This is a genomic window from Anditalea andensis (assembly GCF_000714815.1).
Lineage (GTDB): Bacteria > Bacteroidota > Bacteroidia > Cytophagales > Cyclobacteriaceae > Anditalea > Anditalea andensis.
Window position 1 is genome coordinate 115,343 of record NZ_JMIH01000021.1, and the last position, 57,671, is coordinate 173,013.

Genomic DNA, 57,671 nt, shown 5'->3' on the forward strand with positions numbered 1-57,671 from the left:
CGGCATGATAGGAGACCTATATTCCACAAAATTTTCACCCTACTTATCTGCAGGCTGCCTATCTCCAAGGGGAATATACCATCAATTAAAAATATATGAAGAACAGTACGGTGCAAATGATTCTACCTATTGGCTAGTTTTTGAATTAATGTGGAGGGACTATTTCCGGTTTATGATGAAAAAATACCATAATAGATTTTTCCAACAGAACGGCATTAAATCCAAAGATCATCATATCGCCTCCCATAATCAGGAACTTTTAGAAACATGGATAAACGGAAAAACAGGAGATGATTTTGTGGATGCCAATATGTTGGAGCTAAAACTTTCCGGTTATATGAGCAATCGAGGCAGACAAAATGTGGCCAGCTATCTGGTCCATGACCTGAATCTGGACTGGCGATATGGTGCTGCCTACTTTGAGCAGCAGCTAGTAGACTATGATGTATGCAGCAACTGGGGCAACTGGGCCTATCAGGCCGGTGTAGGCAATGATCCGAGGGGAAAGCGAAAATTCAATACACAAAAGCAAGCGGAAGAGTATGATTCAGAAGGAAAATACAGAAAATTATGGTTGAAGAAAAGATAAGAGGTCAATTTTACGCAGTGAAACATTCAATTTACGGCAGAACTGAGAAGTCCATTCAACCGACTTTTTCAGAAAGCGACATGGATCGAATCATAGAGATGGCATGGGAAGACAGGACACCATTTGATGCCATAACTTACCAGTGTGGACTCAAAGAGGAGGAAGTAAAGGCCCTGATGAAAAAAAGCCTGAAGTTCAGCAGCTATAAAAGATGGCGTAAAAGAGTGGAAAGCTGCCGCACCAAACATTTAAAAACTCGATCTGTAAGTATTGGAAGATTTAAAAGTAAAGCCCAAAAGCACATTACGGGAAATAGGATCAGTAAGAGCAGCTATTAATTTAAAAAAGAAAGGATAGCAGCGTTGCTACAATTGATAAGCGGAGATGTTCATTATATTTACAATTCTTACCTTTCATCTAAAGAGCATGACTAATATAGTAGGAACATAAAAATTAAATGAAAAAAATCCTGCCGATCATCGTATCATCCCAGTTTTTATGTACCTCTCTTTGGTTTGCGGGCAATTCAGTGGCTTCGGATATAGTTCGTGATCTGCATCTTGCACCTGGATTTCTTGCTCATCTGACGAGCGCGGTTCAATTCGGATTTATTGTGGGGACATTCATTTTTGCTTTATTGACCATTGCCGACCGGTTTTCTCCTTCTGCCGTTTTCTTTTACAGTGCCTTACTTGCAGCTGCATCTAATCTGGGGATAGTGATAGAAGGGCTACAGGAAATTCACTTGCTCGGATTTAGGTTTTTTACAGGCTTCTTCCTGGCAGGCATTTACCCTGTGGGTATGAAAATCGCCTCTGATTATTTTGATAAGGGATTAGGTAAATCTCTTGGATACCTAGTGGGGGCATTGGTGTTGGGGACGTCATTTCCCCATCTTCTGAAAACTTTTTCAGGGGATCTACCTTGGGCATATGTCATCTATGCTACCACAGTACTATCAGTGCTCGGGGGCTTATTGATATATCTTTTCGTCCCGGACGGTCCATATAGAAGGAGCATGCAAAAGCTCAAATTTAAAGCTGTGACAAAGGGATTTGAGAACAGTAATTTGCGTGCTGCGGTGCTGGGCTACTTCGGCCATATGTGGGAGCTTTACGCTTTCTGGGCCTTCATTCCTATAATGCTGGCTAATTATAACGCATGGATGCCTTCTGCAAATTTAAATATAGCATTTCTGTCCTTCCTGATCATAGCTGCTGGAGCTCTTTCCTGTGCTGTTGGAGGAATTATATCCCAATATGCCGGTCCTAGCAAAGTAGCTTTCACTGCGTTATTACTTTCAGGTATATGCTGTCTAATGTCTCCCTTCTTTATGCTAAGCAGTTCCTCCAGCTTACTGGTCGCCTTCCTTTTTTTCTGGGGAATGGTAGTGACAGCCGACTCTCCGCAGTTTTCAGCACTGGTGGCACAGCACTCTAAAGAAACCTCCAGGGGTACCAACCTCACTTTAGTCAACTGCTTGGGCTTTTCTAGTACTATAGTGAGCATACAGCTGCTTAATTTTTTATCTACCATCATCAGTCCACAGTACCTGTATCTGTTCTTAGGAGTCGGACCACTTATAGGGACAATAGCTATGTATTTAGAGAGAAAGCCTATCATGATAAGGTAATGGTAGCTGGCAATTAGTATCCCAGAGTATGTAGAACATATGCCCAGAAGTCAAAAACTATTATATGCAATATGACTCAGTATTTTAAATCATTGCTTTTTAATAACCAGTACTTTATCCTTATTACTGCTGATATTGCATACTCTTGATTAATCACCCTCTATTCCTCCACTTTCCAGAAATTAAAAACCTTACCTTTACATCATGGAAAAGAGCATAGAAGAATCAAACAGGTTGTATATAAAGCATCTGGGCATTGAAGCATTCAATGAGATGCAGCAGGAGGTCATTGAAAAATCAGCTGGCCAAGCCAACCTGATGCTTTTAGCTCCTACCGGATCAGGAAAAACCCTAGCATTTTTGGTTCCCCTGACAAACAAGCTCCAAAAAGATGCAAAAGGAATCCAGGCGATGATCATCGCCCCTTCCCGTGAACTTTGTATACAGATAGAGCAGGTTTTCAAATCTATGAAAACAAGTTTTAAAGTCAGTACCTGCTATGGTGGGCATTCATCTAAAATAGAACAGCAAAGTTTAAGTGAATCACCGGCTGTCATCATCGGCACACCGGGTAGGCTTCAGGACCATATCATAAGGGAATCCTTTGATGCCAAAACCATAAAGACAGTGGTTTTGGACGAATTTGACAAGTCCTTGCAACTGGGCTTCCATGACCAGCTGCAGACCATCTTCAGATCATTCAACGGCAAACAGCAGCACTTGCTCACCTCTGCCACCAAGTTGGAAAAATGGCCGGGATTTTTGCCTTTTCAGCACCCATTGACGTTGGATTTTCTCAAAAATGAAGTCCATTCCAAATTAAAGCTTCGAGTGGTCCATACCGACAGCATAGAAAAAGCAGAAACGCTCATGAGGTTGGTAGCAGGTTTTGACAATGATGTCAGTCTTGTTTTTTGCAACCATAGGGATGCCGTGGAGCGGATAAGTGCTTTATTCACGGACCATGAATTTGCCCACGGCACCTTGCATGGAGGGATGGAACAGATAGACAGGGAAAAGAACCTCATCAAATTCCGGGGCGGAGCATGTAATGTCCTGATCGCTACTGATCTAGCTTCCCGCGGCCTGGACATTCCTGAGATAAAACATGTAGTTCACTACCAACTACCGCCCAAAGAAGATGCTTTTATCCACCGCAATGGCCGGACAGCCAGGATGCATGCAGAAGGCCAGGCCTATCTGGTGCTGGCCCATGATGAAAATATCCCTGAATACATCGACAAAGATATAGAAGACCTGAACATCCCTGATAAATTAAAACTTCCCGCACCCCCTGAATATACCTGCATATATATCAGTGTCGGCAAAAAAGATAAGATCAGCAAAGGGGATATCGTCGGGTATTTTTCGAAAAAGGGAGAACTCAGCAGTGGGGATATCGGTCATATTACTTTACTTGACTTTGCTTCTTATGTTTCTGTAAAAAAAGGGAAGGTAAATAAGCTTCTTTCAAAATTAAAGAATGAAAAATTAAAAAAAATGAAGGTAAAGATGGAGGAAGCAAATTAAAAAATCATAGTATTAGTGAGTCAGATATTAGATAAAGCCATTATGGAAATCCATGATGTAAGGACAAAATCAAAATGCTCGTAAATTAGGTTTAAACATTAATAGTCAACATTTTAGTTAATTCTTATAGAAAGCCCTAATAGAAGCTGCTGATATTTAAGTTCGCCCCCATTTACCACTTTTTCAAAATTAACGGACTGACCTCTAAATTCTCTTTCATACCTCAGATCCAAGCCTATCCTTCCCAGGTTTAGTCCTACACCGGCATGGTAGCCTGCATTGAACCTTTTAACATCAGGGCTATAATTAAAACCGGTCAGGTCATCCCTTAGCGTATAATGAAATGATGGACCGGCAAAAACACTTATGAGTGACCCGAATAAATTCAGCCCCACCAACAGTGGGGCATCCATACGCTGGGTGAGGTATTTATCCCCATCCACTAGGGTCTTCATTTGTCCATATACCAGTTCTGGCCTCAGATAAATAGGTCCAAGATTCAACTTTCCAAAAGCCCCGACATGAAAGCCTAAATTATTAAGCGGATCACCATAGACCATACCCGCTTCACGAAAAAAATTACCATTTGAATTGTAGTTCAGGCCAGCTTTTAGCCCATATCCTCCCTTACTTTGAGCCATAAGCTCCTGCAGGGAAAAAATGGTCATAAATAAAAGGACGGTTATAAATAGGGCGTTTTTCATAAGATCGGTTACCACAATCATCTATGGAATCTTTTAGATAAGGTAGGTCCTTGAATTTTATAGATTTTCATTACAATATTAATACCCAATGTCCGGTATTATGAAAAAGTCTTCTAGGCTAATACTGTGTATGATATTGTGAATATGATAGATTATAGGATACCTGTACCCTGATTTTAGTTTCCACACCAGCAGCCTAACCAACATAAGACTATGCTGACTCTAGAAGATAGCACTACCCACAATCAGTAAAACATATTCACTATTCCGATTAAAAATTGCATTGATCATAACGCTTGCAGCTTTATCGTCTCCCAGAGCACTTTTTTTTGATTCAATATCAGCTTGGTGTAGCCGGTCATTGTTGACCACCTTAACAATGTCACTGTATACAAAACTTGGATGAATCATAGTATGGCATACATTTGTGTCTTCAGTTCGACCTGTAGCATTGGTCCTAAAGGTCTGACAGCAGCTTAGAAGGCTCCATATGCACCGATCATTGGTCAGGGAGAGATTACATACATAGTTCCTAATAAGATCTTTAGATAAAGAAGACCATACCTCACTGTTAGCGCTAATCCTGTGACATATTCCTAAAGCTTCCGGGATCTGGTCCTCTTTATAAACCGACTTATTTGCCCCCTATATTTACCATTGATGATTTTGATAGTTATCTAATAAATCATCTTTTACAGCAAAATATTGCTAATTAATTATAGTTTCGCTAATTTGATATATTCAAAATAAAATATTCATGGAGAAGCCTTTCTGCCCCAAATGCGATGGAGAAATTGTTATTAAGAGTGGTGTAGTAGGTGGCAGGCAACGCTTTAAATGTAAAAAATGCCTTTACTATTTTACTGTCAATAAACATGGAAAGGAAATAGATAAATACTATGTTGTAAAGGCTTTACAACTCTATATTGAAGGAATCTCTTACCGGGAAATCGAAAGGATATTGGGCGTGAGCCATGTATCGGTAATGAATTGGGTAAAAAAATACAAAATCAAAGCTCCGGAAAACTACGACTATAGACCCACCTATAAAATCCTGAATCATCAAGAATTAACCCTGTATCTGGCTAATAGGGAAAATTTAACACAAGCAGGTATGTTGATCACCGAACTGGGTGACAAATATATGATTATCAAATGGGAACGATTTAAAAATCAATAATTAGGCAGCTATATTAAATTTCCAAAAAAGTACATCTAATTTTACTTTTGAGTTATAAGTTTTCACCTTGGGATATACTTGTTATTTAATTTATCAAATAACACATAAACCCAAAATGAAAAATATTCTACTGATTATTGTTTTAGCAGTAAAAGGAATCGTATGTGTTTTTCCTGTAATGGCACAGGATCCCTCAACCAGGGCCGGTGATCAAATAGACCATAGCTATCAACCACTCACTCTCAAACTAAATGAGGAAGGGTCGAAATACATCAGATTCATCTTATGGAACCAAATGTGGGCCAGGGTAACAGAGAATAACCCCGGGACTATGGATATCAATAACAATCCCAGCAACAGCACAGTAGATATAGGGATCCGCCGTGCAAGAATGCTTGCCTATGCAGAAATTTCTCCTCGCTTTATGATATTGACCCACTGGGGGATAAATAACCAGACCTTTACAAACGGTGGAGTACCAGGAGGTGGGGCTACCGGTAATGCAGGAAACTTACCTGTGACAGTCGATCCAGCGACAGGACTAGGAGGAGCCACTGGGGCATCTGCCAAAAAACCACAGCTGTTTTTCCATGATATATGGTCAGAATTTAAAATAGTCGATGAACTATATGTGGGTATGGGACTACATTACTGGAATGGGATATCCAGAATGACCAGCCATAGCACCCTAAATTTTATGGCAGTAGACGCTCCCATTTTTAACTGGCCCACTATAGATTTAACTGACCAGTTTGCCAGGCAGTTTGGATTTTATGCCAAAGGTCAACTAGGTAAAATAGATTACCGACTGGCCTTAAACAAGCCATATGCAGTGGGCAACGGAGGCAGATATGATGCCTCATCCCAAAAACCTATAGCTGCCAATATGGTCAATGATAATTGGGCTACCCAAGGTTATATCGCCTACCAATTTTTGGATAAAGAAAATAATAAACTTCCTTTCTTTACAGGTAGCTACCTAGGCGGTAAAAGCGTATTCAATATAGGAGCAGGATGGCACTACCACCCCGGTGCTACTACTTCTTCTAGCGGAGAGGGACACATCATCACACATGATATCACACTTTTGGGATTGGATGCATTCCTTGATTTGCCTTTGAACAAAGCTTCGGGAACGGCTTTGACCACCTATGCAGTATACTATAACTATGACTTTGGGCCAAATTATATGAGAAATGTAGGTATTATGAATGTAGGGTTCGGATCCGGCACTTCCCAAAACGGACCCGGTAATGCACAGCCCACCATAGGGACCGGCAATATTTTCTACACCCAGTCGGGGCTTCTTTTGCCGAAAAGTATGCTGGGTACCAGTGGCAGGTTACAGCCATTTGGAGCCCTGACCCATAAGCAATTTGAATACTTCAACGAAGGATCCTGGCAATATGATCTGGGAATAAACTATTATATCAACGGACACCATTCAAAAATAACATTACAATACAGCCAAAGGCCCATTTTCGAACAGTATGTGAGATCCGGATCCGCAGGTGAATTTATATTACAAACACATATATTCTTATAAACAAACACCCTAAATAACATAAATAATGGATACGCACAAAGCACGCATGAAAGACTATTGGAGAAGAAATATCAAAATAGTGCTTTCCTTAATGGCCATATGGTTCCTGGTTTCCTTTGGATTCGGAATTTTATTGGTAGAACAATTAAATGTCATCCGGATGGGAGGATTTAAACTTGGATTCTGGTTTGCCCAACAAGGCTCTATTTTCACCTTTGTCATTTTAATTTTTGTATATGTGTACAAAATGAACCAGCTGGACAAAGAATTTGACGTCAATGAAGAATAAACCCTCACTTCTATAATTTGAATAATATGGAAATATTAACCTGGACCTATATACTCGTAGGTTTATCTTTTGCATTATATATAGGCATAGCTATATACACCCGAGCCGGGTCCACCAAAGAATTTTACACAGCTGGAGGGGGGGTTTCTCCTTTGGCAAATGGTATGGCTACTGCCGCAGACTGGATGTCAGCAGCATCTTTTATCTCCATGGCAGGGATCATTGCATTTTCAGGATACGATGGTTCCGTTTACCTCATGGGTTGGACGGGAGGATATGTGCTGTTGGCGCTGCTACTGGCACCTTATCTCCGTAAATTTGGAAAATTCACTGTCCCCGACTTTGTGGGAGACAGGTATTATTCCAACAAAGCAAGGGTAGTGGCTGTATTCTGCGCACTCTTTATATCTTTCACTTATGTAGCCGGACAGATGAGAGGTGTAGGGATCGTATTTTCGAGGTACCTGGAAGTGGATATCAATACTGGTGTTTTGATAGGTATGGCCATAGTGTTTTTCTATGCCGTACTAGGAGGCATGAAAGGAATCACTTATACCCAGGTGGCGCAGTACTGCGTACTTATATTTGCTTTTATGGTCCCTGCCATATTTATCTCCATCCAGCTGACCGGCAATCCTATACCACAAATGGGGCTGGGAGGAACGGTAGAGGACGGCCAGTATCTATTAGATAAATTGGATGGTGTATTGGGTGATTTAGGCTTTGATGAATATACATCCGGAAGAAAGGATATGATCGATATCTTTGCGATCACTTTGGCATTGATGGTGGGTACGGCAGGGCTTCCACATGTTATCGTTAGGTTTTTTACAGTCCCCAGGGTGAAAGACGCCCGGCTTTCCGCAGGCTATGCCTTAGTTTTTATCTCTATACTATATACTACCGCTCCGGCAGTGGCTGCTTTTGGAATTTATAATGCCATAGATACTGTGGCAGGCCAGCCGGTGGACCAGCTCCCAGAATGGGTAGCCAACTGGCAAAAGACCAATCTCATCACCGTCGAAGATATAGATGGAGATGGATTTGTCCAATATACACCTTACCGAGATACCAATGAACTCAACATAGATAAGGATATCATGGTACTAGCTGCCCCTGAAATCGCCAGACTGCCAAATTGGGTGGTAGGATTGGTAGCAGCAGGCGGTATGGCGGCTGCTTTATCTACAGCGGCAGGGCTGTTACTTGTCATCTCTACATCCGTATCCAGGGATCTCTTCAGAACGTTCAGACCTACCATGACAGAAAAAACAGAATTGAGAATAGCCAGAGCCTCTGCAGCAGTGGCCGTGGGTATAGCCGGTTACTTTGGTGTAAATCCTCCTGGTTTTGTAGCAGAGGTAGTTGCCTTTGCATTTGGATTGGCAGCCGCTTCTTTCTTCCCGGTCATTATCATGGGTATCTTCTCCACAAGGATGAACAAAGAGGGAGCGATAGCTGGGATGCTTTCAGGTCTGATATTTACATTGAGTTATATTATCTATTTCAAATTCGGCCAAACCCTTTTCGGATTATCTCCGGAAGCAGTTTCACCCAGTAACTGGCTTTTGGGCATATCCCCAGAGGGAATTGGGGCAGTGGGTATGGTAATCAACTTTGTGGCCTGTTATATAGTGTCTAAATCCACCCCTGCCCCACCGCAGGAAGTACAGGATATCATACAGGAAATAAGAATCCCCAGAGGTGCTAAAAAACCCATAGAAGGTCATTAATAGCTTATAAGAATAGTAAAAGCGACTCCGACATGAATTTTTGTCGGAGTCTCACTTTTATTCGCCAACGAAAAGGATTATCTTCATTAAGAAACCACTGGACATGAAGCCCTCTTTAAAGAATCACTATTTATGGGTAACGTTTTTGATTGGGATGTTCTTCTTGAATTATCCTGTACTGTCTATCTATAATCTGCCCAAATTTTGGTTTGGTATCCCTATTTTGTATTTCATGATATTTACACTATGGATGCTTTTAATCAGTATAACCTATTTGATCATTAAAACTACCTCAAAAGAAAAGGATGATAAATAATGGTATCATCATAGCGTTTACTTTTGGTTATTTGGCACTGCTTTTTGCCATAGCTTGGTTTTCGGAAAAAGCATCAGTTAAAGGAAGGCATCTCTCTAATCACCCCTTCATTTATGCCCTGTCCTTGGCTGTTTATTGTACGGCATGGACCTACTATGGGTCAGTAGGAAGAGCGTCTACCAATGGTATGGAATTCTTGACCATATTCATCGGTCCCAGCCTTATAGCACCACTTTGGTGGATCATAATGCGCAAAATCATCAGGATATCCAAAATCCAACAGATATCCTCCATAGCAGATTTTATTTCCAGCAGATATGGAAAAAATATAACCCTAGGCGGCATCGTAACTGTATTTTCATTACTTGGTATTATTCCATATATCTCTCTGCAGATAAAAGCTGTAGCCACTTCATTTGAAACCTTACGCACATTGGATGCCACACCTTTAATCGAAGCTGTGCCATTCTTTCAAGATACTGCTTTTTACCTTTCATTGGGGCTGGCTTTATTTACTATTTTATTTGGTACGAGAAAAATTGAGGCAACTGCTCAACATGAAGGTATGGTCATGGCTATAGCGTTTGAATCGATATTTAAACTGTTCGCTTTTCTGGCGGTTGGGCTATTTGTTACTTATTATATATTTGATGGATTCTCAGACATTTTTACCCAGTCCACTGCTCAGGGATTAGATCATTTATTTTTATTGAACAGTGGAGGAGCTGGTACATCTGACTGGTTTTATATGAGTGTACTTTCTATGATGGCTATTCTGTTTTTGCCGAGGCAGTTCCAGATGGGTGTAATAGAAAACAATAATGAAAAGCATCTGGATACCGCCATGTGGCTTTTTCCTTTTTACCTTCTATTGATCAATATATTTGTGTTACCGATAGCTTTGGGTGGCCTTATACATTTTCCTACAGGAAGTGTGGATGCTGACATCTTTGTACTGGCTTTACCTATTTCTTTTAAGCAAGAATGGCTAGCATTATTGGTATTCCTGGGTGGATTTTCTGCAGCTACCAGTATGATCATTGTCTCGGCTGTTGCATTGAGCACCATGGTAAGCAATAATCTGGTGATGCCTTTATTGCTGATCAATGAAAATTTTCAAAAACGATATCAGCATAGATTAAGTAGTGTATTAATATGGACAAGGCGCATTGCTATATTGTGCATTATAATAACTGCCTACATTTATTACAGAGAAATATCCGCCAAGTTTTCCCTCGTGTCCATAGGACTTATTTCTTTTGTAGCCATAGCACAGTTTACACCGGCTATCATAGGTGGTATATATTGGAAAAAAGCGACAAGGGTGGGTGCCCTTATGGGAATCGCGGCAGGATTTATGATCTGGTTTTATACATTGGTCTTACCTACTATAGTCACCAGTGGGTATCTTCCTGAGGACATTATGACCGTGGGCCCTTTTGGAATAAGTATCCTTAAACCCTATGCGCTGCTCGGGTTTGAATCCATGGATTTTGTCAGCCATGGGCTGTTCTTTAGTCTATCCACTAATCTCCTATTATTTGCCACATTCTCATTACTCAGTGTGCAAAGCTCAAAGGAGCATAATCAAGCCGTAATATTTGTAGATATATTTAAATACAGTACCATATTGGACACTTCTATCGTGTGGAAAGGCCAAGCTTATCTACCCGATCTAAAATCGCTACTGCATAATTTTCTGGGGGAATCGAAAACAAAAAGTATGTTGGACGATTTTTTCAGAAAAAGAAATAAAAACATAGGTGCCTCAGAATATGCAGATGCTGAACTGGTGAATTTTGCTGAAAGGCTGCTTTCAGGGATCATAGGAGCAGCTTCTGCCAGAATCATGGTAGGCTCAGTTGTCAAAGAGGAAGAAATCAGTATGAACGAGGTATTGGGGATCTTAAAAGAAACACAGGAATTAAAACTGCTCAACGAAAAATTAAAGATCAAAACTTCTGAACTTAAAAAAGCTTCCGACAAACTAAAAAATTTAAATGAAAGGCTCCTGCTCAATGATGAGCTGAAAGATGAGTTTATATCGACAGTTACGCATGAGATGAAAACTCCCATTACCTCTATACGGGCATTTTCTGAAATATTACTGGATGAAGACCTGCCTGAGGAAGAAAGAAAAAAATTTTTGGACATTATCATTAAAGAAACTAAGAGAATGAACAGATTGATAGACCAAGTGTTGGATATTGAAAAGTTTGACTCGGGAAAGCAGAAACTAAATTTAATTGAGACTGACATCAGGATTATGATATTACAAGCTAGTGATAGCGTCCACCATCTTTTTAAAGAAAGGGGTATAGCTTATAATATTAACATAGATTTACCAGAAGCCACTATTGAGCTGGATGAAGATAGGATCAAACAGGTATTATTAAATCTCCTTTCAAATGCATTGAAATTTGCTAGAGGATATGTAGAACTGAATGCTTTCTGGCAAAATGGTACTATACACATACAGGTGATGGATGATGGACCGGGAATATCTGACGATGAAAGGGCTTTCATTTTTGACAAGTTTTTTCAAGCAAAAAACCAGACTCAAAAAAAACCGGTAGGCAGTGGACTAGGTCTGGCCATATCTAAGAAAATCATAGAATATCACGGGGGCACTATTAATGTAGAGAGAAAAGATAGCCGTACTGTTTTCTTCTTTACCCTGCCGGTCCATCCCAAAATAACATTGGCAGAAAAAGCAAATAGCTATGATGCATAAAATTTTAATAGTAGATGATGAACCAAATATCCTTTTAGCGCTGGAGTTTTTATTTAAAAAGGAAGGATACGAAGTATATATAGCCAGAGATGGCGAAGAAGCCATGGGTATCATAGATGAAAAGCATCCCAATCTGGTAATACTGGATATAATGATGCCAAAGGTGGATGGTTATGAAGTATGTAAACATATTAAATCCTTACATGGGGAAATTAAAATAATCTTCTTAACAGCAAAAACCAAACAAAGCGACATAGAAAAAGGCAAGGATTTAGGAGCTGATCTATACCTGACCAAACCTTTTTCCAACAAAGAGCTGATACATAAAATCAAAGTATTAATAACCTAAAATATTTTAACACAACCTAAAATATAACAGTCATGAGCAATAGAATCCATACCCTGAGCGGGTACTTTCATGAATACCAAAAATCAGTAACAGAACCGGAAAAATTTTGGGCGCGGATAGCAGATTCTTTTCACTGGAAAAAAAGGTGGGACAAAGTGCTGGAATGGGATTTTGAAAGTCCTGATATCAAGTGGTTTGTCAATGCCAAACTGAATATAACTGAAAATATACTTGAAAGACATCTATATACCATCGGAGACCGTCCTGCTATCATTTGGGAACCTAATGATCCTAGTGAAGAAGGAAGGACGATAACCTATAGGGAGCTTTACCACGAAGTTTGCCGCTTTTCAAATGCATTGAAGTCAAAGGGAATCGGTAAGGGGGATAAAGTAATAATTTATATGCCCATGATACCCGAAGCTGCTGTGGCCATGCTGGCCTGCGCACGGATAGGAGCCATACACTCAGTCGTTTTTGCTGGTTTCAGTTCTACCGCTCTGTCCGATAGGGTGAATGATTGCGGGGCAAAAGCTATATTGACCTCTGACGGGAATTTCAGGGGCAATAAAAAAATTCCTGTAAAGGAAGTGGTAGATACAGCCTTGGAAAACTGTACTGTAGAAACTGTTATAGTGGTCAAGAGAACTGGGCAGGAAATCGATATGTTAGATGGACGGGACTATTGGTGGCATGAAGTCATCGAAGGTCATGAAGACAATAATGTCGCTGAGGAGATGGACAGTGAAGATATGCTCTTCATCCTATATACTTCAGGGTCTACCGGTAAGCCCAAAGGAGTGGTTCATACCATTGGTGGTTATATGATCTATACCAAATATACGTTTGAAAATGTATTTCAGTATTCACAAGGTGATGTCTTCTGGTGTACTGCGGATATAGGATGGGTTACCGGCCATTCTTATATCGTATATGGTCCATTGCTTGCAGGCGGTACTACCGTGATGTATGAAGGGGTGCCTACCTATCCTGATGCGGGGAGGTTTTGGGCTGTAATAGATAAATATCGGGTAAATCAATTTTATACTGCACCTACTGCCATCAGGGCCTTGCAGGCTTTTGGCACGGAACCAATACAGCAATATAAGTTAGAATCTCTAAAAGTCCTGGGATCTGTGGGAGAGCCTATCAATGAAGAGGCCTGGCACTGGTACCATACCCATATCGGTAAAAGCAAATGCCCTATAGTGGATACATGGTGGCAAACGGAAACTGGTGGAATTATGATATCACCTCTCGCGGGTATTACTCCTACCAAACCTGCATATGCCACCCTTCCACTTCCCGGCATACAATTGTTTGTGATGGATGCAGATGGAAATAAATTAGTAGGTAATTCTGTAGAAGGAAACCTTTGCATAGGATTTCCCTGGCCGGGAATGATCAGGACTACCTATGGTGATCATGATCGCTGCAAACAAACGTACTTTTCTACCTACAAAGGAATGTATTTTACTGGAGACGGTGTAAAAAGAGACCATGACGGCTATTATAGAATCCTGGGCAGGGTGGATGACGTAATTAATGTCTCCGGACATAGATTTGGTACTGCAGAGGTAGAAAATGCCATCAATGAACATCCTCTCGTACTGGAATCAGCAGTAGTAGGCTATCCCCATGAAGTAAAAGGGCAAGGCATATATGCCTATGTCATCTGTGATATGACCAACAGAACCGAGGCCAATCTGACCAATGAAATAAAGGAATCAGTAACCAAAATCATAGGTCCTATAGCCAAGCCAGATAAAATACAGATCGTCTCAGGACTTCCAAAAACCCGCTCAGGTAAAATCATGCGCAGGATCCTGCGTAAAGTAGCTGAAGGAAATTTAGATAATATGGGTGATACCTCTACCCTTCTGGACCCTGAAGTAGTGGAGGAAATCATCAAAGGCAGAAAATAATCTATCAGCAAGAATATGTCCAATGTAATCGTAAACAGGGTAAAAGAATTCCTGCGCAGATTTCCTCCATTTACATTTCTGGATGAAAAATCTCTGGAGCATGTGTCCACTGAAGTGGAAGTAAGATACTATGGACAGGGTGACAAAGTTTTTGGGCAGGGTGAACCTGCCCAGAACTTTTTTTTTGTCATAAAAGAAGGATCCGTAAAACTGACTGAAAACCAAAACGGGGAGTCCAAGGTCAGAGAAATTTGTGATGAAGGAGATGTATTTGGAGTATTGGCACTTTTAGGAAAAAGGCCCTATATTTTGAATGCCCAAGCTTATGAGGATACATTAATCTATGCCATCCCTGTAGCCGTATTTGAAAAAATATTGGAAGAAAACAGCAGCGTGAGTTTATATTTTGCTGCTGGATTTGCATCAGGACAAGTAGTAATCAGATCTGAACTGTCCCAATCTAAGCAGGCCAGAAAACTATTAACCCCTCCTTCACAGGAAGATGGGCTAATGATATTCACAGGGCAATCAAATTTAAATTACAGTAAAGATGTACTGACCTCCCCTATGGGAGTACCCACACATGTAGCCGTAAAAAAAATGGCTGAAAAAGGAGTAGGCTCAATAGTAATAGTTTCAGAAAACCAATTCCCCTTGGGGATCATTACAGACAAAGATCTCAGGAATAATTTAATAGCTCAAAACAGGCCATATGATACACCTGTGGAGATGATCATGACCAGTCCGGTGTTGACGCATCGCAGGGAAGAAACTTTTGCCAATTTATATCTCACCATGATCAAAAACAGGCTTCATCATCTCATTTTTACAGAAGATGGCACTGATCAGAGTAAGGTAACAGGATTGGTTTCCGATCATGATATTCTCTTATCCCAGGGAAACAATCCAGCTGTAATCATTAATGCCATATTGAATACTTGGGATATAAACGAAATGGCTGTATTGAGAAGCAGATCTGATAAGTTATTGAAGCATTACCTGGAAAATGAAATTTCCATTGATTTTATAGCTAAGATAATGTCAGAAATTAACGACATCCTAATCGTCAGAGCCGTTACTATAGCGATCAAAAAATGGGAGAAAGTGTATCCAAAAGAAAGCAAAATTAAATTTAGCTTTCTATTATTGGGCAGTGAAGGAAGAGAAGAGCAGCTATTACGTACGGATCTGGACAATGCTATTGTTTTTGAGGATGTACCTGCCGATGAATTACCTAAAGTACAGGAGTATATGCTTCTCATAGGACAGGAAGTGATCGAAATTTTATTAACCTGTGGTTTTCATCCCTGTCCGGCAGATATGATGGCGAGTAACCCTAAATGGTGTCAGCCACTATCGCGCTGGAAAAAGTATTTCACCACTTGGATCACCAATCCTGAAGCAGAATCTTTATTGGCTGCCTCCATCTTTTTTGATTTCCGAAATATCTATGGATCTACCTATTTTGCCGAAGAGATGATACAACATATCTATGAAGAAATAGAGGGCAGGCAGATTTTTCTGAATTTTCTGGCTAAAAACGCCTATATGAACCCAGCACCATTGGGGTTTTTCAGGGAATTTGTAGTAGAAAAATCAGGTGAGCACCGGGACAAATTTGATATCAAAATGAGGGCAATGATGCCTTTAGTGGATATATCAAGATTATTAGTACTTAGTAAAAAAGTTATTGGAGTAAACAATACTTTTAAGCGATTTGAAAAATTGGCAGAGCTGGAGCCACAAAACAAAAGATTATTTGAAGAAGCCGGCGAAGCATATGAAATCATGATGCGAATGCGAGCCCTAGAAGGATTACGCTCTTCAAATTCAGGAAGGTTTCTAGATCCAAAATCTTTGGGCAAGATCCAGCGGCAGCTCTTAAGAAATGCTTTTGAGCCTATAAATGATCTACATAAGCTCATCCGAACCCGCTTTCAGCTAGACTATTTTGGGTAGATATATGGGATGGTTAGACTATTTTATTACAAGGGATAATGTTCCCAAAGCACCATTTGTGCTGAAGTATGAATCAATGAACCAACAAAATATTCCCGGGATCAGGGCAATAGGAAGGTTGCCTTTTACAATTTTGGATACGGAAACCACCGGTCTAAATCCCAAGGAGGACTATATTTTATCATTTGGCGCAGTAAAGCTCAATGGATATACCATAAAAGTACATACAGCCACAGAATTATATCTCAATGCCCCCGTTATTAAAAATGAAGCTATCAAGGTACATGGGATTATACCTAGAAATGAATATACCCAGCTTTTTATATTTGCTGAAAAATTACTTTCCTATATCGGAACAGATATTATAGTAGGCCACCATATAGGATTTGATATTGCTTTGATAGAAAAAGCAATGAAACCATTTGGTCTTAGAAAAATACTAAACCCTGTGATAGATACACTGGATCTGGCATTAAGGATAGAAAAAGGACCTTATTTTGATTATCAGCGAGAACCGGCATCATATAGTTTAGACCAGTTATGTACGCGGTATGGTATAGAAGTAGATGACCGACATACTGCAGCCGGAGATGCTTTCCTGACCGCTCAGCTACTGATGAAACTACTCAAGATAGCAGAGAAAAAGGGTATTAGAACATATAAAGAGCTGATGAGGTAATTAGATGAAAATGTAGGGAGTGCTGTAGTTTAGACATCTAGGTTAATGGTTTTACCCAATAGCCAAATCTTTAAGAATTTATTCGTTTACGAATCGCAATTATATTTATGTTAATGTACCAAATCATTGAAAAAATCTTTTAAAACTATTGCCAATAAGTCTGTTTGCTCCATTCCTGCAAAATGTACACCGGCGTGCATTATAGTCCAATAGGTGATATTGAAACTTTTTACGATATATGAACATGGTGGTGCAGGCAATTCATAGAATATCGCGAATCCAACAGGAGTTTTTATGTAATCGTTTTCGCTAAATTGTAAAGGATGTTTTGCTGTTTTTGTTATACATCCGGATTGATGAATGAATGGTTTGAGTAATACCAATAGAGTGCTACGTTTGCAAGTAATTCATCCTTTGTAAATACAGAATTGATTACTCCATTGTTATCGCTCTGCGAATTGAATTTTTCAATAATCCAGGCACATAATCCTATAGGCGAATCATTTAATCCAATGGGTTTGGTGCTTTGTATATATGCATATGCAGCTTCTTTAGAGCCCAGTCGAATGCGTATTTTTGTAAAGCTATAACTTCATATGTCAACTCTTCACCTTCTTTTAAAAATGGTTTATAAGAGCCGGATTTGTAATTTAGATGTAACCCAATTAGGTTTGTAGGATATTTTAAAGCTAACCAAGAACTTGGTCCGCCACCCATATCTCCACTTTGTGTTCCATATTTTTCATCCCCTAATTCCATCATTAATTTGTGCCATAAATGAGCCACAAATTCTGAATTGCAACCTTCAGCCTGACTTTATAAAAGAAAGAAAAGCCTCTGAATTCAGAGGCTTCTCATATTAAACTTAGTTCTTGGCAATCCTATCGATTAAGAAAAAGGATACTTCCCTTTTTCGATCATATAATCCGCGATAGCCCTTCTCAGCTCCTTGGTATTTTCTAGATCCATTTTGGTAAATCGCTTCAATCCCATGAGCATCACCTTCTGCTCATCACCTGAAGTAAATGAGCCTATGGCTTCCTTGGCCGCAGCGGTGATTTTGTCCACTGCCTGCGATAGATAGATCTTGGTCATGGCGATCTGCTGCTGGCAGTTTTCCTCCCCTTTCATGCTCACCAGCTTTTCAGTTCTTAGGATCACGGATTCAGAGGCATATATTTCTATCATCAGGTCAGCCAGGTTCATCATGATTTCCTGCTCACTTTCGATATTGTCCTGAAGGGCCATGGCCGCTTTGCCTCCTACCATCAAAAATACTTTTTTCAGCTTTTTCAGCACCTCTTTTTCAGTAGCCAGAAGTTCTGAAGTATCAACTGTTTCAAATGATGGCACAGCCGTCAGTTCTTTGCTCACAGACATGGCTGCATCGAACATATCGATTTCGCCTTTCATGGCTCTCTTCAGTACCATACCTACCATCAGCATACGGTTGATTTCATTGGTACCCTCATATATACGGGATATCCTCGCATCACGGTAGGCCCTTTCCATAGGCGCATCTGCCGAGTACCCCATACCGCCATAAACCTGCACACCCTGATCTACCACATAGTCCAGTACTTCTGAACCATGGACTTTAGCTATGGCACATTCAATGGCATATTGTTCCACACCTTTAAGTTTGGCTTCTGCATCATCCATACCTTCACTTTTGAGTGCGGCAATCCTGTCTTCTATGTCCTGCCCTACTCTATAGCATAATGATTCACATGCATAGGTGAGGGTAGCCATTTGGGCCAGCTTATTTTTTATAGCACCGAAATTATTGATTGATACACCAAACTGTTTTCTCTCTGTAGAATACCTAACAGCATTACTGATCACTGTCCTACATCCACCCAGTACTCCGGCACCCAGTTTAACTCTACCAATATTTAATATGTTTACCGCTATTTTAAAACCATTCTGCCTGTCCGACAGCATGTTCTCTACCGGTACGCGACAGTCGTTAAAGAATACCTGTCGGGTAGACGATCCTTTGATACCCATCTTCTTTTCTTCCTCATTCATGGAAATGCCACCAAAATCTTTCTCTACGATGAATGCAGAAAGATTTTTATCATCATCGACTTTGGCAAAAACAATGAATACATCTGCAAAGCCGGCATTGGATATCCACATTTTCTGACCGTTCAGCAAGTAGTGGCTCCCGTCCTCAGAAAGGGTGGCTTTTGTTTTACCGCTGTTGGCGTCAGATCCGGCATCCGGCTCCGTAAGGCAATAACAAGCCGCCCACTCTCCTGTTGCCAGTTTGGGTAAGTATTTCTGCTTTTGCTGTTCTGTGCCATAGTACAGAATAGGCAGTGTACCGATACCGGTATGCGCACCATAAGTGGTAGAGAAAGAACCTGCTGCACCGATGATATCAGCGATCAGCATAGATGTATTGAAACTCATGCCCATCCCGCCGTATTCTACCGGAACAGCTATGCCTAGGAGTCCCAGTTCTCCTGCTTTATTGAAGATAGTAGGTACCAGATTGGAATCCTTCATGCTGTCTATTTCAGCCGATCTTGGTTCTATTTCGGTATCAATGAAATCCTGACAGGCCTGTGCCATCATGCGCTGTTCCTCGGAAAATTCCTCAGGGATAAATATCGCCTGGGCTTCGGTTTCCTTCACTAGGAACTCTCCTCCGTTGATTGAATTTTTTATAGTTTCCATAATATTAAATTTCTGATTGATGATTTGAGATTTATGATTTCATTCACACTTCTCTGTCGTATTCCGTACTTTCCTGCTTTCCGGCAGTCAGGCAACTTCGACTTTTTTATTCTGTCATCCGATTTCTGTCTTTTTTATTTCAGAAGCTCAATGACCCCGGCTACTCCCTGTCCGCCACCCACACAGGCTGTTACCAAACCCATTTTCTTGTTCTGTCGTCTGAGTTCATTGATGATCTGTACAGTCAATTTACCTCCCGAGCAGCCCAGCGGATGACCCAAGGCCACCGCACCACCGTTCACATTCACAATTTCAGGATTGATGTCCAAAGATTTCATAACAGCCAGGCCCTGGGCTGCGAATGCCTCATTGAGTTCAATAAGATCTATATCATTTAGTGTTATCCCTGCTTGTTTCAGCGCTTTTGGTACTGCCTCTTTAGGACCGATACCCATTATGCGGGGATCCACGCCTGCCACACTATAGGAAACAAGTTTGGCTACCGGTTCTAGGTTCAGTTCCTTTACCATTCTTTCCGACATCACTACTACAAATGCAGCTCCGTCAGAAGTCTGTGACGAATTTCCAGCCGTTACCTGACCACCCTGCTTAAAAGCAGGCCTCAAATTGGAAAGGGCCTCCATAGTAGTCCCTTCTCTAGGTCCTTCATCTGTATCAACTACGTATTTTCTTGTCTTTCTCTTTCCGGAAGGGTCTAAGTAGGTTTCTTCAACTTCTACAGGCACTATTTCTTCTTTGAATTTACCTTCCTTGATGGCATTTAATGCCCTTTCATGAGATCTTACTGCCCACTGATCAGACTGCTCCCGGGTGATTTCATAATCACTGGCCAGTTCTTCTGCAGTCAAACCCATACTGAGGTAATATTCCGGTGTTTTGGAAGCTATTTTCCAGTTGAGTACAGTTTTGTATCCCAGCATAGGCACCAGAGACATGGATTCAGTACCTCCTGCTATGATGCAGTCGGCCATGCCTGACTTTATTTTGGCGGTGGCCAACGCAATGGCTTCCAGACCTGATCCGCAGTAGCGGTTGATGATGAATCCGGGAACTTCTTTGCCTAGGGCTAAAAGTGCTATCATCCTACCCATCTGCATACCCTGCTCCGCCTCCGGTACGGCATTGCCCACAATCAAATCATCTACTCTACCAGGTTCAAGCCCCGGTACCTGTGACAATAAGTGGGTAATCACATCAGCTGCAAGGTCATCCGGTCTATAAAACCTGAACCCACCCTTTTTGGCCTTACCGACCGCTGATCTAAATCCATTAACTATATATGCTTCCATGATATTTAATTTATATTTTGAAATGAATTATTGTTAGTATCAAGTATCAAGATGTTTGCTCTATGGATACTTTTAGGCCAAATAGCATTCTTTGGATCTACGATAAATTACCATTCAATTCCTTCATTTGATCCGTATCTAAAAAGCCGACATGTTTGGCTTAAATCCTTGAAGTTATGCATCTCTGCCTTTTCTACTTTTTCTTCTTGATTCTTTTATCTTGATACTTGTGTCTAGATACTAGTTTCTAAGCGGTTTCCCTTTAAACAAAATACTATGTATCCGCTCCAGGGTTTTCTTTTCTCCAGTAAGGCTTAGGAATGCTTCTCTTTCAAGGTCCAACAGGTACTGCTCACTTACCAGAGTAGGCTGTGATAGGTCTCCGCCACTCATTACCCAAGCCAGTTTCCTAGCGATCTTGGCATCATGCTCAGAGATGTACTGGCCGTATCTCATACCTGTAATACCGGCTTCGAACATAGCAAGGGATGATTTACCCAAGACACGGATGTCTGTTTTCTGAATTGGCTGTGTGTAGCCGGCATTGTGTAGATCGATTACCTTTTGCTTGGCATCTGCGAGCACCCGCTTACGGTTTAAGGTGATGCCGTCTTTCGTTTGAAGATATCCAAGACCCCGGGCTTCCTCTGCTGAAGTGGAAACTTTGGCCATGGCGATATTCATAAAGCTTTCCTGGAGGAGGTTCATCTCTACATCTCCGTCATTCAGTCGGTCAGAAAATCTCAGCACCATTTCTTTGGTGCCGCCACCGGCCGGGATGAGTCCTACACCTACTTCCACCAGACCCATATAAAGTTCCGAATGGGCCTGTACGGCATCGGCATGAAGGGACATTTCACATCCTCCTCCCAGTGCCATATTATGTGGAGCCACTACCACCGGAACAGACGAGAATCTGACCCTCATCATGGTATTTTGAAATTGTGCAATCATTAGATTGATTTCATCATACTCCTGGTCTCCGGCAAACATAAACAGCATCGCCAGATTAGCTCCCGCTGAGAAGTTTCCACCTTCATTTCCTATCACCAGTCCTTTGTACTGCTTCTCAGCCATGCTGATGGCAGTGTTGATACCCTCGATTACTTCAGCACCAAGGGAATTCATTTTGGTGTGGAACTCCAAACCAATAACTTCATCGCCCAGATCATAGATAGTAGCACCTGCATTGCCCCAAAGCTTTTTATCCGCAGCTCTGAGTGTTTCTAACATGATGAATTCTTCTATGCCCGGGATTTCTTTATAGGATTTGGATCGAATGTCGTAGTACTTACGCTTACCTCCTTCCACTTTATAAAAAGACTCATGGCCGGCATCCAACATTTCTTCCACCCACGCTGCAGGATGTTCACCAGCCGCTTTCATTTTTTCTACAGTATCTCTTACACCCAGAATATCCCAATTTTCAAACGGTCCGTATTCCCATCCAAAACCAGCAGTTACAGCCTGATCTATCCGGTAGAGTTCATCGGAAATTTCAGGTATTCTGTTAGAACAGTATTTGAAAAGATCATAAAACGTAGCACGGTAAAACTCACCTGCTCTATCATCAAAGTTTACTAGAAACTTGATACGCTTCTTAAGGTTATCTATCTCCTTGGAAGCTTCCAATGCCTTAAATTTAGGTTTCTCTACAGCTTTGTATTCAAATGTTTCAAAATCTATTTCCTTAAGTTCTTTTGAACCATCCTTGTGGCGGATCATATTAAAATATCCTTGTCCTGTTTTATCCCCTAGCCATTTTTTTTCATAAAGCACTTCCACTATTTTGGGAAGTTTAAACTTATCACGGGATTCATCTTGTTCCAGCGTTTTATACAGATTGTTAGCTACATTGACTGTAGTGTCAAGTCCTACCACATCCATGGTCCGGAAAGTAGCCGATTTGGCCCTTCCTATCACCGTACCTGTCAGCTTATCCACTTCTGATACGCCAAGGCCCATTTTTTCTACGGTATGCATACCCGAGATAATGGCATAAACTCCTATCCTATTGGCTATAAAAGCCGGTGTATCTTTACATAGGACAGTTTCTTTACCAAGATACCTGTCACCATAGTCCATTAAGAAATCAATGATTTCGGGTTTGGTATCCGGTCCTGGTATGATTTCTAATAGCCTCAGATACCTTGGAGGATTAAAAAAGTGTGTACCGGCAAAGTGTGTCCTGAAATCCTCACTTCTACCTTCGCACATCATGTGCATCGGTATGCCTGAGGTATTGGAAGTGATGAGTGATCCTTTTTTTCTATGCAGTTCCACTTTTTCAAAAAGTGACTGTTTTATATCCAGCCTTTCTACTACCACTTCCATGATCCAATCATAATCCTTGATCTTTGACAGGTCATCATCAAAATTACCGGTGATAATTCTGGATGCCATAGATGGATCATACACTGGAGATGGTTTGGACTTTACCGCTGACTGTAAGGCATCATTTACAAGTCGGTTTCTAACTGCCTTGTCCTCCAATGTAAGTCCCATTTTACTTTCCGCTTCATTTACTTCTCTGGGAACGATGTCCAACAAAAGTACCTGTACGCCAATATTGGCAAAATGGAGCGCTATCCTTGATCCCATGACTCCGGAACCTAATATTGCTACTTTTCTAATTGTTCTTTTCATCTGTTTATTTTTTTTTGCTGTCAGCTGGAATCTCGCATAGTTATAATCATTCCGCAGGGTGACTATTTATGCCGATTTCAAATTATTGTTTTTTGGGTTAATAGTTTAGTTTATTTTTCTCTATCTTATTGTTCAATAAATCTTACCGGGTCAGACTGAATTTCATCTATGACTTTATTAATCTTTCCAAAAATGGCGAATAGCTTTTTTAAGTCTTCTTTTCCTACCGCAGACATAACTTTTTCGTTAAAATCCTTTATAGTGATTACACTTATTTCTTTCTTTTGTTTTCCCTTTTCGGTCAGGTAGATCCTTACCGATCGTTTGTCATGAAGATCCGGTTTTTTAATGATCAAACCTTTTTCTTCCATAGTTTTGAGCATTCTGGTTAGACTCCGTGCTTCCAATCCCATTAGGGGAGCTATCTTGGTGGCAGGTGTGCCATCAGTAGAATGTATGTTGATCAATACAAATCCAATAGAGGTAGTAAAATCTTCCTGAATAGCTTTTTGATTGTACATGCGATTGATGGCATGCCATGCAGATTTAATATGATAATCTACCGTTTCTTCTCTTTTCATCAGCGCTTCTTAAATCTTTCCTTACCAATTTACAAAAAAATAAGTATGCATGCATACTATATTATAAAAATTATTAATGGGTTAAAAAAATTTAAGAGGTGTAAATTATTAAATGATGAAATTATAATTCGTATTTTAAAGTATAAATTTTCTATATAAAATTATACATTGAAAAAACTTGTTTCTCCAAATTAAGTTTCCTATTTCAAGTTATTGTTAAATTAACATAAATCAAGGGCTGAGTACATTGATTTTTACCTTCACATAAAAAGTACTGAGGTTAAAATTGGGACTATCTTTGAAAGTTGGTGTAATAGCACTGGACAGGAGCATCAGATTTGTCCCTACCTCTAATCCAAAAAAATTGGTGAGCACTTTTGATTCGTTAAAAAATTGATTTTGAGAGAAAGTTAAATTAAAATTAAAACCATAATTATTTTGCCTTAAGTTCAGTTCATAAAAGTTTGGTATTCCTAATGCCTCTTCAAATGTAGTTTCTATATGACTGGGTTGTATCTGGTATCTTCCATTACCATATACGATACCTATACCAGGTTCAAGTCTAAACTGATGCTGTACATCCAATATGTTATAGCCGACTCCAGCTTTCAGATGCGAAAAAAACAAAGATGTATTGAAGTCTGGCATGTCATTGAATTCTGTGGCCCGTCCTAAGTTAATATCAAGATTAAGAATGGTCCATCTTTCTCTTACCAGACTAAAACCGAATCCTGTAGTCATAAAATCAGAAGGTAAAGCAGTATGTCCCAAAGTAGCTATTTTATCAGAAAATGCTTTGTTTGCCATATGGTCATAGCCCACTGTAAGAAAAAGATTAACCGAAGTACCCCGTTCTTCTTTGACCATTTCCATTTCTTCAAACAGATGTGGGGAGACTACATCCTGCGCAAACACGGATGCATACATTCCAATAAACAGTACAACACCTAAGAACTTTCGCATCTAATAATGATTAAGTTTAAAACGCGGCTGGTCTGTCAGTTCGAATTTCTCTTTTAAATTTGCCTAACCCAATGTTTATTTTAACATAAAACGCACTTGGATCAAATTCAGGGGCATTATGAATTGCAAAGTCGTCTCTTAGATCAGGCTTAAAATTTCTTCTGAGCCTTGTTCTGCTATTGATCACATTTAAGAAATAACCTACCTGTATACCCATTCTACTGTATATACCCACTTGAGTCGTTGGTTTAATGAATGCAGCTATAACCTTATCAGCATTTAAGCTGAGGTTTAATCCATAATTGCGCTGATAAAGAAAACTGGTGTTCATAGCTCCCATGAGGTTTTCGTCAAAATCTAAATTGAGATCATTTGAAATAAGATCCAATGATGTAGAACCTGCATATACAGCTATCCTGGGATAAAATCTCCATTGGGATAGTGGCCTATATTTAAAGATGATGTATTGCACACCAGCAGTAATATGTAAGGGCATATATCTATAATTCAATTCATCATTTGAGGATCTTTTACTGTTCAAATTATATTCAGATTCAGCGAAAAATCCCCAACGATAGGAATTAAAATGATTTATGCCTATGCCTATAGTTCCCATATTAGAACCAAAACTTTGGTATCCTGCTTCAGTTAATTTCTGATTAAGCGCAGTGTAAGGTTGATTTTTGTATCCCCCTGATAAATAAAAATCCGTAAAATGTAAGTATTCCTGAGCCTGTATATCTAAAAATATGCTGCAGAATAAAATAATTAGTACGTATATTTTTTTCATCTTTTGTTGTTTCTATAGCCCTTTAAATAAACACCCAGTATTTTTCAATTCTGATCCAGTCACCTTCAATCAATTTATGTGCTTAGCATTTTCTGCTTTCTCAAATCAACAGGTGCAGGTGTTCTTCATATTTGAAACTTTTAACAATTTATGGAAAAGGATCCTGATAAACAATTGGCTCCATTTTCTAAGTTGTCCACTCCCCTATATATATATTATTTTATTTAATTAAATAAAACTATTAAGGTTATTAAGGTGTGGATTTGTGGACAAATACTTCATATAAATTTACCAACAGACAATTCCACCTTTTCAACATCAGTATACACTTTCTATTAACAATCTATTAACATGTAACCGTTTCATTTACAGGAGTTAATTCTTTCCAGCTGCTTTTTGTTTACAAGTAGTACTTGTTACTATTGTTAAGTACGTGTTGTGATTGTAAATGTGGATAGAGGTGCAGAATAATCAAGTTATCCTCATGCGCTTTTTATTATTTGAAATTGAGTGGTAGTTCGGTGTATAACAATGTTTTTATCCATAGGTTATCTACAGTTATTAACACAGAAACCAGGCTTTATCCCCAAAAAATAATTCAATTATTTTCTTCAGGGATAACAAAATCGGGAATTTCTATCTCAATTTCTGGTATATTTTCTTGTAATGGTAAACCCGTTTCCCGTATTGGGTTTATATTAAGGGCAGTGTTTGACCATCCTGCTTTTAGCATAAAATCCCGTGATTGATTAGTTGGGTTCTGGTAATAGTAGATTGGTTCGGGTAAGGTGTTATCCGTAAAGTTTCCTGGATCCCACCTTCTGTTACTGTTTCTATCTATGATTGCCCTAAGTTGGTAATCACCCGCTTCTATATCTGTAAGGGAGAACCTGTTTATAGTGGTTAAATATACTTCTTTAACAATCTCTCCTCTCCTATTCAGAAGTTGTACAATTATGGGCAGTTCATCCGTATTTACTATCCCTGAAATTTCGTCAGTGAGTGTTTCTGCTTTAATTTTTTTATAATTGGCTTCCAGTCTTGATTCATTGTACAGTCCTTCTACATCTCTGAATGTAGAGTCAGCTGCATATACTGTATAGGTCCCTGCTCTTAGGGTATCAGCTATCGGCATGCTAATCTGTAGCCTGGTAAAGTCTGTACTGTCTGGGAGGCTTAAATATTGTCTGGTGATGGGTATAACTCCGGCTGTATCATATCGTATCATTAGGGAATCAAAGTATACTTCAGACAAAGGTTTATTAAATGTAAGGACTGCGGTAAGATTATTGACAAAACCCTTTCCACTATCGGCTGTGATATCTAGCTTTTCTTTATTTCTGGTACTTTCTTCAAATCTTGCATATAAAGTTGTATCTATCCTAAAACCTACAGAGTCCATTATATTCAATCTGACCTGGGTACTATCATCCCTTAACCTTGTATGGTATAGCCTTAAAGTCCTATCTGATACTCGGTAGAAAAGCTCGGTATTGATATCCGGATGATCTATTTCTATTTGTACGGGAGGTTTACTTAATACCAGATCATAATTTGTCCCAGAAGGACTGGTCCTGTTCACTCTAAAATATGTGAGATCTCCCGGGAAGATATTGAAATGTACATCTTCAATATGTTGATCTATCAGGATAGGGTCTGTAAAATACGCATAAGGTTCTGTCTTTGATTCTGCCTTTAGGGAATTATTGATATCTTTCCATGCATAGGCTCTATAGGTTCCCGCTTTTATATTGGTAATATTAAATCTGCCTGCCGTATCTGCCTGTGCTATATAATATGGTGACGCAGTAAAGATGTCTGTAGTGTCCTGGATTTCATACAAGCCTACCAAAACATCTTTAATAGTCTTGTCTTTGGAAGGAAACATAAATCGCGCCCTACCACTAAAATTCAAACTATCAATTTCATCACCAGTAGAAAACACCAGCTTTAAATTCTCAGCAGGATTGTTTTCTGTTATATCTTTGACACTTTGCTGGAAATTGAACACATAAGTAGTATTGTCTTCCAGTTCTTGGTTAAGCTTTATTCTCACTCTATTTTTGATAGCCACTATTTCCAGTTCCTGTTTATCTATTCTGGGCGTGACGATAAGTTGCTTATTGGCATTTTCTACTTTGACAAATTCACTGAAATCCATAACAATTTCTTCCGGTTTCACCCTTAATGATTGATCAGCTGGATTGGAACTTAAAAATACTGGAGGAATTTCATCTTTAGGTCCGCCCATAGGGGTACTCTCTCTGGCGCATGCCCCTAATAAAATACAACCCAAATATACTATGATACTATATGGTACTCTCATTTTTTTCTTAGTATGAAAAGCAAACTGGAATAGTTATTTTTGTTGTTTTTAGCATAATTATTGGATTTATAACCATTTATAATTGATTTTAATAGGTTATTACCACTATTTGTTATTTTATCGGAGAGTATGGAAACGTAGTAGCTGTCAAATTTCATAGGTACTGCATCTACAATTCGGAGATTAAACTCTTCCGCTAGGATGCCCATGGTTTCCTGATTGAAATGATAAAGATGTCTGGGAACATCCAATGCAGCCCATTTTTCTTTAAAATGAATTGCATCAAATGACATATTATTAGGTACTGCTATAAAAAGGGTTCCTCTTTTTTTGAGCTTTTGTAAAAGTATATTTAATGTATGATGCAGATCGTGTACATGTTCCAAAACGTGAAAAAGTGTAATAGCATCAAATTTATTTTCATGCTTAAGGTCATCTAATGATTGGAGTATGCTAAGATTAAGATTCTTTACAGCTAATTCGGCAGCCTCTTTATTGGGTTCCAATCCTATGGTCTGCCAGCCATTTTTATTTGCCCTTTTCAGAAAATGGCCTGTACCGCATCCATAGTCCAAGAGACGTCCTTTATTTTTTACATAAGCATTCATCCATCCCACCTTTTGCCCAAGTGTATAACTACGTACCATTTTGTATAATACATCAATGAAATTATTGCTCTTATCGGAATGGGATATGTAATTTTCGGACTGATAATATTTGCCGATATTTTTTTGATCGGGTCTTGGATTTGTAAAAATAAAGGAGCAGTTATTACATTTACATAAGGTAAATGATTCTTGTGTAATGGAGTGATCCTTTACTACCATATAATTATTAAAATGCCCACTCTTACACAATGGGCATTTACTGAGTCTTTCGTACATGATTTATCTTCCAAGATATACTGTCAATATAGACAGGTCTGCTGGTGTAACCCCGCTTATACGTGATGCTTGTCCCAGGGTTTCTGGTCTTACCTTATTCAATTTTTGTTTACCTTCTGCTGAAAGCGCTGGTATCGATAAATAATTGAAATCAATAGGGATTTTATAATTTTCCATGCTATTTAATTTAATTACCATTGCCTGTTCTTTTTCTAGGTAACTGTCATATTTTATCAATATTTCTGCTTGCTCTATTACAGTTTGGCTATATTTGTTTAGCATAGTATCCAATGGAAAATCCATTTTTCTCAAGTCAGATAACCCTAATTGAGGTCTTTTCAATAATTTATCTACTGAAATTTTTTCTTTAATAATAGCAGTCTGATGCTTTTCCAGATCTTCATTGATGCTTTCAGGTGATACTTTGATCTGCTTTAATGCTTCCATTAACGATGAAGTTTCATTTTTCTTATCCATCATACGGTCCAACCTATCATCTGAAGCTAAGCCCATTTTATGTCCTAATTCTGTTAGTCTTATATCAGCATTATCCTGTCGGAGCAACAGTCTAAATTCTGCTCGGGAAGTGAACATTCTATAGGGTTCCTCAGTGCCTTTGTTAATCAAATCATCTATCAATACCCCTATATAGGCATCTGATCTTTTTAATAGGAATGGATCTATTTCATGGGTTTTATTATGGGCATTCATTCCGGCTATTAACCCCTGGGATGCCGCTTCTTCATACCCTGTAGTTCCATTTATTTGACCAGCAAAATAAAGGTTATCTATAAGTTGAGTTTCTAGTGTAAGTTTTAATTGTGTAGGTGGGAAATAGTCATATTCTATAGCATAACCTGGCCTAAACATTTTAGCATTTTCAAAACCTGCTATTTTGCGGATGGCCTTATATTGCACATCTTCAGGAAGTGATGTAGAAAATCCATTTACATAAATTTCAACAGTATTCCACCCTTCTGGCTCTACAAAAATCTGATGCCTATCCCTTTCTGCAAACCTGTTGATTTTATCTTCAATAGAAGGACAGTACCTAGGTCCCAATCCCTGTATTCTACCATTGAACATAGGAGATCTGTCAAAACCGGTTTCTAAAATCTCATGTACTTCTTTATTTGTATAGGTAATCCAGCAGTTATGTTGTTTTTTTAGCGTGCTGGTCGCATCAGAGAATGAAAATTTTTCTGGATTATCATCTCCATGCTGTATTTCCATCTTTGTGTAATCCAAGCTCCTGCCATCCACCCGTGGCGGTGTTCCGGTTTTCATTCTTCCTGCTTCAAAACCCAATTCTATAAGCTGTTCTGTGATGCCTCTGGATGAAGCCTCACCAGTTCTCCCGCCTCCAAATTTCTTTTCACCTATATGGATGATTCCATTTAGAAATGTACCGTTTGTTAGCACTACAGATTTTGCCGGTATATCTATTCCCATACCGGTCCTAACTCCTGATATTCGATTATCTTTAACCAGTAGCCCAGTAACCATTTCTTGCCAGAAGTCTACATTTGGATTGGCTTCGAGGGCCAGTCTCCATTCTTCAGCGAATCTCATGCGATCATTTTGCGACCTAGGTGACCACATGGCAGGACCTTTAGACCTGTTCAGCATCCTAAACTGTATCATGGATTTATCTGTAATGATACCGGACATTCCTCCTAATGCATCTATTTCTCTTACAATTTGACCTTTTGCCACTCCACCCATAGCTGGATTACAGGACATCTGAGCAATAGTATTCATGTTCATAGTACACAAGAGTACCTTGGAACCCATCTGTGCTGCTGCATGTGCTGCTTCGCATCCTGCATGCCCCGCCCCTACGACTATTACATCATATAATTGAAACATATATTTAAATGTTTTTTTAGTGTTCCACGTGGAACAGTATTAATTACGAATTTAATTATTTAATATGTTCCACGTGGAACATATGAATTAACGCTAGCTATTTATGAATTTGGATAAATAGAAATACTCATATTTTCCATCTTACGCATGATCATGATTTCATCAGAAGTTTTATCCTTGTATCCCATTAGGTGAAGTAATCCATGGGCGATTACTCTTTTGAGTTCTTCGTCAAATTGGATATTGTTAGTCGAAGCATTTTCTTTTACCCGATCAATACTAACAAAAATATCTCCTTCAATAATTTTTTCTTCATCTGAATTATCGAACGTAATTATATCTGTATAAGTATCGTGATCCAAATATTCTAAGTTAATTTGATGAAGATATTCATCGGAACAAAAGATGTAGTTTAAATCTTGAACATGAAACTTATCAATTTGGGCTACCGATCTAATCCATTTTTTATATGTATTTTTATGTGGTAAATTAAATGTGATTTTTTCTGCAAAAAAAATGATCGCCATACCTTTTAGCTCATGTAGAATGTTAGAATGGTTTTTTTACCATTGTCCTCAAAGTTAACTTCATCACTTAAATGCTTCATTATAAAAACCCCTCTTCCTCCATAATTTGAAATGTTTTCTGGAGATGTGGGATCTTTAAGTTCTGTATGTTCAAATCCTTTTCCTTCATCTTCGATGATAAACTTTATTTGGTCATCAAGAAATCGTAATTCTAACTTCACCAGTTTTTTTGAATTATTACCATTGCCGTGGATAATAGCATTACTAACGCATTCTGTTACGGATATCATGATGTTTCCATAAATATCATCATTGATATGAAATTTCTCTTTTGCATTATCTATGAAGCTTTCAACGATTTTAATATTATCAATCAGAGATGGTATAGAAATTTTGATAGATTTCATTCAGTTTTTGTTCAGATTAAAATTTTTATCATCATTATTTTAATTGTCAATTTCCAACAATATTGGACAATGATCTGAGTGTATAGCATCCTTTAAAATTACCGCTCTTGATAGTTTATCTTTTAAAGGTGGTGTGACCATGTGATAATCTATCCGCCATCCCAGATTTTTAGGTCTGGCACCTGCCCTATAACTCCACCATGTATATTGATGTGGAGAATCATTGAAGTGCCGAAAGGTATCAATAAAACCACTGTCGGTAAATTTATCCATCCAGGCTCTTTCGTCAGGTAAAAAACCGGATGTGTTTTTGTTTGAAATAGGATTATGTATATCTATAGCTTTATGGCATATGTTATAGTCACCACTTAGAATTAAGTTAGGTCTCACCTTAATTAAATCCTGCGTGAAACCATAAACATCATCCAAAAATCTGTATTTAAATTCTTGTCTTAGCGTACCGATGGTACCACTGGGGAAATATGCGCTAATAAAGGAATAATCCCCATAGTCTGCCCGAATCATTCTCCCTTCATCATCATATACTGACAATCCCATACCATATGTTATATGATCAGGTTTAATTTTACTCAGTATAGCTACTCCGCTGTAACCTTTTTTTACAGCTGGATGCCAATAGACATGATATCCCATATCCTCAAAAATGGTAAGGTCAACTTGATCTGGATTTGCTTTAATCTCCTGCAGACCAATTATATCTGCATCTACCTGGATAAGCCATTCGGCAAATCCTTTATTTAATGCAGCCCTTATTCCATTTACATTATAGGATACGAATTTCATGGTACTTAGATTTATAATCTTATTAATTAAAATATGTTTCCGATAGAGGGTCCTAAATGGACTCCAATATGGATTTTAATTTATTTTACTGTTCAACTTTTAATTTCTATATCGAATTCTATTTCGAAATATTCTATAACATGTATTTTCAGGAGTTTTTCCTGTTCCAGCATATCAAAATGAGGTAGTTCCCTGACTAGTTTCCAATGAGGCCATCCTTCCTGATCTATAAAATCAAGTTCATAAAATCCCGCCAGACTTAAAACTTTACAAATGGCAATATGAATAAGATCCTGCTTTTGCTCCTTGGAGAAAGGCTTTAAACCCTGTCCCAGTTCCTGAACACCAATTAGAAACAGTACTCCATTTAAATCAGCAGGTTTTTTACCTATCAAATCATAAAGTCCGTTTAGGAGCTTTCCCCATCTTTTTTCTAGATCAAAGTCCTTTTTAACCATGTTAATTTGATTTTTGCTCCAATTCCTCCCAATATTCTACCGCCCTTCTTAAATGGGGAATGACTATCGATCCTCCTATAACGGTGGCGATTGAAAATACCTCAAATATTTGGTCCTTAGTGATTCCCACTTCATAGCATTTACCTAAATGGTAACGGATACAATCATCGCACCTCAGTACCATGGAACAGGATAATCCCATCATTTCCTTCGCTTTGACATCAATAGCCCCTTCTGTATAGGCATTAGTATCAAGGTTGAAAAAACGTTTGATTACTTTATTATCAGCGGCCATGATTTTTTCATTCATTTTGCCCCTATATTCATTGAATTCTTCAACTAAATTCATTAACTTCCTTTGATTAGATTTAACTGGTAAATATAACAGGTATTTCGCTGTGATTCAGAACTAACAAGGCTTTTTCCATATGCGTTTCACTTTTTTAGAGGATTTTTTGGCTTTGGTGTTTCCACAGACCTGCTGTGGATGTAAAAAAAGTCTTTTTCGTTTTGAAAAACTGATCTGTAAGCATTGCATAGCCAATCTTCCGGTCACATCATATCACCTTATGGCTGAAAATAACGACCTGACCGTTAAACTTATGGGACTTACTGATGTTAGAAAAGCTATTTCTTTATTAAGATTTACCAAAGGAGGGTTGAGTAAGAAATTATTACATCATTTAAAATATAAAAATAAACCTGAATTGGGTGTAGAACTTGGCAAAATATATGGCTATAGACTTAAAGAAAGTGGTTTTAATATAGATTGGGACCAAATCATACCGGTGCCACTTCATCCTATTAAACTAAAAAGAAGAGGTTATAATCAGAGTGAGCGGTTTGCTGCCGGGCTTTCTCTTGCGCTCAATGTTCCAGTAAACCATGAGCTTAAAAGAATAAGGTATACTGAAACCCAGACCAGGAAATCCAGGCTTCAAAGATGGGAGAATGTTAGTGAAGTATTTACCCTGGTAGAAAACCATACTATAATGAATAAGAAAATTCTTCTAGTAGATGATGTTATGACTACAGGTGCGACTTTAGCTGCTTGTGCTAATGTATTGCTACAATCATCCGTAAGTTCTGTTGATTTAGCGGTTATTGCTGCAGGGAGATAGGCATATTCGTTAATATTTGGAGCTAAAAAAATAGGTAGATTAACTATAACCTTATTAAATTGCTCCATTAATAAATACTAAAATAATGCTGATAGACCTTAAAGGAAAAAGAATATTAGTTACTGGAGCTTCCAGAGGGATAGGAAGGAGCATAGCTGAACAGCTTTCCCATTCTGGAGCGGAAGTGTTGATCCATTATAATAATAATAAGGGTAATGCCGAAAGCGTTCAAAGAGGTCTAACCAATACCACCCATCTGGTACAGTGTGATCTTGCATCGCCAGAGATGGTAAAAGGTTGGATACCTAGCATGATCAAAGAGTATGGACAAATAAATGGAATAGTCAATAATGCGGGGATAGCCATATCTATAGCAGATGATTCTGATATTAATGAGTGGACTGATGTTTGGCAAAAGACAATGGATATAAATATCAATTCAATGGCTATCATTTGTAAGGAGTTTATTGAGCATGCCAAAGTAAATAGAGAAGGTAGAATTATAAATATTTCATCACGAGCAGCTTTTAGGGGGGATACACCAGATTATTTGGCGTATGCTGCTTCCAAGGCAGCCATCGTAAGTTATACCCGTTCCATAGCACGCTATTATGGAAAAGAAGGAATTAAAGCATTTATTATAGCTCCAGGCTTTACCAGAACAGATATGGCCCAGGAATTCATGGACCAATATGGAGAAGCATATGCCTTAAATGATATAGCTTTAAATCAACTTACCGAACCAAAAGATATAGCACCAATGGTTACGCTACTTTGTTCGGGTATGGCTGATCATGCGACAGGATGTACGATAGACATTAATGCTGCCTCGTATGTTCATTAATGTATTACTTTTAGTTTGAAGCAAGAATGGACAAAAAAGAATTCCGAAAACAGGCCCACCAGATGGTCGATTGGATGGCTGATTATCTAGAAACTAAAGATAGTTTCCATGTTAGTCCGAAAATTAATCCTGGGGAAATCTATCATCAAATTCCAGAGATGGCTCCTGAAGAAGGGGAAGATTATGATGCTATATTTAAAGATTTTAAAGATATTATACTTCCAGGGATGACCCATTGGCAGCATCCTTCATTTTTCGGATATTTTCCGGCCAATAATTCCGAACCATCTATACTGGCCGAAATGCTCACAGCCACTTTAGGAGCACAGTGTATGTCATGGATAACTTCTCCAGCTGCTACTGAATTGGAAGAGAGGGTGTTAGAGTGGATGAGAGATGCTAAAGGTATATGTTCCACGTGGAAAGGTGTCATTCAGGACACAGCCAGTACTGCTACTTTGAGCGCTATATTGGCCGCAAGAGAAAGAGCATGTAGCTATTCCATAAATGAAAATGGATATAGCGGGAGAGAAAAATTTAGGGTTTATAGTTCCGAACATGTACATTCCTCTATAGACAAAGCATTGAAAATTAGCGGTATAGGTCAATCAAATTTAGTGCGGATTGCGGTAGATAAGACATACGCTATGAGACCGGCTGATTTGGAAAAGGCCATACAGGAGGACATAATTAATGGATTTACGCCACTGTGTGTTGTTTCCGCGCTGGGTACTACCAGTTCGACTGCAATAGATCCCATTAAAAGAATTGGAGAGATCTGTCAAATGTATAATATATGGCATCATATAGATGCAGCTTTTGCAGGGACAGCTTTATTCCTACCGGAATGTCAATGGATGATAGAAGGACATGAAACAGCGGATAGTTATGTGTTTAATCCGCATAAGTGGATGTTTACCAATTTTGACTGTTCAGTTTTGTATTTGAAAAACCCACATTTTCTTGTAAATACTTTTAGTCTTACACCGGAATATTTGAAGTCCAATATGGATGCTGAAGTTAATAATTATAGAGACTGGGGTATACAGCTCGGCAGGAGATTTCGTGCCTTAAAGCTGTGGTTTGTGCTTAGATCTTATGGATTAATTGGTATTAGAGCTAAGCTGAGACACCATTTGGCATTGGCCAAAACACTTATAATGGAAATGGAGGCGCATCATGATATAGAAATTTTAGCTCCTGTACCCTTAAATACAATCTGTTTTCGTTATAACCCTACCTCTCGTTATACATTAGATGAACTGAATTATATCAATGAGAAATGGATGAATCTAGTCAACCAATCAGGCCGTGTATTTTTTACCCATACTAAACTGGAGGGAAAATTTGCTATACGTTGGGTGATCGGCCAGACGGATGTAGAAGATTTTCATATCAAAGAAGCTTGGAATCTGTTACTACATAAACTTCCGGACGCTAAACCTTATGTCAAAGAAAAATAAAATAGATCCTGAAATGATGAGCTTGTTCAAAATATTTGGAATAAGTTCTATCTTATTTGTGATCTTAATTTCATTTTTTAATGATAAATCACCAAATACAAGTAATGAAAACAATCTATTGGCTATAGATGATGCTAGCAGGTTATATTTTAAAAATGTGCGGCAACCTTACTATGATGTAGAAGGTAGGACAGATGCTAAAATGAATATATATCGTTTGGGCAAAAGAGTAAAATCTGAAAATGATCCTATACTTAATATAGCAATCATCATCAATCGGATCAAAGATGAAGCATATTTATATGTAGAACCATCCGCTGTATTTGATAATGAGACAATCATTAAAATCAAGTGGATTTCTGAAAATAAAGAAGTGGATGGAGAGCTTGATTTTCGAAGTGGTGATCGGTATGACCATTACGGTTTTGTCGAAGACCTCTATCCATTGCTATTAAGTAATGCCTCTTTTACTACAGAAATAGCGGGGAAACGGCATCCGATACTGTCTGAAGGGAGAGAAAGGGATGCTTTTAGGATTACTGCTTTTGATTATTATCGGCTTACTGCAAGAGATGATATGAATAAATGATGGAACTGAAGAGAATAGATAATTTATGGAATTTCTGCAGGGTAAAAACAAACCTGCCATGTACAAAAACGGTGGATAAAGTGGTTCGATACAGCTTTGTCAAAGCCGGCATCACATTAATTCATGAATTCAAACCCAATCTACTTCAGACGTCTAAATTAACACTGATAGAAAAAGGGTATTTAGATAAAGCAAAAAAGAATATATACGGTGCTATAAAAAAGCAGTTTGGGGTAAAAACCCCCCACTTAAATGGCAGTTCAGCCATTTTCTTTCCAGAGGAGATTTTAGCGCTAAAGAAGAACCATAATCTCATCGTGGAGCAGGATAAGAACGGTAAGTTTTGCATAACACTCAGTCCGTTTGTTCCCAAGAATATTTACGATATATTTAACACCATTAATCTCATCAGTATACATTTATGGAAGACAATATATTTCTCAGAACTTACCAAAAATTAATAGGCCACAAAATAGATAAATCTCCTTCTAAGGCTGGAAATTGGCTGGGAGGCATTCTCTTGGCAGCCGAATACGGGAGTATGGTGATGGAATATGAAGTAAGGGAAGAAATGTGCAATCCCGGCCATATACTCCATGGAGGTATAGCATCATTGATGCTTGATGATGTAATTGGTGCGGCTAATTACATTACGGGTAATGAATTTTTGATGACGAGTATTAACCTCAATGTCGACTTTCTATCATCTGCGAAAATAGGTGAACGGTTAAAGGTAAAAGCAGAACTCGTGAGACAGGGTAGGAATGTAAATCATTGGAAAGCTGAAATATTAAATGCTGATGGCAAAATAATTGCTAAAGCCAGCAGTAACCTCATTGTGACTAAGGTGAGGATTTCTGATTTGGAGAGCAGTTCTTCCCAATAAAATGTTAATTTTAAAGTGTGAAAAATTTATATTTAACCCAGGATAATCTTCGCAAATTTATCGAGTCAGCCCTATTGGAAGATGTTGGTACGGGAGATCATTCTACCTTGGCAGCTTTGCCCAACGGGACAAAAGGATCAGCGAAGCTATTAATTAAAGAGGACGGAATCATAGCTGGCTTAGAACTGGCCAAGCATATTTTTCAATATTATGACCCGGAGCTCGAGGTTGAAATGCTTTTGAAGGACGGGGATTTGGTAAAGAAGGGGGATATTGGGCTTATCGTAAATGGTCTTGCAGCTTCTATTTTAACTACCGAGAGACTGGTGCTTAACTGTATGCAGCGGATGAGTGCCATTGCCACTAAAACACATCGTTTAGCTTCTATTATCAGTCACACTAAAACAAAACTGCTGGATACCAGAAAGACTACCCCTAATTTTAGAATGCTTGAAAAATGGGCTGTTTCTATAGGAGGGGGCGAAAATCACCGTTTTGCTCTTTATGATATGATCATGCTAAAGGATAACCATGTAGATTTTGCCGGTGGTATATCTGAAGCTATTAAAGCTACCCAAAGTTATCTTAAAAGAAAACACCTCGATCTCAAGATAGAAGTAGAGACCCGGAACCTGGAGGAAGTAAGACTTGTGATAGAAACGGGAGGAGTGGATTTTGTGATGCTGGATAATATGGACTGTGATACCATACGGGAAGCTGTAGCCCTTATCGATGGAAAATTTCTAACGGAAGCTTCTGGTGGGATTACGGAGGAAACAATAAAAGACATAGCAGAATGCGGAGTTGATTTTATTTCTGTCGGTGCTTTGACCCATCATGTTAAAAGCATGGATATCAGTTTAAAAGCAATGTAAGTCTTTTTAGATAATCTATATTGTTGTTAAAATATAGGTTATTGCGATAATTTGAATTTCACCTTAGAAAATATACTATATCCGACCGATTTTATGAACAGCTTTATCCAGTGTATTATAGTCCATAAACCGGAGGAGGGATATAAATGGAGCCACCATTTCCAAAATATCCATCCATACATAAAAACGATGGAAGTATTCAATTCCTGGGAGGATGCACTGAAGTATGTAGATGACGATAACAAAGTGGATTTAGTAGTAGGAAGTTATGAACTTACGGATGTTTTTCCTTTAATTTTTGATCGATTTGACCGGACCATACCTGTAGTATTCACCTCCATTAAGCCCTTTATTACAGAAAAAGCCCTCCAATTGAATTGTCTTGATTTTATCAATGAAAGTGCAGATATGGCAAGGCTGAGAAAGTGTTTTGATAAATTTCAATTACTTTACGGAGAAGTTGACAACCCCCGCCTTTCATCTTCCACAAATGAACAGCTTACATCAATTCCTTCTCAGAAGTCCAGGTTTTTGGTCAGGTCTGGGGACAGGTTTTCTTATAAGGAACCTCATGATGTGGCATTTTTTCTGGCCGAAGATGGGCAGACATTTATCATAGAAATGGTGACTGGGAAAAAATACCTCATCAATCATAAGCTGATGGATCTGGAAAACGAGCATATTGATCCTAAAGAATTTTTCAGGATAAATCGAAGTATCATATTAAACGTCCATGCCATAGGTCAGATTCAAAAATACCTCAATAGCCGCTTGAAGATAGAATTGAAAGTGGATTATCCAGCAGAGATTATCGTCAGCAGGGAGAAGGTGACCAAGTTTAAAAGATGGGTGAATCAATAGGTATATATCATTTTATAAGATCGTGGATGATCAGATTTTTTCTGTAGAATCTTAATGCATAGCCCTTGAAGCTTTTTTTATTCTCCTCTGCTGATTACATTTGGTTTTTCCAAATCATTATCTATGAGTAAGATTAATACTAAAAAGAAAACTTTTCTTGACCGCTTTTTGGATGCCATAGAGGTGGCTGGCAATAAACTTCCAGACCCTGCTATTTTATTTTTAATTCTTATGTTGTTCACTTGGGTGCTTTCAGCTATTTTGGCCCCTATTGATTTTGGAGAAATAGACCCGAGGACCGGTACCGATCTGCAGATCGTAAATCTTCTGACCGGGACTCAGCTGGCTTCTTTTCTATCCAATATGGTAAATGTGTTCATCACCTTTCCGCCATTGGGAGTGGTTTTGGTGGCCATGCTGGGAGTAGGAGTCGCCGAGCATTCAGGATTTATTAATGCAGGTCTTAAATACCTCTTGAGTTTTACACCTCAAGCGCTCCTCACACCTACCTTGGTACTGGTGGCCATAGTGAGTCATACGGCTGCCGATGCAGGGTATGTATTGGTTATACCGTTAGGCGGTGTAATATTCTATGCTGCAGGAAGGCATCCTTTAGCAGGAATAGCAGCGGCATTTGCTGGTGTATCAGGTGGATTTAGTGCTAATTTTATACCATCAGGTATAGATCCCCTTATCCAGAGTTTTACCCAGTCTGCTGCGCAGATCATTGATCCCACGGTAAATCTGAACCCGCTCAATAACTGGTATTTTACCAGTATGTCCAGCATGGTAGTAGTAGCTGTAGCCTGGTATCTAACCGATAGGGTGATAGAACCCCGTCTTAGTAAGACTGCCAAAGTAGATGAAGACCTTGTAGATGCACCTAAAATGGAAGATATAGGCCCAAAGGAGAAAAAGGCATTTTGGGTGGCTACTGCAGTGATGGTCACTGGAATGCTAGCCCTGTTCTTTTGGTCTTATCCTACGGATTCTGCATTGAGAGATCCAGGGGGAGAAATTACTTCTTTAGGAGCACCACTGATGCGTTCGATTGTACCATTAATATTTTTATTGTTTTGGTTGCCAGGATTGGTTTATGGATTCGTATCAGGAAATTATAAAGAGATGAAGGATGTGATCATGTCCATGAGCAAATCCATGGGAAGCATGTCCCATTATGTAGTCATGGCTTTTTTCTGTGCACTATTCATCGATGCCTTTGCCAAATCAAATATAGGAGCTATGACAGCACTTAAAGGTGCTAATTACCTTCAAAGCATGAATCTGCCAGGACAGGTGACCATTGTTGGCATAGTATTCCTGACTGCCTTTGTAAATTTATTGGTAGGTTCAGCTTCAGCAAAATGGGCGCTGATCAGTCCCATCTTTGTTCCCATGTTGATGCAATTGGGCATTTCGCCGGATCTTACGCAGGCTGCCTATAGGGTAGGTGATTCAGTCTCCAATATTATCACTCCTCTCCTACCGTATTTTCCATTGGTGGTAGTTTTTTGTCAGCGCTATGTGAAATCTACGGGTATAGGCACTTTAGTCTCTGTAATGATACCTTATTCAGCTGTATTGCTTATTGTGTGGACCATATTCCTATTGATTTATTGGACACTCGGTATTCCGTTGGGATTACAGTCATCCTATGAATACATGATGGTAAGGTAAAAATTTCCAACCTAAAGGAATCAAGGTCAAAGAGTGAAGCTATTTCTTTTTTTGACCTTGATTTTGTAGTAAGTAGCTTATTGAGATTTGATGCATGGCTTGTTCCTCGTACGAGGAATTTAATTTATCGCTCTTCATTAAATATTTCGATGGCATATGCGCTCATAGCTTTTACGCCTGTCTTAATGGTGGGTTCCATCTGGGGAGCAAAGAAAGGGGAATGTAATCCTGGAATTTCGGTACCAGATTCCTTTGCTTTCCTCAATACCTCTGGATCGGTAGCTCCTAAAAAAAACATGGAGTAAGGTATAGGTTTTTCCTGTATACCATAGCGGCTAAAGTCTTCTCCAATCATTTCGGCTTCTATTTCTACCAGCCTATCCTCTGAAAATTCTTTTCTAAATACATTCAGCATTAGATCTGTAAGTGAACCATCATTTATTAATGGTGGTGTATAGGGTTCTCTGATCCAATATACAGGCATTTTATCCTCGGGCATACCTGCTGATCGGGCTATATTTTCACTGATCTTTTTTATGTGGGATATCAGTGTTTCTCTTATTTCCGGAGCATAATACCTTAAGGTAAGCTGCATGGTAACTTCATCGGGTATGATATTATGAACCGAACCGCCATGTATGGATCCCACAGTCACCACAGCAGGCTCAGTTGGAGCTATTCTTCTACTGACTATAGTCTGGTAAGCCTGTATCATCTGTGCACTCATAACCACAGGGTCTATGGTCATATGAGGAGCGGCTCCATGTCCACCTTCGCCATATACTGTCACATTCATCATATCCACACCAGCCATTAATGCACCGGCTTTATAGCCAATAGACCCAGCTGGTAGATGAGGAGTGTCATGGAGTGCTATAGCATAGTCTGGAATTGGAAAATTGCTAAAGAGTCCGTCCTTGAGCATATTGTAAGCTCCTAAGCCATTTTCCTCTGCAGGTTGACCGATCATGATGAGCGTGCCTTGCCACTGATTTTTAAATTTGGAGAGCAGTTTTGCAGTTCCTATAAATACGCTCATGTGCACGTCATGTCCACACGCCTGCATGATGTAGGTTTCTTTACCATCCGCAGTCACCCCCTTTTTTTTACTGGCATATTCCAGTCCTGTTTTTTCTTCCAGGGGCAGTGCATCCATATCTGTTCTGATCATAAGCACCGGACCTTCCCCATTATGGAGCAGGCCGACAATACCATAACCTCCTATATTTTCTGTCACTTCAAATCCTAAATCCCGCAGTTCCTTTGCCAGGCGAGCAGAAGTTTCTTTTTCCTGGAGCGAAAGCTCCGGGTTTTGGTGAAGGGATTTATAAAGCGACTCCAAACTCGGGTAAATATCGTCAATATATTGATCCTTAGTTTGTGCAGCAGCAAAACCTACTAAGAGAAAATATAAGGTTAAGGAAAAAAGGAGATGTTGATTTGGCATGTGGTTTTTATAAATTATATTCCATGGCGGGTTTTGCTGAAAGCTATACTAATATCCAGGTTAGCTATAGTATGAAGCCTTACCTTTTCGTAACTTATTTCAGTATATTTTAAATTACTCTGCAAATTGCAGCTTCACCAGATTTGCGTAAAATCCCTCCTCTTTATGTGATAGGACCTCATGGTTGCCTTCTTCTACTATTTCTCCATCTTTTAATACATAGATTCTGTCTACTTTCCTGATGGTAGCAAGCCGGTGGGCTATAATAATGGTTGTTCTGTTTTTCATAAGCTCATTCATAGCTTCCTGTACCAGCGCTTCAGATTCGGCATCCAATGAACTTGTCGCTTCATCCAGAATAAGGATGCGTGGATCTTTTAGGATGGCACGGGCTATGGCTACCCGTTGCCGTTGTCCGCCTGAAAGTTTTACACCCCTTTCACCCACCAATGTGTCAAGGCCTTCCGGAAACTTGCTGATAAACTGCCACGCATTAGCTTTCTTGGCGGCTGATATGATTTCTTCTTCTGTAGCATTAGGTTTGGCATATCCAATATTTTCCCGGATGCTGCCACCAAATAACAAGACTTCTTGTGGAACTATCCCTATATTGGATCTCAGCTGCTTGAGGTTCCAGTTATCCACATTTTCCCCATCTATTTTGATCTGACCGCCTTGTATGCCATAGAACTTCAGTAACAGCTGAATGATCGTAGATTTACCGGCACCACTGTGGCCTGCCAGCGCTACCTTTTCACCGGGACGGACATGAAAATTAATGTCTTTTAAAACCTGGATATCTGTTCTGGTAGGATAAGTGAAGGCCACATTTTGAAACGAAACTTCACCTTTTATCCTAACATCCTGATATTCGGCCAATGATTCTTCAGGCAATTCATCCAGAATTTCTAACACCCTTTCCGATGAACCAATGGCTTTCTGTACCTGTCCATAAATATCTCCCAAACCGGCTATAGAACCACCAATAAATGTCGTGTAAAGCACAAATGAAACAAGATCACCTATACTCATCATACCAGATGCCACTAGTGTAGCGCCGTACCACATGATAGCGACTATCCCTCCAAACAAAGCAAAGATGATAAAAGATATAAAAGCTCCTCTGTAACCAGCAGCTTTTAATGCTACACTGACCACACTGTTTAGACCTTTACCGTACCGCTTGGTTTCATAATCTTCCCCGGCAAATGATTTTACTGTCATGATAGTCTGAAGCGTTTCTTCTACTATCACATTGGCAGCTGCTAATGCGTCCTGAGTAGCTTTGGATAATTTTCGAATAAATTTACCAAATACCATAGCGATCAAGATCAAAACCGGAAAGGTCGCCACCATAAATAATGTGAGGCGAGGTGTAGTATAAAACAGAAAAACAGTTCCAGCCAGTAGTGTGATGAGTTGTCTAAAAAGTTCTGCTAGCGTGGTCGAAAAGGTATCTTGTAACAAAGAGACATCAGAAGTTATCCTGCTGATGAGTTCTCCGGTCCGCCTTTTATCAAAAAAGGACATGGGCAAATGAACCAAACGGTCATATAAAGCAAGTCTAATATCTCTCATAGACCGTTCACTTACCTGGGCAAACAGCCATACCCGAAAGAATGAAAAGAAGCTTTGGATAAATAATATACCAACCAGTAATAAAGCTATAGAATTTAAATCATTCAATATCCAGGAATCCCCTGATGCAATGTCAATCAACTTTCCGGCTACAAAAGGGAAAGTCAATAATGTAAGACTGGAAAAGAGCAGGAATAGTAATCCCAGAACAAAGCTGCCTTTATAAGGGAGGATAAACCTAAAAATGCCTCCTAATTTGGTTATATTTTGTTTATTGAGTTTTCTTTTTTCACTTTCTTCCAGCGCCGTTCCTCTTTTTTTTGCCATTGGTGATGATATGCCTATTTAATGTAGGCAAAGGTACTATTTTTCAACTAAAATTAAACCATTCTTCTTTTCAACTGGGCAGATGATTCCGCACTATGGTCGATCATTCATTTTCCTTACCACATTAAGAAACTTCCCCAAGCTCGGATTTGGATTATGTAGGTTCCAAACCGCTGTAATTTCAGCCTTTTGCGCTATATGTTCCAAAGGTATAAATTTAACCTTTGCAGTGGTTACCTTTTGAAATGAGCTGGGCAAAAATGTAATTCCCAGGCCATGGTCCACCAAATTTAAAACTGTATGGCCATGTACGGTTTCATGGGCAATCCGGGGAGAAAAACCTGCCTGCTCACAGATACTCAGTTGTAATTGGTAATATAATTCCCCATCATTTTTGGGCGGTAAGATGAATTTTTCATATTTCAACTGTTCTATGCCTTTAAAATTTATTTCATTTATGGAATGATTATGAGGTAGTATAAGAGAAAACGGCTCACTATATACCAGGTGCTGGCCTAGGTCAGTATGTGGTAATGGGTTGCGAAGAAATGCGATATCCAGCTCCCCGCTTTCTATGGCTACTCGCTGTGAAGATGTAGTCATTTCGTTTAAATAGGTTTGAATATGGGGATTCCTCTCATGTAGATGTATCAGCATATCCGGTAAAAATGTATGGATGCAAGATCCTACATATCCTATTCTTAATTCACCTTTATCTCCTTCTTGGACCAACCTGGTCTGGGCTTTTACCCTATCCAGTTTTTCTACTATCTGTTTCACCTCCTCGCGAAAATATCTACCGGCACCGGTAAGTTCTACTTTTCTCTTATTTCTTTTGAATAAAGTGACATTCAGCTCATTTTCCAACCCCTGTATCTGCTTGGTAAGGGCAGGCTGTACGATAAAAAGCTTTTCTGAGGCACGGCCAAAGTGTAGTTCATCGGCCAGTGTGAGGAAATACCTAAGTTGTCGTATATCCATGATAAATAACTTAATGTGATTTGTATTGCTAATTTATGTTATTTTTTATTATTAATGAGAATGTTGACATTTGTCTGTATACATTTTTAATCAATGTTCATATGACTCGAAAACACAACATTCACCGTATAAGCGCGGACTGGCTAAGTCTTGAAACCATCCAGAGAATTATACAAGAAGATAAAAGGCTGGAATTGTCACCAAAAGCCATCCTTAATATCTCCAAGTGCCGGGAATACTTGGACGTTAAAATGGTAGAAAATGAGGAAGCATTGTATTATGGAATCAATACAGGGTTTGGCTATCTTCAGAATGTTCGTATAGAAAAGGATCAAATCAGTGAACTCCAATATAACTTACTTAAATCCCACGCCTGTGGTGTAGGGGACAAAGTGCCGAAGGAGGTCGTAAAGCTAATGCTGTTAACTAAAATCCAGTCGCTTTCCTATGGAAATTCAGGTGTGCAACTGGAAACTGTAAAGCGGCTGGTAGATTTTTATAATCATGATATTCTACCGGTGGTATATCAGCAGGGTTCTTTAGGTGCTTCAGGAGATTTGGCCCCACTATCCCATTTGAGTTTACCACTGATCGGACTGGGAGAAGTATATTTTGAGGGGGAGGTATATAAAAGTGATGAAATATTAAAGCAATTTGGTTGGTCACCTATAGCCCTTCAATCAAAAGAGGGGCTATCGCTAATCAATGGAACCCAATTTATGGTGGCCTATGGAATACATTGCCTACTGAAGGCAAAGAAGCTCCTTAGCTGGTCAGATATAATTGCGGCCATATGCATTGATGGTTTTAACTGTAGTTTACAGCCTTTTCACCATCTGGTACATTCCATCCGTTCCCATGCAGGGCAAGTGGATACAGCTAATTTTATAAGGAATTTATTGGAGGACAGTGAAATAGCCGCTACGAGGGATAAAGCTGTTCAGGACCCGTATTCTTTCAGGTGTATACCACAGGTGCATGGGGCCAGTAAGGACACATGGAATTTTGTAAAGACCACCTTTGAGACAGAAATCAATTCTGTGACCGATAATCCTAATATTTTTCCTGAAGAAGACAAAATAATATCTGCGGGCAACTTTCATGGCCAACCCCTTGCTTTAGGATTTGATTTTCTTTCTATCGCTATGGCGGAGGTAGGTAATATAGCTGAGCGTAGAACCTACCAGTTGCTATCAGGACAGAGAGGACTCCCTCTGTTTTTAATTAAGAATCCCGGTCTGCACTCAGGTATGATGATCCCCCAATATACTGCTGCCAGTGTAGTAAGTGAAAACAAACAGCTGTGTACACCAGCATCCGTGGATTCTATAACATCATCTAACGGTCAGGAGGACCACGTAAGTATGGGTGCTAATGCAGGTACTAAATGCTATAGAGTAATCAATAATCTGGAAAAAATATTGGCCATAGAACTGTTTTCGGCCACGCAGGCACTAGAATTCAGAAGGCCTAAGAAAACCTCCAGAGCCTTAGAACAACTGATCAAACAATACCGAACCGATGTCTCTTTTAATGAGTTCGACAGAATATTATCAATTGATATAGAAAAATCGATCCAGTTTATCCGCAAGGAGCCAATAGTGATACCTTCTACCCTTTGATCAGCCTTTAACCTAGAACTTATGGAAGCTTCAAGTAAAAAATATTCAAAAGATAAATATATAACCCCAACAGGTAGTAAACTCAACTGTAAAGGTTGGGTACAAGAAGCTGCCTTGAGAATGCTGCTGAACAACCTGGATCCTGCTGTGGCAGAGAAGCCGGAAGAATTGATCGTATACGGAGGTAGAGGAAAGGCGGCCCGTAATATTGAGTCGCTGGATAAAATAATAGCTTCTCTGAAAATATTAGAAGAAGATGAAACACTATTGATACAATCAGGCAAACCGGTAGGAATAGTTTCCACCCATATCAATGCCCCTAGGGTGCTCATATCAAATGCTCAGCTGGTGCCCAACTGGGCCAACTGGCAACATTTTGATAAACTGGAGAAAGCAGGACTTATGATGTATGGTCAGATGACAGCCGGGTCATGGATCTATATAGGATCTCAGGGCATTGTGCAGGGAACCTTTGAGACATTTGCAGAAATCGGCAGACAGCATTTTGGAGGTTCATTAAAAGGAACCTTGAATGTCACTGCTGGACTTGGGGGCATGGGTGGTGCTCAGCCCCTCGCCATTACGATGAATGAAGGTGTATGCCTGGTGGCCGAATCAGAAATGTGGAGAATTCAAAAAAGACTGGATACCAAATATTTAGACATAGCGGTGGAGGACATAGATCATGCTATTGATCAGGCACTTGAAGCCAAAAAGCAGGGTAAAAGCCTCTCCATCGGAGTTCCCTGTAATGCGGTAAATCTACTGAACAGACTGAAAGAAAGGGGAGTCACACCTGATACCCTAACAGATCAGACGTCAGCTCATGATCCGCTTACCGGATATTATCCCCATACTATCTCAGTAGACCAGTCCATAGCCCTGCGTGATGCTGACCCAGAAGCTTATGAAAAACTTGCCTATGAATCTATGGCAAGACATGTGGAGCTTATGCTTGAATTACAAAAAGACGGAGCGGTTACTTTTGATTATGGAAATAACCTCAGAGCTCGGGCATTCGAAAAAGGGGTAAAAAAAGCTTTTGATTTTCCAGGATTTGTACCGGCTTACATTAGACCTTTATTTTGTGAAGGAAAGGGGCCTTTTAGGTGGGCAGCTCTTTCTGGTGATCCTGAGGATATAAAAATTACAGATGAATTAATATTAAAATTGTTTCCGGAAAATGAATCTTTAAAAAAGTGGATTACTATGGCACAGAAAAGAATAGCTTTTCAGGGGCTTCCTGCCCGAATATGCTGGCTGGGTCAGGGGGAGAGGGAAAAAGCGGGCTTGGCTTTTAATGAATTGGTAAAGACAGGCAAAGTAAAGGCACCTTTGGTTATAGGAAGGGATCACTTGGACACCGGATCAGTAGCTTCTCCGAATAGAGAGACTGAATCCATGATGGACGGATCAGATGCTGTGGCTGACTGGCCGATACTGAACGCCCTGATGAATACTGCCGGTGGTGCCAGTTGGGTTTCTTTGCACCATGGTGGAGGTGTAGGTATGGGATATTCCATCCATGCGGGTATGGTGATTGTAGCTGATGGCACTGAAGAGGCCCGAATCAGACTGCAGCGGGTGCTTAGAAATGATCCGGGTATTGGCGTGATCCGTCATGCAGATGCCGGATATGATATAGCTAAAAATACTGCAAAAGAACATGGCTTGGATTTGGATACTAAACTAGGACATGATGATTATTAAGCATATTAAAGAACTATTTGGGGTAAGAGATAACCCCATTTTTTTGAAAGGAAAAGATATGGCAGTGCTACCTTCCATAAGAAATGCCTATCTTAAAGTAGAAGAAGGCAAAATAGTATCTTATGGCCCTATGGAAGAATGCCCTCCAATTAATTCAGGTGAAGAGATAGTTGATGCTTCCCGGCAATATGTTCTGCCAGCATGGTGTGATTCGCATACACACTTAGTTTTTGATGGCAGCAGAGAAGAGGAGTTTGTAGATAAGATAAAGGGAGTAACTTATGCTACTATAGCCAAAAAGGGAGGAGGAATCCTCAATTCAGCCAAGAAACTTCAGGAAGCGTCAGAGGATAGTCTTTATGAACAGGCAAAAATGAGGCTCGATGAAGTACGGCAGTCTGGAACAGGAGCCATAGAAATCAAAAGCGGGTATGGACTTACGGTGGAAGCTGAGCTGAAAATGCTGCGGGTAATCAACCGCCTACAGGAAAATTCCCCTATGGCTATTAAAGCCACCTTTCTAGGAGCCCATGCTTATCCTGAGGCCTATAAAGAAAATCACCAGGGATATCTGGATTTGATCTGTAATGAAATGATGCCTATAATAGCTGAGCTCCGACTCGCTGAATATGTGGATGTATTTTGTGAAGAAGGTTTTTTCAGTCTGGAGGAAACCCAGCAGGTGTTAGATGCAGCCAGGAAACATGGCTTTAAAATAAAATTACATGCCAACCAGCTGAAAAATTCTGGTGGTGTGCAGCTAGGGGTGAAAAATGGAGCTGTTTCTGTAGATCATTTGGAGTGTATGGGAGAAGAAGAAATTAAAATTTTAAAGACGAGTCTTACTATCCCTACGCTTTTACCTTTTGCGGCTTTCTTTCTAAGGTTTCCTTTTCAGCCAGCCAGACAGCTTATAGATGCAGGTCTGGGGGTAGCATTGGCGTCTGATTACAATCCAGGTTCTGCACCCAGTGGCAATATGCCGCTGCTGATAGCCATGAGTTGTATACAGATGAAGATGACCCCTGAGGAATCCATTAATGCCGCTACTCTCAACGGAGCATATGCTATGGGAGTGGAGAAAGAGTTGGGAAGTATAACGGTGGGCAAAAGGGCCAACTTAATATTTACAGAACCTATACCTTCTTTGGCTTATTTACCCTATGCTTTTGGAAGTAATCTTATAAATAAAGTAATGATAAACGGGAAATTTTAATAGATACTATTATGGATCATTTCCAATATTTTTCAACAGAAGATATCCTCCCCCGTGTAAAGCTAAGGGGCCATGAAGTGAAGCTAGGTCAGTACGTAAAAGTAGGGTTTGAAGGAAAAAAATTCGTTATTATCGGTATTCCTGAATCTATCGGAGTAAAGGGGAATCATGGTATTGGTGGCACAGAATCGCTTTGGGAGGCATTTTTGGATTCTTTTTTGAATATACAGAGTACCAATAGGTTTACAGGAGATGAGGTATCTATTTTAGGGTATTTTGATTTTAAAGGATTACTGGAAGGTAGTGAACTGCCGATAGACAGTTATCGTAAGGCAGTGGAAGCTATAGACCAGGAGGTATACCTAGTAGTGAGAGAAATAATCGTAAAGCACAAAATTCCTATCATCATCGGTGGGGGACATAATAATTGTTTTCCTATAATATCAGGGGTAAATGATGGATTTCTAGACTTGGAAAAGATAGCCAAAAAAGGGATAAATGTTATCAATTTAGATGCCCACAGTGATTTTCGGCCCATAGAGGGCAGACATAGTGGTAATGGTTTTCGCTATGCTTTTGAAAAGGGTATAATGAAAAAATATGCTATCATAGGACTGCATGAAAATTATAATTCACAGGCTCTCATAGAGGAAATGAGCCATAAGGCAGCCATTATTTTTAGTATGTGGGAGGACATATTTTTAAGGGGGATGATCAGTTATCCTGAAGCGGTGCACCAAGCGATATCCTTTACTAAAGGGAATTATACAGGCATAGAACTGGATATGGATGCTATAGAAGGCGTACTATCCAGCGCTATGACTCCTTCAGGTATAAGCTCAAAGCATGCCAGACAGTATGTATACCAAACAGGCATGCTATGCCAGGTGGCCTATCTGCATCTATGTGAGGGAGCCATAGTATTAGACAATGGACAAAGGGATAGTGGGACTGGAAAACTTGTAAGTTATCTTGTGAGTGATTTTATAAAAGCGCATGTCAATTTTTAAATTCTAAAGTATTGATCAGGTGCATCATATCCATTTTGATGTACTCAATGACAGGAGCCAAGGAATCATTCTTATTGGCCACATTAAAATATAGTGCTCCGCGAAGGAAATGCTGAGTAGAATCTGTAACAAAAAACTGGAACTGTGTAGGAACTTCTCCGGAAAGTTCTGCTACCACACCTGTGTATCCATGGGGAGTCATAAGGATGTTTTCTTCTATACCATATGCTTTGATCTGATGTTTGGAAGTTAGGGTAATGGCATCGCCTAGATAGGATTTTAGATTTTCTTCTTTACCTTTTATAGGCTTGTAAGTGAGATGTACTTTTGCCTCCATTCCTTCATAATGAAGGTTTATCCAGCTGGTTTCCTGTGGATTAAATTCGTCTGCTTCCACATTACTGTGTAGTGAATGTTCAAATGTATAAGGATATTCCGGAACCAAGGTAGCAAATCCTCGATCTGGAAGATCTATTCTATTATAGCCCTTTGGCTTAGGAAGATAATCATTCCCGCAAGAAGTTAAGATCGTGAGCAAACAGATATAAATAAGAAAAAGATTTTTCATGTGAGGTCAAAGATATAAAATCCATTTATACTTATGATTTCTTTTAAACGTAGATGTATACCTAATTATGGTATAAAAAAGATTTTTTAACACTTTGGCATTTCTGTTGTTTAATTCACAAGGCAATGCACTCAGCAGTGAAACTGCTTATTTATAACTTTTACACCAATTACCGCAAAAATGAAATACAATTTTAAAGATGCTCTGCTATGGCTAAACATATACATTTTATTGGCTTTGGTACCCATGGCTATAGCATTAACCGGTTCTAGCCCAGCATATAGGACTTTTTGGATAGAATTAGGGGTTGGTATGGGTTTTATAGGACTGTCCACCATGGGCCTTCAGATGATTTTCAGTGGCCGTATTAGTTCCATGGCTCCTGTCTGGGGGATGGACAATGTGTTACAGTTTCACCGTGAAATTGGTATAGTAGCTTTTCTTTTTACCTTGGCGCACCCCGTCATCCTGATACTGGCCAATCCCGAATACATAAAATATTTTGATCCGACGGTTAATCTTCCCCGTGCTTTGGCGTTAAGTTTTGTAACAGTGGCTATTTTTGCAATTATCATTTCAAGTCTATGGAGAGAAGCTTTAAAGTTAAACTATGAGTGGTGGAGGCTGATTCATGGTGCTTTGGGGTTTGGGATTGTTTTTGTAGGGATCACTCATTCTATTCAGGTAAGCCATTATTTAGATCCACTTTGGAAAAAGCTGGCTATAGGAGCCACCTTGGGTATATGTGCATATATGGTCATCCATACCAGAGTAGTAAGACCTTGGTTTAACAGTAAAAAGCTATATAGGGTAAAGGACGTCAGTCTGGAAAGAGGAGATTCCTATACGATGACGATAGCGCCGGATGGCTTCAAGAGAGCTCCTTTTAAGGCAGGCCAGTTCTTTTGGATGAGTGTAGGAGACGAGGTTTTAAAGATGCAGCAGCATCCGTTTTCAGTATCTTCAAGTGATGAAAGCCCAAATATATGTTTTACAGCAAAGGTACTTGGGGACTTCACTGCTACTTGGAAAGACATAAAAACGGGCACCCCTGTTCAGCTAGAGGGGCCTTTTGGATCATTCACCGTCAAAAAAGACCATCCACTGTTTATGGTAATGGGAGGCATAGGTGTCACACCTGCTATGAGTATCATAAGGAGTTTAGTAGATAAGAATGACAAAAGGAAAGTTATTTTGGTATATGCTAACCAAGATTGGGAATCCATCACCTATAAAGATGAATTGGATGAACTAAACAAGCTGTCCAATATAGAGGTTATTTATTCAATAGCTGAACCCCCTGCCGGGTGGTCAGGAGAGGCTGGTTTTCTGGACAAGGCATTTTTTGAGAAACATATCCCATCAAATAAAAATGAATATGTGTACTATATCTGTGGACCAGAAATAGTCATGGACATCACCGAAACAGCTCTCCGTGAACTTGGAGTAGATTGGGAACAAATATATTCAGAAAGATTTCAGATTGTATAAAAATAAATTATGTCTAAAAATAAAGTACTTTATAAGGATATTAGGTTTTCGGCGCGAATTGTTGGCGTAATACTTTTAGTATTTGTTATCCTGTTTGCCATGAGAGACATGATGGTGGGCTAGCATCCACCATCATGTCTTTATAAAATACTTAATCATCTAATGTATCTCTCCAGCCTTTAGTCTCTACGTCTCGGGCAGATTCTTCTACCTTTCCTTTTAGGTCTTTTTTGTAAGCTTCGAGTGTTTCAGAAACGCGGGCATCAAAAGCACCTATGATCGATGCACCCAGGATACCGGCGTTTTTGGCACCGTTAAGGGCGACCGTAGCTACAGGAATACCACCTGGCATTTGGAGAATGGATAGGATGCTATCCCAGCCATCTATAGAATTTGATGATTTGATAGGGACTCCTATGACGGGCAGTGTGGTAAGAGATGCCACCATCCCTGGAAGGTGAGCGGCACCTCCTGCTCCTGCTATTATGGCTTTTAACCCTCTTTTCCTGGCATTTTCAGCATATTCTATCATCCTCATAGGAGTCCGGTGTGCTGATACTATGGTCAGTTCATAAGAAACACCTAATTCTTCTAAAATTTTAGCAGCTTCCGCCATGATGGGCAAATCACTTTTGCTGCCCATGATGATCCCTATTTGTTTGCTCATGTTTATGCTTTGATCTTTAAAATATCTTTTATTTTAATGGCTTTCTTCTTCAGGGCTTCCATGTTTTCTTCCAAGATGGTAACATGCCCCATTTTTCGGAAAGGCTTGGTGTTTTTCTTGCCGTAAAGATGAACATAAACCCCTTTCATACCTAACACTTCATCTAGTCCTTCGATTACAGCTTCTCCTTCATATCCATCCTGACCCAGCAGATTTACCATCGCTGACGGCATTCGCAATGAAGTATCACCAAGGGGCATATCGAGTACAGAACGTAAATGTTGTTCAAATTGAGAAGTATAATTAGCTTCTATGGTATGATGGCCACTGTTATGGGGCCTAGGAGCGATTTCGTTTACCAGTACCTCCCCGTTTTTGGTGACAAACATTTCTACAGCAAGTAGCCCTACCATATCCAACTTTTCGATTACATTTAAAGCTATGGCAACAGCCCGTTCACTTATGGCTTCGGAAATATTGGCAGGAGCAAATAAATATTCAACCAGATTAGCAGTGGGATGAAAAGCACACGATACAGGTGGGTAGGAAAACAGCTGACCCTGCTTATTACGGGCTACGATTACGGCTATTTCTTCTTCAAAATCAATGAGCTTCTCCAGAATACCCGGTTTATTAAATGCTTTGTCAATATCAGCAATATCGTGAATGATCTGCACGCCTCTCCCATCATAACCTTCTTTGCCTAGCTTGTTTACAGCCGGTAAAAAATCAGAGTGCTTTTTGACTTCTTCTATGTCATCTACCAAGTAAAATTCAGAAGTTGGTATTTGGTTCTCTTTATAAAACTGTTTTTGGGTTCTTTTGTCCTGAATTAGTTTAATGATAGCAGGTTGGGGATATACTTCTTTTCCTTCTGCTACGAGTCTTTCAAGGGCATCAGTGTTTACACTTTCTATTTCTATAGTAATGATATCGCAGTCTTTACCAAAATTATATACATCATCAAAATCCAATAACTGTCCCTGTACGAATTGCTGAGCTATGGTCCTGCAGGGGGCATTCGGGTCAGGATCAAGGATATGTACATCTACATTATAATTTATGGCCGATTGAATAAACATTCTTCCCAGCTGGCCACCGCCCAGTACACCTAATTTTTTTTTCTGATAGTTTTTTTGCACCGTCAAAAGTTTTTTGGTTAGTCACTTAAAATTAAGACAAATATAAATAACCTTTAACCTTTCCTGAATAAAATAAGTAGGTGATACCTGTTTTATGGGCGCCCCTCAGTAGGATTTTTAGGTACTTTTCGTTTACTAAACCTACTCCTGAAATAAGAAAAAAGAATCAAAACAATCGCCGCTACCAATAATAAATGGATGATGCTACCGATGACATAAATAAACGCCCCTACTACCCATCCTACTACCAATAGGATTGCCAATAAATATAATAAAGTTCTCATATTTGAAATTGATAAATTTTAGAATGCGGTTAATTTAAAAAACTGCACTGAATGTATTATAGTTTAAAATAGGTGCCAACTTTCCATAAGCATAAATGATTTAAAACCTGATAATTCTTATAGCAGATGTTTTAAGTTAGCTTTAAAACAAAAAAAGCACTACAAGGAATGTAGTGCTTCTAATAAGTGGAATAAGGCTAGACCCTTCGTCCACCTATAATATTGAATAATACTGCGATTACTGCTAAGACTAATAAAATGTGAATCAGCCCACCGGCACTATAAACAAATGCCCCGAAAATCCATCCTATTACTAGGATTACTGCGATGATATAAAGAATAGATCCCATTATAAATATGGTTTAGTGGTTAAAATAAATTTACAATATCAAATAAACAAAATTTGCGCCAATTACATAAAAAGCTCAAAAAACAATATAAATAATTATAAAAATGGTATTTATATCCATTTTATAATCTTCAAGCTTTTGTCATATACGGCTGCCACCAATAATACGGAATAGTACTGCAATAACTGCCAACACCAAAAGGATATGTATAAGACCGCCTACACTGTAAACGAAAGCACCGAATATCCATCCTATGACTAAAATGATCGCAATTAAATAAAGTAAAGAACTCATGATATAAATGTTTAGTGGTTGATAATATATTTTTACAACATACGTTTGACAACTTCAATGCCAATTTGATTTTTATAAAAATTTTATCCCCATCAGTTCCATAAGCTTATGTGCATTAAAACTAGGACAGGGCCCTTTTTTTAGCGTATAATCAAAAAGGATTTTGTCATCCTTAATATCAGAGTGGAAGCTGTAGTTTACTACCCCCGGCAATGACCTATCCGCGAGCTCTATATCGTGGGTGGAAATGATTCCTTTGCTTTGGGAAGCTGATAGCTGGCGGATGAGTGCTTCGCTGCCCATTACCCTATCTGTAGTATTGGTGCCCTTTAATATTTCATCGAGTAAGAAAAACATAGGCTTATCTTGTTCTGCCTGATCGAGTAATCCTTTTATACGGGCTAATTCTGCATAAAAGGAACTTACACTTTCGCCCAGGTTATCTGTATTTCTCATGCTCGTGAAAAGCTGGAAATCTCCTGAAATATATTCTTCGGCAAATGGGCTCAACCCTAGATTAACTAAAACCATATTTGTGCCTACTGTTCTCATAAAAGTAGTTTTTCCTGACATATTAGAGCCAGTTAATAGCACAATCTTATCCTCTATGGGAAGGTTAAAATCATTTGGGACACAACTATCTGGCAGGATAAGTGGATGCCGGATGGCTTTTACCTTTAAGGTAGGCTCTTTAACCCATTGAACAGCCGTTGTATTTTTTTCTTCCTTTTCGAATGCAGCCAGCGATACCATTACCTGCCACTCATCAAAACACTGCTGCCAAAGGTGTATATGACTTTCGTTTTGGATTTTCCATTTTTCTAGCCTTAGAAGTACAATATAATCTACCCAAAAAAGAAAATTAAAAATCATATAAACCAAATTGGCCCTGTTTTGAACAGCGAAACTTTGCTGTTCAAGTGATCTCAAAGAAACCGAGGCTCTGAAATTCTTTTCGAATATAGGTTGTTGAAGTTTCACAAGATATGGATCTTCAAAGCTTAAATTTTCCATTAAAATAGCCCATGCTGTAAATGTTTTAACATCACCTTCGTTAGGCATTGCGTTGGCAGCGGCTATTAGGGGCTTAAACACCAGACTCAGGGCTATCAGTGAAATGAGTAACCATACAGACAGAAACACCGGGGATATCAAGCCGAATAGTACAGCTGATAAAATGAATAGTCCAGCCATAGGGCCTAGTATCAATGGTAAGTAATAACCTTTCTTCCACTGATTTCCTGTTTTGATC

Annotated in this window: 53 protein-coding genes (2 of these 53 running past the window's edge); 27 read left to right on the forward strand and 26 right to left on the reverse strand. The window is 39.3% G+C overall.

The window, feature by feature from the left end; all coding sequences use genetic code 11:
* From EL17_RS12380 to EL17_RS12395, 4 genes are all read left to right on the forward strand, one after another.
* Window positions 1–589: the 3' end of a DASH family cryptochrome gene (locus tag EL17_RS12380; RefSeq protein WP_035074396.1), read on the forward strand. 707 nt of this gene lie to the left of the window's left edge; 589 of the gene's 1,296 nt are visible here — the last part of the coding sequence; its start codon lies off the left edge, out of view; it ends in the stop codon at window positions 587–589.
* Complete coding sequence (locus tag EL17_RS12385) at window positions 571–927, forward strand: TIGR03643 family protein (RefSeq protein ID WP_084166212.1); 357 nt, start codon at window positions 571–573, stop codon at window positions 925–927. Before EL17_RS12380 ends, EL17_RS12385 begins: the two co-directional genes overlap by 19 nt.
* A 119-nt stretch (window positions 928–1,046) precedes the next feature.
* Window positions 1,047–2,222: an MFS transporter gene (locus tag EL17_RS12390; protein WP_035074398.1), complete on the forward strand. Its 1,176-nt coding sequence runs from the start codon at window positions 1,047–1,049 to the stop codon at window positions 2,220–2,222.
* 204 nt (window positions 2,223–2,426) lie between these two features.
* Window positions 2,427–3,752 carry a DEAD/DEAH box helicase gene (locus tag EL17_RS12395; protein WP_035074400.1) on the forward strand — a complete coding sequence of 442 codons (1,326 nt, stop codon included), beginning with the start codon at window positions 2,427–2,429 and terminating at the stop codon, window positions 3,750–3,752.
* Window positions 3,753–3,865: 113 nt separating this feature from the next.
* Here EL17_RS12395 and EL17_RS12400 read toward each other — a convergent pair whose 3' ends face one another.
* Window positions 3,866–4,420 (reverse strand): outer membrane beta-barrel protein, encoded by a 555-nt coding sequence (locus tag EL17_RS12400; protein WP_240485988.1) that lies wholly within the window; start codon window positions 4,418–4,420, stop codon window positions 3,866–3,868.
* 793 nt (window positions 4,421–5,213) lie between these two features.
* On the opposite strand from EL17_RS12400, the gene EL17_RS12410 reads away from it, so the two are divergent.
* The 9 genes from EL17_RS12410 to EL17_RS12455 all read left to right on the forward strand — a co-directional run bounded on the left by EL17_RS12410 (window position 5,214) and on the right by EL17_RS12455 (window position 17,166).
* Window positions 5,214–5,636, forward strand: coding sequence for an IS1/IS1595 family N-terminal zinc-binding domain-containing protein (locus EL17_RS12410; protein WP_035074404.1), 423 nt, complete (start codon window positions 5,214–5,216; stop codon window positions 5,634–5,636).
* Window positions 5,637–5,751: 115 nt separating this feature from the next.
* Window positions 5,752–7,182 carry a hypothetical protein gene (locus EL17_RS12415; protein WP_035074406.1) on the forward strand — a complete coding sequence of 477 codons (1,431 nt, stop codon included), beginning with the start codon at window positions 5,752–5,754 and terminating at the stop codon, window positions 7,180–7,182.
* Window positions 7,183–7,207: 25 nt separating this feature from the next.
* Window positions 7,208–7,471, forward strand: coding sequence for a DUF4212 domain-containing protein (locus tag EL17_RS12420; protein ID WP_035074408.1), 264 nt, complete (start codon window positions 7,208–7,210; stop codon window positions 7,469–7,471).
* Between the two features lie 26 nt (window positions 7,472–7,497).
* Complete coding sequence (locus EL17_RS12425; protein ID WP_035074410.1) at window positions 7,498–9,204, forward strand: sodium:solute symporter family protein; 1,707 nt, start codon at window positions 7,498–7,500, stop codon at window positions 9,202–9,204.
* A gap of 305 nt (window positions 9,205–9,509) precedes the next feature.
* Window positions 9,510–12,254 (forward strand): sensor histidine kinase, encoded by a 2,745-nt coding sequence (locus EL17_RS12435; protein ID WP_035074414.1) that lies wholly within the window; start codon window positions 9,510–9,512, stop codon window positions 12,252–12,254.
* A complete protein-coding gene (locus tag EL17_RS12440) occupies window positions 12,247–12,603 on the forward strand; it encodes a response regulator transcription factor (RefSeq protein ID WP_035074665.1) in 357 nt (118 codons plus the stop codon). The genes EL17_RS12435 and EL17_RS12440 overlap by 8 nt, the downstream gene beginning before the upstream one ends.
* A gap of 32 nt (window positions 12,604–12,635) precedes the next feature.
* On the forward strand, window positions 12,636–14,528 hold the full coding sequence (gene acs / locus EL17_RS12445) for an acetate--CoA ligase (RefSeq protein ID WP_035074416.1): 1,893 nt from the start codon (window positions 12,636–12,638) through the stop codon (window positions 14,526–14,528).
* Between the two features lie 15 nt (window positions 14,529–14,543).
* Window positions 14,544–16,487 (forward strand): DUF294 nucleotidyltransferase-like domain-containing protein, encoded by a 1,944-nt coding sequence (locus EL17_RS12450; RefSeq protein ID WP_035074418.1) that lies wholly within the window; start codon window positions 14,544–14,546, stop codon window positions 16,485–16,487.
* Window positions 16,488–16,491: 4 nt separating this feature from the next.
* A complete protein-coding gene (locus EL17_RS12455; RefSeq protein ID WP_035074419.1) occupies window positions 16,492–17,166 on the forward strand; it encodes a 3'-5' exonuclease in 675 nt (224 codons plus the stop codon).
* 504 nt (window positions 17,167–17,670) lie between these two features.
* On the opposite strand, the gene EL17_RS22665 is transcribed toward EL17_RS12455, so the two are convergent.
* The 15 genes from EL17_RS22665 to EL17_RS12530 form a co-directional block, all read right to left on the reverse strand.
* Window positions 17,671–17,928 (reverse strand): hypothetical protein, encoded by a 258-nt coding sequence (locus EL17_RS22665; RefSeq protein WP_051719982.1) that lies wholly within the window; start codon window positions 17,926–17,928, stop codon window positions 17,671–17,673.
* A gap of 126 nt (window positions 17,929–18,054) precedes the next feature.
* Window positions 18,055–19,851: an acyl-CoA dehydrogenase family protein gene (locus tag EL17_RS12465; protein ID WP_035074421.1), complete on the reverse strand. Its 1,797-nt coding sequence runs from the start codon at window positions 19,849–19,851 to the stop codon at window positions 18,055–18,057.
* 134 nt (window positions 19,852–19,985) lie between these two features.
* Entirely contained in the window at window positions 19,986–21,161 is a 1,176-nt protein-coding gene (locus tag EL17_RS12470) for a thiolase family protein (protein WP_035074423.1), read from the reverse strand.
* A 240-nt stretch (window positions 21,162–21,401) separates the two neighbouring features.
* Window positions 21,402–23,807: a 3-hydroxyacyl-CoA dehydrogenase/enoyl-CoA hydratase family protein gene (locus tag EL17_RS12475; RefSeq protein WP_035074424.1), complete on the reverse strand. Its 2,406-nt coding sequence runs from the start codon at window positions 23,805–23,807 to the stop codon at window positions 21,402–21,404.
* A 125-nt stretch (window positions 23,808–23,932) separates the two neighbouring features.
* Window positions 23,933–24,388 (reverse strand): MarR family winged helix-turn-helix transcriptional regulator, encoded by a 456-nt coding sequence (locus EL17_RS12480; RefSeq protein ID WP_035074426.1) that lies wholly within the window; start codon window positions 24,386–24,388, stop codon window positions 23,933–23,935.
* A 231-nt stretch (window positions 24,389–24,619) separates the two neighbouring features.
* A complete protein-coding gene (locus EL17_RS12485; RefSeq protein WP_035074428.1) occupies window positions 24,620–25,351 on the reverse strand; it encodes a hypothetical protein in 732 nt (243 codons plus the stop codon).
* A gap of 16 nt (window positions 25,352–25,367) precedes the next feature.
* On the reverse strand, window positions 25,368–26,141 hold the full coding sequence (locus tag EL17_RS12490) for a hypothetical protein (RefSeq protein WP_051719983.1): 774 nt from the start codon (window positions 26,139–26,141) through the stop codon (window positions 25,368–25,370).
* A gap of 598 nt (window positions 26,142–26,739) precedes the next feature.
* Window positions 26,740–28,467: an Ig-like domain-containing domain gene (locus EL17_RS12495; RefSeq protein ID WP_240485989.1), complete on the reverse strand. Its 1,728-nt coding sequence runs from the start codon at window positions 28,465–28,467 to the stop codon at window positions 26,740–26,742.
* Window positions 28,464–29,114, reverse strand: a complete 651-nt coding sequence (locus EL17_RS12500) for a class I SAM-dependent methyltransferase (protein ID WP_316932663.1) — start codon at window positions 29,112–29,114, stop codon at window positions 28,464–28,466. Before EL17_RS12500 ends, EL17_RS12495 begins: the two co-directional genes overlap by 4 nt.
* Before the next feature lie 240 nt (window positions 29,115–29,354).
* Window positions 29,355–31,220, reverse strand: coding sequence for a tRNA uridine-5-carboxymethylaminomethyl(34) synthesis enzyme MnmG (gene mnmG, locus EL17_RS12505; RefSeq protein ID WP_035074432.1), 1,866 nt, complete (start codon window positions 31,218–31,220; stop codon window positions 29,355–29,357).
* Between the two features lie 101 nt (window positions 31,221–31,321).
* Window positions 31,322–31,747, reverse strand: a complete 426-nt coding sequence (ybeY, locus tag EL17_RS12510; RefSeq protein ID WP_035074433.1) for an rRNA maturation RNase YbeY — start codon at window positions 31,745–31,747, stop codon at window positions 31,322–31,324.
* Window positions 31,748–31,752: 5 nt separating this feature from the next.
* Window positions 31,753–32,154, reverse strand: coding sequence for an ATP-binding protein (locus tag EL17_RS12515; protein WP_035074435.1), 402 nt, complete (start codon window positions 32,152–32,154; stop codon window positions 31,753–31,755).
* A 39-nt stretch (window positions 32,155–32,193) separates the two neighbouring features.
* Window positions 32,194–32,958: an exodeoxyribonuclease III gene (locus EL17_RS12520; RefSeq protein ID WP_035074437.1), complete on the reverse strand. Its 765-nt coding sequence runs from the start codon at window positions 32,956–32,958 to the stop codon at window positions 32,194–32,196.
* A 92-nt stretch (window positions 32,959–33,050) separates the two neighbouring features.
* Window positions 33,051–33,416, reverse strand: a complete 366-nt coding sequence (locus tag EL17_RS12525; protein ID WP_035074440.1) for a hypothetical protein — start codon at window positions 33,414–33,416, stop codon at window positions 33,051–33,053.
* 1 nt (window position 33,417) lies between these two features.
* Entirely contained in the window at window positions 33,418–33,765 is a 348-nt protein-coding gene (locus EL17_RS12530) for a carboxymuconolactone decarboxylase family protein (protein ID WP_035074442.1), read from the reverse strand.
* A gap of 79 nt (window positions 33,766–33,844) precedes the next feature.
* Between EL17_RS12530 and EL17_RS12535 the strand changes: the two genes are divergently transcribed.
* From EL17_RS12535 to EL17_RS12575, 9 genes are all read left to right on the forward strand, one after another.
* Window positions 33,845–34,537 carry a ComF family protein gene (locus tag EL17_RS12535; RefSeq protein ID WP_035074444.1) on the forward strand — a complete coding sequence of 231 codons (693 nt, stop codon included), beginning with the start codon at window positions 33,845–33,847 and terminating at the stop codon, window positions 34,535–34,537.
* 85 nt (window positions 34,538–34,622) lie between these two features.
* Window positions 34,623–35,381: an SDR family NAD(P)-dependent oxidoreductase gene (locus EL17_RS12540; RefSeq protein ID WP_035074446.1), complete on the forward strand. Its 759-nt coding sequence runs from the start codon at window positions 34,623–34,625 to the stop codon at window positions 35,379–35,381.
* A gap of 26 nt (window positions 35,382–35,407) precedes the next feature.
* Window positions 35,408–36,844 carry a pyridoxal phosphate-dependent decarboxylase family protein gene (locus tag EL17_RS12545; RefSeq protein ID WP_035074448.1) on the forward strand — a complete coding sequence of 479 codons (1,437 nt, stop codon included), beginning with the start codon at window positions 35,408–35,410 and terminating at the stop codon, window positions 36,842–36,844.
* Entirely contained in the window at window positions 36,828–37,433 is a 606-nt protein-coding gene (locus EL17_RS12550) for a hypothetical protein (protein ID WP_035074450.1), read from the forward strand. Before EL17_RS12545 ends, EL17_RS12550 begins: the two co-directional genes overlap by 17 nt.
* Window positions 37,430–37,894, forward strand: coding sequence for a hypothetical protein (locus EL17_RS12555; protein ID WP_051719984.1), 465 nt, complete (start codon window positions 37,430–37,432; stop codon window positions 37,892–37,894). The genes EL17_RS12550 and EL17_RS12555 overlap by 4 nt, the downstream gene beginning before the upstream one ends.
* The gene (locus EL17_RS12560) at window positions 37,855–38,319 is read left to right on the forward strand and encodes a PaaI family thioesterase (protein WP_035074452.1); all 465 of its coding nucleotides are present in this window, start codon (window positions 37,855–37,857) and stop codon (window positions 38,317–38,319) included. Before EL17_RS12555 ends, EL17_RS12560 begins: the two co-directional genes overlap by 40 nt.
* A 17-nt stretch (window positions 38,320–38,336) precedes the next feature.
* Window positions 38,337–39,194 carry a carboxylating nicotinate-nucleotide diphosphorylase gene (gene nadC / locus EL17_RS12565; RefSeq protein WP_035074454.1) on the forward strand — a complete coding sequence of 286 codons (858 nt, stop codon included), beginning with the start codon at window positions 38,337–38,339 and terminating at the stop codon, window positions 39,192–39,194.
* Between the two features lie 93 nt (window positions 39,195–39,287).
* A complete protein-coding gene (locus EL17_RS12570) occupies window positions 39,288–40,055 on the forward strand; it encodes a LytR/AlgR family response regulator transcription factor (RefSeq protein ID WP_035074456.1) in 768 nt (255 codons plus the stop codon).
* A 123-nt stretch (window positions 40,056–40,178) separates the two neighbouring features.
* Window positions 40,179–41,732, forward strand: coding sequence for an AbgT family transporter (locus EL17_RS12575; RefSeq protein ID WP_035074458.1), 1,554 nt, complete (start codon window positions 40,179–40,181; stop codon window positions 41,730–41,732).
* Window positions 41,733–41,856: 124 nt separating this feature from the next.
* Here EL17_RS12575 and EL17_RS12580 read toward each other — a convergent pair whose 3' ends face one another.
* From EL17_RS12580 to EL17_RS12590, 3 genes are all read right to left on the reverse strand, one after another.
* Window positions 41,857–43,179: an amidohydrolase gene (locus EL17_RS12580; protein WP_035074460.1), complete on the reverse strand. Its 1,323-nt coding sequence runs from the start codon at window positions 43,177–43,179 to the stop codon at window positions 41,857–41,859.
* Window positions 43,180–43,293: 114 nt separating this feature from the next.
* The gene (locus tag EL17_RS12585) at window positions 43,294–45,084 is read right to left on the reverse strand and encodes an ABC transporter ATP-binding protein (RefSeq protein ID WP_035074462.1); all 1,791 of its coding nucleotides are present in this window, start codon (window positions 45,082–45,084) and stop codon (window positions 43,294–43,296) included.
* Window positions 45,085–45,177: 93 nt separating this feature from the next.
* The gene (locus EL17_RS12590; protein ID WP_035074464.1) at window positions 45,178–46,065 is read right to left on the reverse strand and encodes a LysR substrate-binding domain-containing protein; all 888 of its coding nucleotides are present in this window, start codon (window positions 46,063–46,065) and stop codon (window positions 45,178–45,180) included.
* A gap of 101 nt (window positions 46,066–46,166) precedes the next feature.
* On the opposite strand from EL17_RS12590, the gene hutH reads away from it, so the two are divergent.
* Genes hutH through EL17_RS12610 form a run of 4 tightly spaced genes read left to right on the forward strand, consistent with a single transcriptional unit; the run spans window position 46,167 to window position 51,623 of the window.
* Window positions 46,167–47,687: a histidine ammonia-lyase gene (gene hutH, locus EL17_RS12595; RefSeq protein WP_035074466.1), complete on the forward strand. Its 1,521-nt coding sequence runs from the start codon at window positions 46,167–46,169 to the stop codon at window positions 47,685–47,687.
* A gap of 21 nt (window positions 47,688–47,708) precedes the next feature.
* Window positions 47,709–49,397 (forward strand): urocanate hydratase, encoded by a 1,689-nt coding sequence (gene hutU / locus EL17_RS12600; protein WP_035074468.1) that lies wholly within the window; start codon window positions 47,709–47,711, stop codon window positions 49,395–49,397.
* On the forward strand, window positions 49,384–50,613 hold the full coding sequence (gene hutI / locus EL17_RS12605; protein WP_240485990.1) for an imidazolonepropionase: 1,230 nt from the start codon (window positions 49,384–49,386) through the stop codon (window positions 50,611–50,613). The genes hutU and hutI overlap by 14 nt, the downstream gene beginning before the upstream one ends.
* An 11-nt stretch (window positions 50,614–50,624) precedes the next feature.
* Window positions 50,625–51,623 carry a formimidoylglutamase gene (locus tag EL17_RS12610; protein WP_035074470.1) on the forward strand — a complete coding sequence of 333 codons (999 nt, stop codon included), beginning with the start codon at window positions 50,625–50,627 and terminating at the stop codon, window positions 51,621–51,623.
* On the opposite strand, the gene gldD is transcribed toward EL17_RS12610, so the two are convergent.
* Entirely contained in the window at window positions 51,613–52,191 is a 579-nt protein-coding gene (gldD, locus tag EL17_RS12615; RefSeq protein WP_035074472.1) for a gliding motility lipoprotein GldD, read from the reverse strand. The genes EL17_RS12610 and gldD overlap by 11 nt on opposite strands.
* A 180-nt stretch (window positions 52,192–52,371) precedes the next feature.
* On the opposite strand from gldD, the gene EL17_RS12620 reads away from it, so the two are divergent.
* On the forward strand, window positions 52,372–53,682 hold the full coding sequence (locus tag EL17_RS12620) for a ferredoxin reductase family protein (RefSeq protein WP_035074473.1): 1,311 nt from the start codon (window positions 52,372–52,374) through the stop codon (window positions 53,680–53,682).
* A gap of 151 nt (window positions 53,683–53,833) precedes the next feature.
* Here the strand turns inward: EL17_RS12620 and purE are convergent, their stop codons facing one another.
* The 6 genes from purE to EL17_RS12640 form a co-directional block, all read right to left on the reverse strand.
* Window positions 53,834–54,349 carry a 5-(carboxyamino)imidazole ribonucleotide mutase gene (gene purE / locus EL17_RS12625; RefSeq protein WP_035074475.1) on the reverse strand — a complete coding sequence of 172 codons (516 nt, stop codon included), beginning with the start codon at window positions 54,347–54,349 and terminating at the stop codon, window positions 53,834–53,836.
* A 2-nt stretch (window positions 54,350–54,351) separates the two neighbouring features.
* Window positions 54,352–55,491, reverse strand: coding sequence for a 5-(carboxyamino)imidazole ribonucleotide synthase (locus EL17_RS12630; protein WP_035074677.1), 1,140 nt, complete (start codon window positions 55,489–55,491; stop codon window positions 54,352–54,354).
* A gap of 92 nt (window positions 55,492–55,583) precedes the next feature.
* Window positions 55,584–55,775, reverse strand: a complete 192-nt coding sequence (locus tag EL17_RS12635) for a lmo0937 family membrane protein (RefSeq protein WP_035074477.1) — start codon at window positions 55,773–55,775, stop codon at window positions 55,584–55,586.
* A gap of 197 nt (window positions 55,776–55,972) precedes the next feature.
* A complete protein-coding gene (locus EL17_RS23550; protein ID WP_143959299.1) occupies window positions 55,973–56,125 on the reverse strand; it encodes a lmo0937 family membrane protein in 153 nt (50 codons plus the stop codon).
* A gap of 141 nt (window positions 56,126–56,266) precedes the next feature.
* Window positions 56,267–56,419, reverse strand: coding sequence for a lmo0937 family membrane protein (locus EL17_RS23555; RefSeq protein WP_164675079.1), 153 nt, complete (start codon window positions 56,417–56,419; stop codon window positions 56,267–56,269).
* A 72-nt stretch (window positions 56,420–56,491) separates the two neighbouring features.
* A protein-coding gene (locus EL17_RS12640) for a MutS-related protein (RefSeq protein WP_035074479.1) crosses the window boundary here: on the reverse strand, window positions 56,492–57,671 show its 3' portion. Its footprint extends 575 nt past the window's final position; 1,180 of the gene's 1,755 nt are visible here — the last part of the coding sequence; the start codon falls outside the window, past its right edge — the gene reads right to left on this strand; its stop codon occupies window positions 56,492–56,494.

Excerpts from the sequence above, each read along its gene's own strand:
- EL17_RS12610 (WP_035074470.1), top strand. The coding sequence starts at position 50,625 with ATGGATCATTTCCAATATTTTTCAACAGAAGATATCCTCCCCCGTGTA.
- EL17_RS12390 (WP_035074398.1), top strand. The coding sequence starts at position 1,047 with ATGAAAAAAATCCTGCCGATCATCGTATCATCCCAGTTTTTATGTACC.
- EL17_RS23555 (WP_164675079.1), bottom strand. The coding sequence starts at position 56,419 with ATGAGTTCTTTACTTTATTTAATTGCGATCATTTTAGTCATAGGATGG.
- EL17_RS12585 (WP_035074462.1), bottom strand. The coding sequence starts at position 45,084 with ATGGCAAAAAAAAGAGGAACGGCGCTGGAAGAAAGTGAAAAAAGAAAA.
- EL17_RS12415 (WP_035074406.1), top strand. The coding sequence starts at position 5,752 with ATGAAAAATATTCTACTGATTATTGTTTTAGCAGTAAAAGGAATCGTA.
- EL17_RS12385 (WP_084166212.1), top strand. The coding sequence starts at position 571 with ATGGTTGAAGAAAAGATAAGAGGTCAATTTTACGCAGTGAAACATTCA.
- hutH (WP_035074466.1), top strand. The coding sequence starts at position 46,167 with ATGACTCGAAAACACAACATTCACCGTATAAGCGCGGACTGGCTAAGT.
- EL17_RS12465 (WP_035074421.1), bottom strand. The coding sequence starts at position 19,851 with ATGGAAACTATAAAAAATTCAATCAACGGAGGAGAGTTCCTAGTGAAG.
- EL17_RS12515 (WP_035074435.1), bottom strand. The coding sequence starts at position 32,154 with ATGAAATCTATCAAAATTTCTATACCATCTCTGATTGATAATATTAAA.
- hutI (WP_240485990.1), top strand. The coding sequence starts at position 49,384 with ATGATGATTATTAAGCATATTAAAGAACTATTTGGGGTAAGAGATAAC.
- acs (WP_035074416.1), top strand. The coding sequence starts at position 12,636 with ATGAGCAATAGAATCCATACCCTGAGCGGGTACTTTCATGAATACCAA.
- EL17_RS12435 (WP_035074414.1), top strand. The coding sequence starts at position 9,510 with ATGATAAATAATGGTATCATCATAGCGTTTACTTTTGGTTATTTGGCA.
- EL17_RS12635 (WP_035074477.1), bottom strand. The coding sequence starts at position 55,775 with ATGAGAACTTTATTATATTTATTGGCAATCCTATTGGTAGTAGGATGG.
- EL17_RS12590 (WP_035074464.1), bottom strand. The coding sequence starts at position 46,065 with ATGGATATACGACAACTTAGGTATTTCCTCACACTGGCCGATGAACTA.
- EL17_RS12530 (WP_035074442.1), bottom strand. The coding sequence starts at position 33,765 with ATGAATTTAGTTGAAGAATTCAATGAATATAGGGGCAAAATGAATGAA.
- EL17_RS12450 (WP_035074418.1), top strand. The coding sequence starts at position 14,544 with ATGTCCAATGTAATCGTAAACAGGGTAAAAGAATTCCTGCGCAGATTT.
- EL17_RS12575 (WP_035074458.1), top strand. The coding sequence starts at position 40,179 with ATGAGTAAGATTAATACTAAAAAGAAAACTTTTCTTGACCGCTTTTTG.
- EL17_RS12535 (WP_035074444.1), top strand. The coding sequence starts at position 33,845 with ATGCGTTTCACTTTTTTAGAGGATTTTTTGGCTTTGGTGTTTCCACAG.
- EL17_RS12520 (WP_035074437.1), bottom strand. The coding sequence starts at position 32,958 with ATGAAATTCGTATCCTATAATGTAAATGGAATAAGGGCTGCATTAAAT.
- EL17_RS12470 (WP_035074423.1), bottom strand. The coding sequence starts at position 21,161 with ATGGAAGCATATATAGTTAATGGATTTAGATCAGCGGTCGGTAAGGCC.
- ybeY (WP_035074433.1), bottom strand. The coding sequence starts at position 31,747 with ATGGCGATCATTTTTTTTGCAGAAAAAATCACATTTAATTTACCACAT.
- EL17_RS12560 (WP_035074452.1), top strand. The coding sequence starts at position 37,855 with ATGGAAGACAATATATTTCTCAGAACTTACCAAAAATTAATAGGCCAC.
- EL17_RS12620 (WP_035074473.1), top strand. The coding sequence starts at position 52,372 with ATGAAATACAATTTTAAAGATGCTCTGCTATGGCTAAACATATACATT.
- EL17_RS12580 (WP_035074460.1), bottom strand. The coding sequence starts at position 43,179 with ATGCCAAATCAACATCTCCTTTTTTCCTTAACCTTATATTTTCTCTTA.
- EL17_RS23550 (WP_143959299.1), bottom strand. The coding sequence starts at position 56,125 with ATGGGATCTATTCTTTATATCATCGCAGTAATCCTAGTAATAGGATGG.
- EL17_RS12570 (WP_035074456.1), top strand. The coding sequence starts at position 39,288 with ATGAACAGCTTTATCCAGTGTATTATAGTCCATAAACCGGAGGAGGGA.
- EL17_RS12420 (WP_035074408.1), top strand. The coding sequence starts at position 7,208 with ATGGATACGCACAAAGCACGCATGAAAGACTATTGGAGAAGAAATATC.
- EL17_RS12440 (WP_035074665.1), top strand. The coding sequence starts at position 12,247 with ATGCATAAAATTTTAATAGTAGATGATGAACCAAATATCCTTTTAGCG.
- hutU (WP_035074468.1), top strand. The coding sequence starts at position 47,709 with ATGGAAGCTTCAAGTAAAAAATATTCAAAAGATAAATATATAACCCCA.
- gldD (WP_035074472.1), bottom strand. The coding sequence starts at position 52,191 with ATGAAAAATCTTTTTCTTATTTATATCTGTTTGCTCACGATCTTAACT.
- EL17_RS12410 (WP_035074404.1), top strand. The coding sequence starts at position 5,214 with ATGGAGAAGCCTTTCTGCCCCAAATGCGATGGAGAAATTGTTATTAAG.
- EL17_RS12540 (WP_035074446.1), top strand. The coding sequence starts at position 34,623 with ATGCTGATAGACCTTAAAGGAAAAAGAATATTAGTTACTGGAGCTTCC.
- EL17_RS12475 (WP_035074424.1), bottom strand. The coding sequence starts at position 23,807 with ATGAAAAGAACAATTAGAAAAGTAGCAATATTAGGTTCCGGAGTCATG.
- mnmG (WP_035074432.1), bottom strand. The coding sequence starts at position 31,220 with ATGTTTCAATTATATGATGTAATAGTCGTAGGGGCGGGGCATGCAGGA.
- EL17_RS12500 (WP_316932663.1), bottom strand. The coding sequence starts at position 29,114 with ATGGTACGTAGTTATACACTTGGGCAAAAGGTGGGATGGATGAATGCT.
- EL17_RS12555 (WP_051719984.1), top strand. The coding sequence starts at position 37,430 with ATGATGGAACTGAAGAGAATAGATAATTTATGGAATTTCTGCAGGGTA.
- purE (WP_035074475.1), bottom strand. The coding sequence starts at position 54,349 with ATGAGCAAACAAATAGGGATCATCATGGGCAGCAAAAGTGATTTGCCC.
- EL17_RS12490 (WP_051719983.1), bottom strand. The coding sequence starts at position 26,141 with ATGAAAAAAATATACGTACTAATTATTTTATTCTGCAGCATATTTTTA.
- EL17_RS12395 (WP_035074400.1), top strand. The coding sequence starts at position 2,427 with ATGGAAAAGAGCATAGAAGAATCAAACAGGTTGTATATAAAGCATCTG.
- EL17_RS12485 (WP_035074428.1), bottom strand. The coding sequence starts at position 25,351 with ATGCGAAAGTTCTTAGGTGTTGTACTGTTTATTGGAATGTATGCATCC.
- EL17_RS22665 (WP_051719982.1), bottom strand. The coding sequence starts at position 17,928 with ATGATGGAATTAGGGGATGAAAAATATGGAACACAAAGTGGAGATATG.
- EL17_RS12545 (WP_035074448.1), top strand. The coding sequence starts at position 35,408 with ATGGACAAAAAAGAATTCCGAAAACAGGCCCACCAGATGGTCGATTGG.
- EL17_RS12550 (WP_035074450.1), top strand. The coding sequence starts at position 36,828 with ATGTCAAAGAAAAATAAAATAGATCCTGAAATGATGAGCTTGTTCAAA.
- EL17_RS12525 (WP_035074440.1), bottom strand. The coding sequence starts at position 33,416 with ATGGTTAAAAAGGACTTTGATCTAGAAAAAAGATGGGGAAAGCTCCTA.
- EL17_RS12495 (WP_240485989.1), bottom strand. The coding sequence starts at position 28,467 with ATGAGAGTACCATATAGTATCATAGTATATTTGGGTTGTATTTTATTA.
- EL17_RS12400 (WP_240485988.1), bottom strand. The coding sequence starts at position 4,420 with ATGACCATTTTTTCCCTGCAGGAGCTTATGGCTCAAAGTAAGGGAGGA.
- EL17_RS12425 (WP_035074410.1), top strand. The coding sequence starts at position 7,498 with ATGGAAATATTAACCTGGACCTATATACTCGTAGGTTTATCTTTTGCA.
- EL17_RS12455 (WP_035074419.1), top strand. The coding sequence starts at position 16,492 with ATGGGATGGTTAGACTATTTTATTACAAGGGATAATGTTCCCAAAGCA.
- EL17_RS12480 (WP_035074426.1), bottom strand. The coding sequence starts at position 24,388 with ATGAAAAGAGAAGAAACGGTAGATTATCATATTAAATCTGCATGGCAT.